Below are 57,062 nucleotides of genomic sequence, written 5' to 3'. Positions count from 1 at the left end.
CTGTTCATGGTCGGCGTCGCCCGCACCGGGCAACGCTCGTACGACAACCAGGCTACCGGGGGGCAGCAGGGCCAGCCGTTCGCGGACCAGGTGGCGAAGCCTGCGCTTCACCGCTGTGCGCACAACCGCTCCACCCACGGATTTGCTGACAACGAAACCCGCACGCGGCGGGGGAGCGTTCTCCCCAGTCACGTGCGGGTCCGTTGCACCGCTGCGTAGATGAACGACGAGTAGCGGGCGGCCGGCCCGGCGTCCTCGACGTACTGCGGTCGCGAAGTCCTCGCGCCGCCTCAGCCGATTCTCGGTAGGCAGCACGTCATGACCTGTAAGCGATCAGGCGGACAGGTTGGCGCGACCCTTGCCACGGCGGGACGCGAGGATCGCGCGGCCGGCTCGGGTGCGCATACGCAGCCGGAAGCCGTGGGTCTTCGCGCGACGACGGTTGTTCGGCTGGAAGGTGCGCTTGCTCACTCGGGGGCTCCAGAAATGACTCGTGTGTTGGCGGGACATCGCCTGGCTGTCACCGTGCGCCCACGAGGAACTCGCGTAAACGCTCTAGTGCACCGCTTCACAATCACAGATCGTGATCTTTGCCCATCGGAGGCAGGCGGCAGCAGCCATCGACAACTCGACCTGGTCACGGTACGCGCGGCTACGCCATCCGGTCAAACCGGCTCCGCAGCACCCCGCACTGTGCACAGCCTGTGGACAACGACTTGAACCACGCGGGTCGGCCTGACTACCGTGGCTGAACTCCGGTTCTTTTTCTTCCTGCCTGCCGGTCCTCACCCATCCCGACCCATCCCGTCCCGAGAACCACACATTCGTGGGACCAGCGAGAGAGCGTGCCTTGTGGCTGATGTACCTGCCGATCTTGCCGCAGTGTGGCCACGCGTGCTGGAGCAACTCCTCGGAGAGGGCCAGCAGGGCATCGAGCCGAAGGACAAACAGTGGATCGAGCGCTGCCAGCCGCTCGCACTGGTCGCCGACACGGCGCTGCTCGCCGTACCCAATGAATGGGGCAAGCGCGTCCTGGAGGGCCGGCTCGCGCCGCTCATCAGCGAGACGCTGAGCCGGGAGTGCGGCCGCCCGATCCGCATCGCGATCACCGTCGACGACTCCGCAGGCGAGCCTCCGAGACCGCCCGCGCCTCCGATGCACCAGTCCCAGCAGCCCCAGCAGCACCGCTATCCGGGACCGCAGCACGACGAGCGTCAGCACAACGACGCGTACGACGGATACGGGCACCGGCCCTCGGACGACGGCATGCCGACCGCGCGTCCCGCCTACCCCGACTACCAGCAGCAGCGCCCCGACCCCGGTGCGTGGCCACGCGCCCAGGAGGACCTCTCCTGGCAGCAGCCGCGGCTCGGTGGATTCCAGGACCGCGACACCTCCGCGGAGCAGTGGCGCGAGTCGTACGGCGGCGGCCGCCCCCAGCAGCCGCAGCACGACTACCGGCCGCAGCCGCCCGAGCGCCAGGGCTACGAACAGCAGCGCCCCGAGCACCACGACATGCAGGAGCCCCAGCACCGGCAGGGCGGCGCGGGCACCGGCCGGCCCGGCGGCGGCACCGGGCCGATGGGCGCACAGCCCGCCCCCGCACCCGGCCCCGGTGAGCCGGCGGCACGGCTGAATCCGAAGTACCTCTTCGACACCTTCGTCATCGGTGCGTCCAACCGGTTCGCGCACGCCGCGGCGGTCGCGGTGGCCGAGGCACCCGCGAAGGCGTACAACCCGCTCTTCATCTATGGGGAGTCCGGACTCGGCAAGACCCATCTGCTGCACGCCATCGGGCACTACGCCCGCAGCCTCTACCCGGGCACGCGGGTGCGGTACGTGAGCTCCGAGGAGTTCACCAACGAGTTCATCAACTCGATCCGCGACGGCAAGGGCGACACCTTCCGCAAGCGCTACCGCGACGTGGACATCCTGCTCGTCGACGACATCCAGTTCCTGGCGAGCAAGGAATCGACGCAGGAGGAGTTCTTCCACACCTTCAATACGCTCCACAACGCGAACAAGCAGATCGTGCTGTCCTCCGACCGGCCGCCCAAGCAGCTGGTGACTCTGGAGGACCGGTTGCGGAACCGTTTCGAGTGGGGTCTGACCACCGATGTGCAGCCGCCGGAGCTGGAGACGCGGATCGCGATCCTCCGCAAGAAGGCGGTACAGGAGCAGCTCAACGCCCCGCCGGAGGTACTGGAGTTCATCGCGTCCCGAATCTCCCGGAACATCAGGGAGTTGGAGGGGGCACTGATCCGGGTCACGGCCTTCGCCAGCCTCAACCGTCAGCCGGTGGACCTCGGGCTGACCGAGCATGTGCTGAAGGACCTGATTCCGGGGGGCGAGGACTCGGCTCCGGAGATCACGGCGACGGCCATCATGGCGGCGACCGCCGACTACTTCGGTCTGACGGTGGACGATCTCTGCGGAACCTCGCGCAGCCGCGTGCTGGTGACGGCCCGCCAGATCGCCATGTACCTCTGCCGGGAGCTGACCGATCTCTCACTGCCCAAGATCGGGGCACAGTTCGGCGGTCGCGACCATACGACGGTGATGCACGCGGACCGGAAGATCCGTGCGTTGATGGCGGAGCGACGCTCCATCTACAACCAGGTCACCGAGCTCACCAACCGCATCAAGAATGGCTGACGGCCGGCAGTACACGCTCTGTACGCGCCACAGGGGCGCTCGGACATCCCTCACAGGGCTCTCCGAGCGCCCTTCCGCGTTGTCCGGCTCCTACCCGGAGCCTGCCCTACCCGGAGCCTGCCCGGAGCCTTCCTGGAACTCCCCGGGCGGCTCCGGGGCTTCCCCGAGCTCTCCCTGAGCCGCCCAAGATCCGCCCTGGGGACCATCGGACGCCGCCGCGGAACCCGCATGAAGGCCCTCTCAGCACCTCAGGCCGCTTCCTGAGACCCTCCCGAGCTCCGAAAACGCCCTCCAGAGCTCCCCGAACCTCGCCGCCGGCCCCCTCCGAAACCCGTTCCCGGGCCTCCGGCGCGGTCGCGGTGTTCGAATACCTGCCGTCGACCGTCCGTTCTCCACAGATCTGGGGAGAATCCCCCCTCCACAGCCTGGGGATTGGGAAGTTGTCCATATTGCTTCCACAGGGGCGACTGTCGATACTCCATCAGGCCAGGTCAAGGGCTTGGGGATTTGTGGTCAACAGTGATCCACAGGCTGTGGACAACTTCTTCGTCCACAAGGAGCCGATGATGTTGTCCACCAGCGGCCCACAGCCCGGCCTGTGTTGTCCCCAGCTTGGTTGAGCTTCTCCACACCTCTGTCCACTGTTCGGCAACGCAACACCGCCTTTCACTGTGCAGAGTGAAAGGCGTCACACCAAGAAGGTCGGTTGGGCTGTGGGGAACCTGGGTAAAGCTGGGGACAGCCCTGGGGAGAAACCCCCCTGCCCTGTGCATCGGGTGTGCAGAACTTTCGCGTGTCCACAGAACCACCGGGTTGTCCACCGGTGCCACCCACAGGGTCGGTGGACAAAAAACTGGGCCTGACCTGGGAAAACGACGTTATCCACGGTTTCCACAGGCCCTACTACTACTGCCACCTAGAGTTAGCCCGGAATCCGCTTCGAAGTGGAGCCTGTGCACAACTCGGCGCCGGAGCGCTCCGAAGCTCTTGTCGCGACTTGACCCCGAGCAGCACCGAGTGTCGGTGCCGTACGTCAGACTGGTCCCCGGCGTCCTCCCGCTCTCATCGGCGGGGCGACCCGATCAGACGACGAAGGCCAGCAGGGCGAGCGAGCAACAGCAGGAGGCGGTTCCGGTGAAGATCCGGGTGGAGCGCGATGTACTCGCGGAGGCTGTGGCCTGGGTGGCCCGTAGCCTCCCGGCCCGTCCGCCGGCGCCCGTTCTCGCGGGCCTTTTGCTGAAGGCTGAGGACGGCGCCCTCAGCTTCTCCAGCTTCGACTACGAGGTCTCGGCCCGGGTCTCGGTGGACGCCGAGGTCGAGGAGGACGGCACGGTGCTGGTCTCCGGCCGGCTGCTCGCCGACATCTGCCGTGCCCTTCCCAACCGCCCGGTGGAGATTTCCACAGACGGTGTACGGGCGACCGTGGTCTGCGGCTCCTCGCGATTCACCCTCCACACCCTTCCTGTGGAGGAGTACCCGGCGCTGCCGGAGATGCCGACCGCGACCGGCACGGTCCCCGGTGAGGTCTTCGCCTCGGCCGCCGCCCAGGTCGCCATCGCAGCGGGCCGCGACGACACGCTGCCGGTCCTGACCGGCGTGCGGATCGAGATCGAGGGCGAGACCGTCACCCTGGCCTCCACCGACCGCTACCGCTTCGCGGTCCGCGAGTTCCTCTGGAAGCCGGAGAACCCGGATGCCTCGGCCGTCGCCCTGGTGCCCGCCAAGACGTTGCTGGACACCGCCAAGGCGCTGACCAGCGGTGACACGGTGACTCTGGCGCTTTCCGGCTCGGGCGCCGGTGAGGGGCTGATCGGTTTCGAGGGCGCGGGCCGGCGTACGACCACGCGACTGCTGGAAGGCGATCTGCCCAAGTACCGCACGCTGTTCCCCACCGAGTTCAACTCGGTCGCGGTCATCGAGACCGCTCCGTTCGTCGAGGCCGTCAAGCGTGTGGCCCTCGTCGCCGAGCGGAACACCCCGGTGCGGCTCAGCTTCGAGCAGGGCGTGCTGATCCTGGAGGCGGGGTCCAGCGACGACGCACAGGCTGTGGAGCGGGTCGACGCGGTGCTGGAGGGCGACGACATCTCGATCGCCTTCAACCCGACCTTCCTGCTGGACGGGCTGAGCGCGATCGACTCCCCGGTCGCCCAGCTCTCGTTCACGACATCCACCAAGCCCGCGCTGCTCAGCGGCCGCCCGGCCGTGGATGCCGAGGCGGACGACACGTACAAGTACCTGATCATGCCGGTGCGTCTCTCGGGCTGATCCGGCCACCGGTCCCGCAACGGCAGGTCCCGACGGGCACGCTCAGCGCCGAGCATGCCCGTCGGTCTGTCCCCGGCCGGGCGTAGGCTCGACTGTGGGTACGAATCGGCACAACGCTTAAGGAATCTCTGATGGAGCTCGGTCTCGTCGGCCTCGGCAAGATGGGCGGCAACATGCGCGAGCGCATCCGCCGCGCAGGCCACACCGTCATCGGTTACGACCGCAACCCGGACGTCTCGGATGTCCAGAGCCTCGAAGAGCTTGTGGGCAAGCTGAAGGGCCCCCGGGTCGTCTGGGTGATGGTTCCGGCCGGTGCCCCGACCCAGGCCACCATCGACGAGCTGGCCGGGCTCCTCTCGCCCGGTGACATCGTCGTGGACGGCGGGAATTCCCGCTGGACGGACGACGAGAAGCACGCGGTCGAGCTCGGCATCAAGGGCATCGGCTTCGTGGACTGCGGAGTCTCCGGCGGTGTCTGGGGCCTGGAGAACGGCTACGCGCTGATGTACGGCGGCGACGCCGAGAACGTGGCGAAGGTCCAGCCGGTCTTCGACGCGCTGAAGCCCGAGGGCGACTTCGGCTCCGTCCACGCGGGCAAGGTCGGCGCCGGTCACTTCGCGAAGATGGTCCACAACGGCATCGAGTACGCCATGATGCAGGCCTACGCCGAGGGCTGGGAGCTCCTGGAGAAGGTCGACTCCGTCACCGATGTGCGCGAGGTCTTCCGCTCCTGGCAGGAGGGTACGGTCATCCGTTCCTGGCTGCTCGACCTGGCGGTCAACGCACTGGACGACGACGAGCACCTTGAGAAGCTCCGTGGTTTCGCCGCCGATTCCGGTGAGGGCCGCTGGACGGTCGAGGCCGCGATCGACAACGCGGTGCCGCTGCCCGCGATCACAGCGTCGCTCTTCGCGCGTTTCGCCTCGCGCCAGGACGACTCCCCGCAGATGAAGATGATCGCCGCGCTGCGCAACCAGTTCGGTGGCCACGCGGTCGAGAGCAAGAAGTAGCCGAACGAGGAGCGGGCCGGGCCGAGGGGTCCGACCCGTACTACGGAGCACGGAGCAGGAAGCCGGGAAGGTCGGCGTACACCCATGCATGTCACGCATCTCTCGCTGGCCGACTTCCGCTCGTACGCCCGGGTCGAGGTACCTCTCGATCCGGGCGTCACCGCTTTCGTGGGGGCCAACGGCCAGGGCAAGACGAATCTGGTGGAGGCCGTCGGCTATCTCGCGACGCTCGGCAGCCACCGGGTGTCCTCCGACGCACCGCTGGTGCGGATGGGCGCGGACCGGGCCGTCGTCCGAGCCGCGGTCACACAGGGCGAGCGTTCGCAACTGGTCGAGCTGGAGCTCAATCCGGGCAAGGCGAATCGAGCCCGGATCAATAGATCGTCGCAGGTCAGGCCGCGTGATGTGCTGGGGATCGTGCGTACGGTGCTGTTCGCCCCGGAGGACCTGGCGCTGGTCAAGGGGGACCCCGGGGAGCGTCGGCGCTTTCTCGACGAGCTGATCACGGCGCGTTCGCCGCGGATGGCGGGTGTGCGTTCGGACTACGAGCGGGTGCTGAAGCAGCGCAACACCCTGCTGAAGTCGGCGGCGATGGCGCGCAGGCACGGTGGCCGGTCGATGGATCTGTCCACGCTCGATGTGTGGGATCAACATTTGGGCCGGGTCGGTGCGGAGCTGCTGGCGCAGCGCCTGGATCTGATCGCGACTCTGCAGCCGCTGGCCGACAAGGCGTACGCGGATGTGGCGCCGGGGGGTGGGCCGGTGGCGTTGGAGTACCGGAGTTCGGTCGGCGCGGGGGTGGATTCGGCGCGTACCCGTGAGGAGCTGTTCGAGCAGCTGATCGCGGCCCTGGCGGAGGTCCGCAAGCAGGAGATCGAGCGGGGTGTGACGTTGGTCGGCCCGCACCGCGACGATCTGTTGCTGGGGCTGCGCGGCATGCCCGCCAAGGGTTATGCGAGCCATGGTGAGTCCTGGTCGTACGCGCTGGCGCTGCGGCTGGCCTCGTACGAGCTGTTGCGCGGCGAGGGCAATGAGCCGGTGCTGGTGCTGGACGACGTCTTCGCCGAGCTGGACGCGCGTCGTCGTGAGCGGTTGGCGGAGTTGGTGGCGCCGGGTGAGCAGGTGCTGGTGACGGCCGCGGTGGACGACGACGTTCCGGGGGTTCTGGCGGGCACGCGGTATGCGGTGTCCGCAGGTGAGGTGGAGCGGCTGTGAGCGGTCGTGGTGAGGCGTCCGGGGAGCCGGCGCAGGCTCGGCCGGAGGAGGGCGGGCAGCCGGAGCCGTCGGGCGTCGATCTGGCGCGGGTGGCGTTGCGGGCGGCGAAGGAGCAGGCACGGGCGCGTGGAGCTGCTGCGCAGCAGAAGAAGCAGGCCAGGCGGGGCGGTGGGCTGCGTTCGGGGGCGCGGGCGGATGGGCGTGATCCGCTGCCGCTGGGGGCGGCGATCAATCGTCTGATCACCGAGCGTGGCTGGGAGACGCCCGCGGCGGTGGGTGGGGTGATGGGGCGCTGGCCGCAGATCGTCGGCGCGGATCTGGCCAATCACTGTGTGCCGTTGCGGTACGACGAGGATCCGGACGAGCGGGTGCTGACGGTGCAGTGCGATTCGACGGCGTGGGCGACGCAGCTGCGGTTGCTGGCGCCTCAGCTGGTGGCCCGGCTGAACGCGGATCTGGGACAGGGCACGGTGAGGTTGATCAAGGTGTTGGGGCCGGGGGGCCCGCAGCGTCGGTTCGGTCCCTTGCGGGCACCGGGGAGCACGGGGCCCGGCGATACGTACGGCTGAGTCTGTGAGCTGGGCTTCTTCCCGTTTCTGAGCGCGGTGGGGCGGTGTTCCGGGTGGAGCGCCGGCCCTGTCCGGGCTCTCGGCGGCGCTGTCCGTCGCATCCGAGTCGTGACGGTATGTGGTAGTTGCAACCGGACGGGAGGAGTGGGGCGTCCCTCACGGTAGCGGGAGGTTGACAGGCCGAAGCGCTCAATGCCCGTTTGAACGTCTTGGGGGGCCTTCCTGAATATGGGGAGTCGTCAGGCGCTGGTTCAGGGCGGCACATGCGTACTCAGGTACCCGCAAACCCCCATTCGTGTCAGTGCTACCGGTAGACTGGTGGACAATCCCGCATACCTGCGGGAGTCGTCGATACAAGCCGAACGACGCAGCCGCTCCCGTTTGCCCGGAGAACGGCCTGTGCTGTGCCAGAAAGGGCGCTTCGTGGCCGATTCCGGCAACCCCAACGAGAACATTCCGTCCACCCCCGGTGAGAGCGGCGAGGTCATCGCCTCGGGCGAGGTCTCCGCCTCGTACGACGCCAGCGCGATCACCGTCCTTGAGGGCCTGGACGCGGTCCGTAAGCGACCTGGCATGTACATCGGCTCGACCGGTGAGCGAGGCCTTCACCACCTCGTGCAAGAGGTTGTCGACAACTCGGTCGACGAGGCGATGGCCGGGCACGCGGACACGATCGACGTCACGATCCTCGCCGACGGCGGGGTCCGTGTGATCGACAACGGCCGGGGTATCCCGGTCGGCATCGTGCCGTCGGAGAAGAAGCCGGCGGTCGAGGTCGTTCTGACCGTCCTGCACGCCGGCGGCAAGTTCGGCGGCGGCGGTTATGCCGTCTCCGGTGGTCTGCACGGTGTCGGTGTCTCCGTGGTGAACGCGCTGTCGTCGCGTCTCTCCGTGGAGGTCCGGACGGACGGATACCGCTGGACCCAGGACTACAAGCTCGGTGTGCCCACCGCTCCGCTGGCCCGCAACGAGGCCACCGACGAGACAGGGACGTCCGTCACCTTCTGGGCCGACGGGGACATCTTCGAGACGACCGAGTACTCCTTCGAGACCTTGTCGCGCCGCTTCCAGGAGATGGCGTTCCTCAACAAGGGCCTGACCATCAAGCTCACCGACGAGCGCGAGTCGGCGAAGGCGACGCTGGGTGCCGAGGTCGCCGAGGTGGCCGAGGGCGCCGAGGCGGAGCAGGTCCGCACGGTCACGTACCACTACGAGGGCGGCATCGTCGACTTCGTGAAGTACCTGAACTCGCGCAAGGGCGATGTCATTCACCAGTCGGTGATCGACATCGAGGCCGAGGACAAGGAGCGCCTCCTCTCAGCCGAGATCGCGATGCAGTGGAACACGCAGTACAGCGAGGGTGTGTACTCCTTCGCGAACACGATCCACACGCACGAGGGCGGTACGCACGAGGAGGGCTTCCGTGCGGCGCTGACCACGCTGGTCAACAAGTACGCCCGTGAGAAGAAGCTGCTGCGCGAGAAGGACGACAACCTCACCGGTGACGACATCCGTGAGGGTCTGACGGCGATCATCTCGGTGAAGCTGGGCGAGCCGCAGTTCGAGGGGCAGACGAAGACCAAGCTGGGCAACACGGAGGCGAAGACCTTCGTCCAGAAGGTCGTCCACGAGCAGCTCACGGACTGGTTCGACCGCAATCCCAATGAGGCGGCCGACATCATCCGCAAGGGGATCGCGGCGGCCACGGCCCGTGTCGCGGCCCGCAAGGCGCGCGATCTGACCCGTCGCAAGGGGCTCCTGGAGAGCGCCTCGCTGCCGGGCAAGCTGAGCGACTGCCAGTCCAACGACCCGACGAAGTGCGAGATCTTCATCGTCGAGGGTGACTCCGCCGGTGGTTCGGCGAAGTCCGGCCGCAACCCGATGTACCAGGCGATCCTGCCCATCCGGGGCAAGATCCTGAACGTCGAGAAGGCCCGCGTCGACAAGATCCTGCAGAACACCGAGGTGCAGGCGCTGATCTCGGCCTTCGGTACCGGGGTCCACGAGGACTTCGACATCGAGAAGCTCCGCTATCACAAGATCATTCTGATGGCGGACGCCGATGTCGACGGTCAGCACATCAACACCCTGCTGCTGACGTTCCTCTTCCGCTTCATGCGTCCGCTGGTCGAGGCCGGGCACGTCTACCTCTCCCGCCCGCCGCTCTACAAGATCAAGTGGGGCCGGGACGACTTCGAGTACGCGTACTCGGACCGTGAGCGCGACGCTCTGGTCGAGCTGGGCAAGCAGAACGGCAAGCGCATCAAGGAAGACTCGATCCAGCGCTTCAAGGGCCTCGGCGAGATGAACGCCGAGGAGCTGCGCGTCACCACGATGGACGTCGACCACCGGGTCCTCGGCCAGGTCACGCTGGACGACGCGGCGCAGGCCGACGACCTCTTCTCGGTGCTGATGGGCGAGGACGTCGAGGCGCGGCGCTCGTTCATCCAGCGCAACGCCAAGGACGTCCGCTTCCTCGACATCTGAGTCGGCCGCACCAGCAAGCCGCCGCTCGAAAGGACTTTGACCAGCAATGGCCGACGAGAACACCCCTGTGACACCTGAAGAGGAGCCCACCACCGCCGGTGTGGGCATGCGTGTCGAGCCCGTGGGGCTCGAAACGGAGATGCAGCGCTCCTACCTCGACTACGCGATGTCCGTGATCGTCTCGCGTGCGCTGCCGGACGTACGGGACGGTCTCAAGCCCGTGCACCGCCGGGTGCTGTACGCGATGTACGACGGCGGCTACCGGCCCGAGAAGGGCTTCTACAAGTGCGCCCGTGTCGTCGGGGACGTCATGGGTACGTACCACCCGCACGGCGACTCGTCGATCTACGACGCACTGGTGCGACTGGCGCAGCCGTGGTCGATGCGCATGCCGCTGGTGGACTCCAACGGCAACTTCGGTTCTCCGGGCAACGACCCGGCCGCGGCCATGCGGTACACCGAGTGCAAGATGATGCCGCTGTCCATGGAGATGGTCCGGGACATCGACGAGGAGACCGTCGACTTCCAGGACAACTACGACGGCCGCAACCAGGAACCGACGGTTCTGCCGGCGCGCTTCCCGAACCTGCTGGTCAACGGTTCGGCGGGGATCGCGGTCGGCATGGCGACCAACATCCCGCCGCACAACCTGCGTGAGGTCGCGGCCGGTGCCCAGTGGTACCTGGAGCACCCGGAGGCCTCGCAGGAGGAGCTCCTGGACGCGCTGATCGAGCGGATCAAGGGGCCGGACTTCCCGACGGGCGCGCTCGTCGTGGGCCGCAAGGGCATCGAGGAGGCGTACCGCACCGGCCGCGGCTCGATCACGATGCGCGCGGTCGTCGCGGTCGAGGAGATCCAGAACCGGCAGTGCCTGGTCGTGACGGAGCTTCCGTACCAGACCAACCCGGACAACCTCGCGCAGAAGATCGCCGACCTGGTGAAGGACGGCAAGATCGGCGGGATCGCGGACGTCCGTGACGAGACCTCGTCGCGGACGGGTCAGCGCCTGGTCGTCGTGCTGAAGCGGGACGCGGTCGCCAAGGTCGTGCTGAACAACCTGTACAAGCACACCGACCTGCAGACCAACTTCGGTGCCAACATGCTGGCGCTGGTCGACGGTGTGCCGCGCACCCTCTCCATCGACGCGTTCATCCGCCACTGGGTGACGCACCAGATCGAGGTCATCGTCCGCCGTACGAGGTTCCGTCTGCGCAAGGCGGAGGAGCGGGCCCACATCCTGCGTGGCCTGCTCAAGGCGCTGGACGCGATCGACGAGGTCATCGCCCTCATCCGGCGCAGCCAGACGGTCGAGGTGGCGCGTGAGGGCCTGATGGGCCTGCTGGAGATCGACGACATCCAGGCGAACGCGATCCTGGAGATGCAGCTGCGCCGGCTCGCCGCGCTGGAGCACCAGAAGATCACGGCCGAGCACGACGAGCTCCAGGCGAAGATCAACGAGTACAACGCGATCCTGGTGTCGCCGGAGCGCCAGCGGCAGATCGTCAGTGAGGAACTGGGCGCGATCGTCGAGAAGTTCGGCGACGACCGGCGTTCCAAGCTGGTGCCCTTCGACGGTGACATGTCCATCGAGGACCTGATCGCCGAGGAGGACATCGTCGTCACGATCTCGCGCGGCGGCTATGTGAAGCGTACGAAGACGGACGACTACCGCTCGCAGAAGCGCGGCGGCAAGGGCGTGCGGGGCACGAAGCTCAAGGAAGACGACATCGTCGACCACTTCTTCGTGTCGACGACGCACCACTGGCTGCTGTTCTTCACGAACAAGGGCCGGGTGTACCGGGCGAAGGCGTACGAGCTCCCGGACGCCGGCCGTGACGCCCGTGGCCAGCACGTCGCCAACCTGCTGGCCTTCCAGCCGGACGAGCGGATCGCGCAGATCCTGGCGATCCGTGACTACGAGGCCGCGCCGTATCTGATCCTGGCCACGAAGGGCGGTCTGGTGAAGAAGACCGCGCTGAAGGACTACGACTCACCTCGGTCCGGTGGCGTCATCGCCATCAACCTCCGGGAGATGGACCACGGCGCCGAGGGCACGGCCGACGAGCTGATCGGTGCGGAGCTGGTGTCGGCCGAGGACGATCTGCTGCTGATCAGCAAGAAGGCGCAGTCGATCAGGTTCACTGCGACGGACGATGCGCTGCGCCCGATGGGCCGTGCCACTTCGGGTGTGAAGGGCATGAGTTTCCGCGAAGGCGACGAACTGCTCTCGATGAATGTTGTCCGGCCGGGTACGTTCGTGTTCACTGCCACCGACGGTGGTTACGCGAAGCGGACCGCCGTCGACGAGTACCGCGTTCAGGGTCGTGGCGGCCTGGGCATCAAGGCCGCCAAGATCGTGGAGGACCGGGGCTCGCTGGTCGGCGCGCTGGTGGTCGAGGAGTCGGACGAGATCCTCGCCATCACGCTCGGCGGTGGTGTGATTCGTACGCGAGTCAATGAAGTCAGGGAGACGGGCCGTGACACCATGGGCGTCCAACTGATCAATCTGGGCAAGCGCGATGCCGTCGTCGGCATCGCCCGCAACGCCGAAGCCGGCCGTGAGGCCGAAGAGGTCGAGGGGTCCGAGGACGCCGAGGCCGCCGAGGCCGCGACGGCGGAGGCTGCCGAGAGCACGGTCGAGGGCAATGTCGAAGGCACGTCGCCTTCGGCCGGGGAGCACGAGGAGTAGAGCGTGAGTGGAGCCACGGGCGCCGGTTCGGCCGCTTCCGGAGCTGGAGCGAACGGTGCCCGTGGCCCTGCCACGGACTCCCAAGGGGGCACTGTGACGGACACCCGGGGGCCTCAGCCCCAGTACGAGGGTTACGCGGCCGGGCCGTTGCCCGGTGAGCGGGAGCCCGCACCGGGGCAGGCGAGCGGGCCGTACCACCCGCCGCAGGCGTATCCCTCGCCCGCGGGCGGGACCCAGGGCGGCCGGACGCACGGCGCGCAGGGCGCCGGCGCCGCGCAGGCGGCCCGGCGACCCCGGACGGGGGCGCGGACGACTCCGCGTACCCGCAAGGCGCGTCTGCGGGTGGCCAAGGCCGATCCGTGGTCGGTGATGAAGGTGAGCTTCCTGCTCTCCATCGCGCTCGGCATCTGCACCGTGGTGGCGGCCGCGGTGCTGTGGATGGTGATGGACGCGATGGGCGTCTTCACCACCGTGGGCGGCACGATCAGCGAGGCCACCGGCTCGAACGAGAACAACGGCTTCGACCTTCAGTCGTTCCTGTCGCTTCCGCGGGTCCTCATCTTCACCTCGGTCATCGCGGTGATCGACGTGGTGCTGGCGACCGCGCTGGCGACGCTGGGCTCCTTCATCTACAACCTGTCGGCGGGTTTCGTGGGCGGCGTCGAGCTCACCCTGGCCGAGGACGAGTAGGGCTCGGAGTATCGATTTTGGGACTGGCCCCGACGTGCGCTAATCTTCAGAAGTCAGCGCGCAGCGCGGCGGGGCTATAGCTCAGTTGGTTAGAGCGCATCCCTGATAAGGATGAGGCCACAGGTTCAAATCCTGTTAGCCCCACCAGCACGAAGGCCCCTCACCGGAAACAGTGGGGGGCCTTCGGCATCTGCGGCCGACATCAGCCGATCAACGGATCTTCCGGCAGCTCCGCGAGCATCGCCGCGGCTTCCCGCTCCCTGTCGCCCACCGCATGGGTCAGGAAGGCCGGCGGGGTGGCCGCAGGTGTGCCGAGCGAGCCAGGTGCTCCTCCAAGGCGCGGGCGCAGAACTCGGGCAGCGGCAGCACGGCATGCGAGGACGCGAAAGCAGCTCCAGCCCACAGCCGCTCCACCGACCTCACACGGCCGGCGCGCCCTCTGCCGGACTGATGTCAGCGATCGGGGTGTGGCTCAACAGGGGGACACATGGTGATTCTGGTGGGGGCATTCGTCGGCATCCTGGTCGCCGCGCTCTGGGGTGCTGTTCCCGGCATTCACGGTCTGCTGCTCGGACGAGTGCCCGGACGCCGGCTGCAGCGCCTCGTCACGCGGCCAAGGGTGTGGGGGCCGGCGCCCTGCTACTCGTCGTCGGTGCCTTCTGGTCATCGACCGTCGCTGTCATCGGAGTCGGGCTCCTGGCCATCGGCCATGTCGGTGTGGCGGGCACGTGATCGGCCGGCCGCAGGGCCCGTTCTCGGGGAATGCCGAGAGGGGTGACTGGTGATGACATCAGTGGCTGACGCCTACGGCGCCGCACATCCGCGATCCTGGGCGGTCTGACACGGCCGGTGAATCCGTGGCCGGGCGTGGTGCACCCCATGCCACTGGAGCGCGGGTGCGCCCGGCTCCCGTGCCGGGACGAGCGGGGGCGGGGCGGGGCCCGAGCGTACGAAGAAGCCCCCGTCCGGTGTGAACCGGCCCGGGGGCTCTGTGCGTCACTTGCGCCGCTCTCACGGCGGCAGGAGGGACACGTCCCCCACCGGGGCCCCGTGGGTGGCGCGGGCGGCGCTTCTGGTATCCATGGCGTTCGTCGTGTCCGTGGACAGTTGCCGGGCGGCGGGCGAGGAGCCGTGTGCCTCGGCCCGGATGCGCTGCTTCATCGTGGGTGGCAGCGCCCGGTCACGCGGAAGGGTCCATCGCACCGACGGGGTGGTCGCGGTTGCCGCGGTCGCCCCCGTGTGCTCCTGGTTCGTGGTCGTCGGCTCCGGGGCGCTCTGCTCCGTGGCCGCCGCCGGGCTGCTCATGAGCCCCAGTGCGGCGAGGAGGGCGAAGAAGGCGGTGACGAAGGCGGTCCAGATGCTCTTGGGCTTGAAGGTGCTCATGGCCCCTCGCTTTCGGGCGGTCCGGTTTGCTTACCTTTCCGATGATGTGGATGCCGCTCGCGATTTCATGGACCGACGCCGCAGATCGGTCGATCTTCAGATGAACACCACTCGTATGGTTCAACCGGCCTTGACGGGCTTGTCCTGCCCGGGACGAACGGTGTGGCCGTGCCCGCCGGCCGGAGCGATGCTCGTGACGGATCCGGGAGATCGCTCTTCTCCGGGCGCCAGTTGGGTCGCGGGCAGGTCACCGATCGATATCGGTCGGTGTGTATAGTCGGGCGGCAGAAGTCCCCTACGTCAAGGAAAGACGAGGTCGCGCGGTGAAGAAGCTTCTCCTGGTCGCACTGGCCGCCATCGGCGGGCTCCTCGTGTACCGCCAGATCCAGGCGGATCGCGCCGAGCAGGATCTGTGGACGGAGGCGACCGACTCCGTGCCCGCAGGTTCGGGTGTGTGAGACAGAACAGCCTGATTGCGGGCCCCGGTCGCTGAGCGGCCGGGGCTTCGTGCTGTTGCGGGACCGTGACACCTGTGCTCTTGAGTTCACCTAAGCAAATCAATAGGTTGCGGGAGCAAAACACCGGAGTTTTCGGTCGAGGGGGCACGGGTGAAGGCACGGGACCACCATCGGCGCACCGCTGCTGCGGGGGCATGGATCGGCGGGGCGCTGCTCGCCCTGGTGGCGGGCGCGATGCCGGCCGTGGCGGTGGCACGGGGCGGCGCGCCCGCCGCTTCGGAGGCGCCCGGCCGCGCGTCGGCCGGCAGCCTGGTCATGGTGCTCGACTCGTCCGGCTCCATGGCGGACGACGACGGTACGGGACGTACCCGGATGGAGAGTGCCCGTACGGCCGTCGGCACTGTCGTCGACGGCCTTCCCGACGGGTATCCGACCGGGCTGCGGGTGTACGGGGCCGATCGTCCCCGGGGCTGCGCGGACACCAGGTTCGTCCAGCCGGTGCACGGACTCGACCGGCCGGCCGTGAAGCGGGCCGTGGCGGCTGTGGAACCCAAGGGTGACACCCCCCATCGGACTGTCGCTGCGCAAGGCCGCCGAGGACCTTCCCCGGCCCGCGGGCGGTGCCATCGGCACGCGCACGATCCTGCTGATCTCCGACGGCGAGGACAACTGCGGCACGCCGCGGCCCTGTGAGGTCGCCGCGGAGCTCGGCAGGGAAGGGGTCGGGCTGCGGATCGACACCGTCGGCTTCCAGGTGCGGGGTGAGGCCCGCCGGCAGCTCGAATGCGTGGCCGCGGCGGGCAACGGCCGCTACTACGACGCGCCGGACGCCAGGTCGCTGGTCCGGCAGCTGCAACGGGCGTCGCGGCTCTCCGCGGACGGCTACCGGTTCAGGGGCGAGCCGGTCGGGGGCGCGGCGACGGGCGCGGGCGCGCCGGTGCTCGCACCCGGGCAGTACCTGGACACCATCGGGCCCGGTGAGAAGCGGTACTACGCCGTCGACCTGGACGCCGTTTCGACGGTGGACTTCTCCGCGACGGCGGTGCCGCAGCCCGGGGCGGCCGTCGACGCGTTCGACGCGTTGCACACCAGCATCACGTACGGCGCCGACAGCTCCTGCGGGACGGACACCGCGCACTTCCTCCAGAAGGAGGGCGCGACGCCGCTGACTTCGGCGCTGGCCCGTATCCCCACCGAGCGCGGCACCCCGCTCCTGTCGAGGCCAAGAAGGTGGACAAGGGCGGCAATTCGACCAGGGCCGCAGACAGCGGCGGTACGGGCGGGGCAGGATGGACCGGCATCGTGGCCGCTGCCGGGGCGGGCGCCGTGGTGGCGGTGATGGCGGGGCTCGTTTTCCTACGTGGGCGTCGTGGGCGGGCCGCACAGACGACGAGGGGAAGCGCGTGATGAGGCAGCGCAACAGGGGCCGGGTGGCGCTGGCCGCGGCTGCGGTGATCTGCGCGGCGGCGGCGCTGCCGGGGCAGGCGTACGCGGCCGGGGAGCCCGCTGCGTACGCCTTCGACCCCGGGGCGAAGGCGGTCGATGGCGCGGAGGTCAGTACCGAGGCGACGGCGCTCACGCCCGGATCGGTCTACAAGAGCTCGATCGAGCGGGGCGAGAAGCTCTACTACCGGCTGAACCTGGACGCGAAGACCAACGGGTACGTATCGGCGGTGGTCGTGCCCAGGGGCGGCGGGCAGGTGGCCTACGGGGACGGCATCAAGGTCAGCATCAGGGACAGCACCGACCTGCAGTGCAGTTCGGAGTACGCACGGTTCGAGTCGGCGGAGTTCCCGCGTCCGATCGCGGCGTACGCCTACCGGATCGCGGACAAGGACAGCAGCACCTGCCAGGAAGCCGGTACGTACAACGTCCTGATCGAGCGGGAGAGCAAGGCCACCTCGACGCCCGACGCGTGGGATCTGGAACTGCGCTACGAGTCGGAGCCGCAGCTGAAGCAGGGCGGTTCGACGCCGACCGAGGCGCCGGACAACTGGCCGTCGGTGTTGCCCGCGCCGCCCACCGACGCCCCGCAGAGACGGTCGGGCGGCACCAGCTACTACGACGCGACCAGCCTGCAGACCGGCGAGTGGCACGACACCATCGCACCCGGACAGACCCGTTTCTACCGGGTGCCGGTGGACTGGGGGCAGCAGATCTTCGCCACCGTCGACCTGGGCAACAACAACGCCTCGGACAAATTCATCGGCAGCGCGCTCGCGCTCTCCCTCGACAATCCGGCACACGGCCATGTCGACAGCGCGACGCCGCTGTCGTACTCCGGAAAGTCCGCGTCCGTATCGCTGGATCCGCTGCCGCCGGTGGCGTACGAGAACCGGTACGACTCCAACAGCAGCGTCAGCGGCATGCGATTCGCCGGCTGGTACTACCTGTCGGTCGCGCTCAGCCCGGAAGTCGCGAAGTCGTACGGCGACAAGGGGATTCCGATGATCCTCAAGGTCAAGGTGGACGGTACGGCGACGAAGTCGCCGTACACGGGTGACACCGGCATCTTCTCGGTCACGCAGAACGACAAGGACATGGCGAGGAGCGGGAAGAGCGACCCCGAGGCGGCCAGGAGCGACACCATGAGGATGGTCGGTGTGGCCGGGATCGGCGTGGGAACGGTGCTGGTGCTCGGGCTGGGCGTGTGGACGCTGCTGGCGCGGCGCCGCGCCGTGACCGCCCCGGCGGGTCCGGTCGGATCGAACGGCCCGGCGGGTGTGGTGGGTCCGGTCGGATCGAACGGCCCGGCCGCGGGAGGCCCGGCCGGGGGCGGGCAACCGCCGTACGGAGGCCCGACACAGACCTGGTGAACGGGCCGGAGCCGCTGCCGCACACGGCGACGGCTCCGGCCCCGCCACGGTCAGCTCAGGGCAACGAGGCGGGCTCCGGCCCGCAGGCTCAGCTCTGGGTCAGCGCCCAGATGCCCACGGCGAAACAGATCAGCGCCAGCAGCAGGACCGGGACCGCCACCTTCGTGGACGGCCCCGGACGCTTCTGCGGAGCCTGCGCCGGAACAGCGGCCGAGAGGTGCGGGGAATCCCCTGGTCCGGGGGCGGGAATCTGCGGCTGCCCGGCGGTGTAGGCCCGGGTGAGGGCCGGTTCGTGCCACACCGCGGCCGTGGGGGCCTGCGAGGGATCCGGCGCGGGCGCGTGGAGGGGGGCGGCCGTATGCGCGGGGAGGGGAGTGGCAGGTGTGGACGGCTGCGTCGGCCGGGGCAGCGGTGTCGGCTGCTGCGGAGGCGGTGGGAGATGGAAACTGCCCGTCTCCGACATCGGCATCGGTGGCTGGGTGTGGGGCTGCTCCAGGGGCTGTTGGGCCGCCTGGTCCGTGTGAGCCGACCGTGAGTCCTGCGCGGCCGTCCGGGGGGCCGTGAGCGGTCCGGCGGGGCCGAAGCCGTCGGGCAGCGGGCCGAGTTGGTCGAAGACCTCCACCGGCTCGTCGTCGATACCGGGCTCGGGCAGCATGTCGACCGCGGCGGCCAGCGCCTTGCGCGCGCCCGTCGCCGTACGGAACCGGGCCTGGGGATCCGGCTGCAGCAGCCCCGCGAGGACCTGCCACAGTGGTTCGGGAATCCCCTCCGGGGCGCCGGGAGTTCCGTACGAGGCGAAGTGCTCGACGATGGCCTGCGCGTCCGGTTTCCTCCCCTGCAGCAGATAGAGCGCGACGAGACCGACCGCGAACAGGTCCGCGGGGAAATCCGGTTCCGCGCCCATCATCTGCTCGGGCGCGAAGTAACCCGGCGTCCCCACCACGTAGTTGGTCTCGGTGAGACGCGGCTCCCCCTTGCGCATGGAGATACCGAAGTCGGACAGGCGCAGATGCGGCCGCCCGGTGCCGGTGGCCTCCATCAGGATGTTCGCGGGTTTGATGTCCCGGTGCACGACACCCTCCGCGTGCACCGTCGACAGCCCGGACAGCAGCTGATCGAGCAGCGTGCAGACGAAACGGGGCGGCAGCGGCCCGTAGTCGCCGATGACATGGGCCAGTGAACCCCCGCTCACCAGATCCATGGTGAACAGGACCTTGTCGTCGTCCGCGGCCCAGCTGGCCGGGGCGAGCACATGCGGATGCTCGATCCGCAGCGCCTGTTCGCGGACGAAGCGCAGCAGCGTGTGTGCGTCGCTCTGCTGGAGGACCTTGGCCGCCACATAACGGCGGCGCCGGTGGTCCCAGGCGCGCCAGACGGCGCCGACTCCACCACGTCCGATCGGATCGATCAGTTCGTACCGACCGGCGAAGACCTCACCCATTGCGCTGCGCCCGCTCCAGTTCCTGTTTCGGCTCGTGCCCGGCTCTCGGCGGTAGTGCCCCGGGGTCTCTCGTTCGGATCATGCCGGGCTCGCGTGCTCCGGCACCGCGCCTCGCCGCGTCGTCGTCGGGTCGCCATGACTCCGCCATGACTCCCCCTCCGCCTCCACGGCACCGGGCCCCGCCCGCTGGTCCGGCCCGATCCGAACGAGGGGGCCTAGCTCTGGTGTCCTTCGTAGTGCGCCACCGCGTCCGCGGTGCGCCCCGCGCCGTACACCTTGAGGAACTCTGCCAGTTCCGGGTGGGTCGGGGCGAGGGAGTCGGCGGCATCGATGATGTCGCCGGCGGCCGCGACCGACCGCAGCAGCGACTGGATCTCACGTACCACGCGCCGGACGGTGGGGGCGCCGCCGGTGGTGGAGGTCTGGCCGGTGCCGGTGAGGACGGAGCCGCCCTGAGACTTCTTGATCTCTTCCATGCGGTCGGTGGCCTCCCCCGCGCTGACGCTGCCGTCGGCGACCTGACCGGCCAGTTCCTGGAGCGCCTGGACGCGCTGGACGACCGCGGGATTGCCGATCTTCGCCCGCTGGCCGCTCATCAGCTGGGAGAGCATGGGGGCGGACAGCCCGAGGACCGCGGCGAGCCGAGCCTGGTTCAGGCCGAGATCATCGATCAGCCGGCGGAAGAGCGCCCCGAGAGGTTCTCCGTACCAACTGCGCTGAAGCTCCCTGGCTCTTGCCGTTGCCTCTTGCTGAGCTGCATCCATGGCGTCTCCCCTTCGCTGCGGCTTCGCTGCTGCGAACCTCGACGAGCATCTTACGGAGAGTGGTCGTCCACCGGGAGTCCCTATCTTTTTGCAGGATTCCGGGGGGTACCCGGTACTCTGGTCTGCGACGGTTGCCGAGACGTCGAAGCGTCCGGTGCTGTCCCCTTTTCGGGGCCTTAGCTCAGTTGGTAGAGCGCTGCCTTTGCAAGGCAGATGTCAGGAGTTCGAATCTCCTAGGCTCCACAGAACAAGAAGCGGGCGCCGGAAGACTCAAGGTCTTCCGGCGCCCGCTTCCTTGTACGGGTCGGCTCAGCGCCCGTCGTCGAGATCGGTGCCGTCCACGCCCCCCGGGCCGTCCGTCCCCCCGGCCTCCCTGTCGGTCTGCCCGGCCTGGGCGTCGGGGCCGGGCGAGGTCGGGCCGCTGCCGTCCACCGAGGACAGCGGCGCGCGGTCGGACACCTCCGTGGGAGCGGGCGGCTCGACCAGCCAGTCCGGATTGGCCTGCCTGTCCCACCACCGCCACGCGGCGTAGGCGCCGCCCGCCACGATGCCGACCACGAGGAGGCCCTTGAACAGCCGACCGGCCTTGGCCCGCCGCTCGTGCTTTCTGGCCAGCTGCCTGATCTCCTTCGCGGTGACCTGCCCGCGCAGGGCGGCCAGCGCGGCGGCGCTGCGCGCCGAGGCCTCCTCGGCCATGGGCTGGGCGACGGACATCGCGTGCCCGACGCGCGGGACGGTGTAGTCGGCGGCGCTACGGGCGGCCCGGCGGGTACGGACCGCGGCACGCTGGGCCGCCTCGTCGACCTTGGGGGGTACATGAGCACGGGCCAGTTCGAGACGCGGTGCGAGATGCGCGTCGTACCGGACGCGGGCCTGCTGGGCTGCCTTCGACATCTTCGGCGCGAGCCGCGCGCGGGCCTCGCAGGCGAGATGCGCGGCCTGGTCCTTGGCCGTGTCGGCGTAGGGCGCCACCACTTCCGCGGCGTGCTGCACGCTGTCCTTGGCCGAGTCGGTTGCGGCGCGCACGCTGTCGATGCGGGTCACGGGATCCTCCTCCTTGGTGGCGGGTAGACACTCCGCCTTTCCACCCATTTCGAGATCATGCCCGCCGGAGACCCGTACGGCATGCGGGGGCGGGCATCCGGGTCATTCGGCCCATGAGTGATGCCTTGGGGCAATGCGGTGCAAGGGGAGCTTGCCGATGACAATGCCACGGTTCGGCTCAGCCCGCGCCGGGGCGTCACGCACTTGGCCGCATTTGTTCCTGCAGCGAGCGGACGGAAGGGTTTCGGACACGTCGCAGGCGAGCGGGGTGGAGCCGGCCTCGGGGCACGGGGCGCGGAATCGGGCAAGAAGGTGAGCGAGGCGCGTTCGGGGTGGCGGCCGGGCGCCGGAGCGGACGGCCCGTGCGAGGATCGGTGGACGGCATCGAAGACTTAACGTCACCGAAGACTTACGGAAGGCAGATCGTGGCTGAGCAGCTTTACGCCACCTTGAAGACCAACCAGGGCGACATCGAGATCCGGCTTCTGCCGAACCACGCGCCCAAGACGGTCAAGAACTTCGTCGAGCTCGCCAAGGGCGAGCGCGAGTGGACGCATCCCGAGACCGGCAAGAAGTCCACGGAACCGCTGTATGACGGCACCGTCTTCCACCGCGTCATCAGCGGCTTCATGATCCAGGGCGGCGACCCGCTGGGCAACGGCACCGGCGGCCCGGGGTACGAGTTCGGTGACGAGTTCCATCCCGACCTCAGCTTCAACAAGCCGTACCTGCTGGCCATGGCCAACGCCGGCCCGGGCACCAACGGCTCGCAGTTCTTCGTGACCGTTTCCCCGACCGCCTGGCTGACCGGCAAGCACACGATCTTCGGTGAGGTCGTCGATCCCGCCAGCCAGAAGGTCGTGGACGCCATCGCCGCCACCCGGACCAACGCCCGCACCGACCGCCCGCTGCAGGACGTCGTGATCGAGTCGGTCGTCATCGAGAACCGTTGATCACCGGTGGTCGTCACGTGATCACGCCCTGATTGTCCTTTCGGGGAACCAACAGCCCTGCTCGTCCGTACTTGTTACATAGCGGACGAGCAGGGCTGCGTTGTGCGTACTGCCGCCACGACGAGGACCGAAGGGGCCGGGAAGTGAGGGGACCGATGGACCAGCAGCCGCCGGGAGACCGGGACCGGACCGCCGCCACGGACGGCTCGCTCAGCTGCTACCGCCACCCCGGCCGCGGGACACACATCCGTTGCACCCGCTGCGACCGGCCGATCTGCCCCGAGTGCATGGTCAACGCCTCGGTCGGCTTCCAGTGCCCGGACTGCGTCCGCCAGGGGTCCGGTACGGGACACGGCCCGGCCGCGAACACGCCGCGCACCGTCGCGGGCGGCAGCATCACGGCCGATCCCCGGCTCATCACCAAGATCCTTCTCGGTATCAATGTCGCCGTGTTCATCGTGGTGTACGTGAAGGGGTCGCTGCTCCAGGACCTGACGCTCTTCGGCCGGGCCAACCTCTACTACGGCGGCCCACCGGAGGGTGTTGCGGAGGGCCAGTGGTACCGGCTGGTGACATCGATGTTCCTGCACCAGGAGGTGTGGCACATCGCGTTCAACATGCTGGGGCTGTGGTGGCTCGGCGGTCCGCTGGAGGCGGCGCTCGGCCGTGCCCGATACCTCGCGCTCTACATGCTCTCCGGCCTGGCGGGCGGCGCCCTCACCTACTGGCTCTCCGCACCGAATCAGGGTTCGCTCGGTGCCTCTGGAGCGATCTTCGGTCTGCTGGGCGCCACCGCCGTGCTGATGCGCCGGCTCAACTACGACATGCGCCCGGTCTTCGTGCTTCTCGCGGTGAACCTTGTCATCACCTTCAACCCCTGGGGCGGAATCGCCTGGCAGGCACATGTGGGCGGGCTGATCGCAGGCACGCTGATCGCGATCGGCATGGTGCACGCACCCCGAGAACGGCGCGCACTGGTGCAGTACGGCACCTGCGCCCTGGTCCTGGCGGCCGTGGTCGTCATCGTCCTTGCCAGAACAGCGGCGCTGACCTGAGCCGACGGAGCCGCGGGCACCAGGCCTGCGGCTCCGTCGGCTGTGGGCGCCGAAACGGTCACGGCCGTGGGTGCCGATGTGGACGTGGCCGGGAGCGCCGATGTCCGGTTGTTCCCTCGGTCAGTTGTCCACAGCACCAGTTGTCCACAGTGCGTACCGGATCTTGTGCATTCTGCGGGAACAACTGTGCCCCTTGTCGCTGAGCTGGGTTTTTCCAGCAGGGACAAGGGGCGTGCTGCCCCTGGATGAGGCAGGCTGCAGTCAGATCGGCGTCAACAGCCAGGGAGTTATCCACAGATCGTCTGACCTTTTCCCCCGCCTGTGGATAACGCTGTGGGTAACTCGGGGCAAGGCTTGCCGGACCGGGCTCGGCCGTGAGGTCACCTGGTCCGCGGCACTACTTCCACTGCGTGGAGACACCGAAGCCGCCGGCGATGAAGCCGAAGCCGACGACGATGTTCCAGTTGCCCAGCGACTTGATCGGCAGATCGCCGTCGGTCACATAGAAGACGACGATCCAGGCCAGACCGATCAGGAAGAGCGCCAGCATCACCGGCGCCACCCAGCTGCGGCTGGTCAGCTTTATGTTGGTTGCCTGCTTCGCCGGAGGAGGCGTGAAGTCGGCCTTCTTGCGGATACGTGACTTCGGCACGAGGAACTCTCCTGTCGATGCGCTGCGTGACCGCGCAGGGAACTGTGGCTGGCGCCGGGGCAGGGACGCGAGGGGGAATACTGCCTCCCCCGGGCGTCCGTTAGCGTAGTGCTTCCGTGGCGCCTAAGGAGATAAGGGTACGTTGAGCAATTCTGCCGACTCCCCCGAAGGACCGGTCCGGCGCTCCGTCCGGCACCCGGCCCGGGTGCTCACGGCTGCCGTCTTCGCCCTCGCCGGACTGATCTTCGTCACCAGCGCCAACACGGCCAAGGGCACCAACATCCGCACCGACTCCTCGCTGCTGAAGCTCTCCGACCTCATCCAGCAGCGCAGCGGCAAGAACGCGGAACTGGACGAGACCACCGCATCCGTCCGCGAGGACATCGACTCCCTCGTCCGGCGCGACGACGGCAGCACCAAGGCCGAGGACGCGCGGCTCAAGGCACTGGAGCGCGCCGCGGGTACGGCGAAGCTCTCCGGGCGGTCCGTGGCCGTCACCCTCGACGACGCCCCGCCCAACGCCACCGCCAACCCCGGCTACCCCGACCCGCAGCCCAATGACCTGGTCATCCACCAGCAGGACCTTCAGGCGGTCGTCAACGCCCTCTGGCAGGGCGGCGCCCAGGGCATCCAGGTCATGGACCAGCGGCTGATCTCCACCAGCGCGGTCCGTTGTGTCGGCAACACGCTGATCCTCCAGGGCCGGGTCTACTCCCCGCCGTACAAGATCACCGCGGTCGGCGACCCGGGCAGGCTCAAGCAGGCGCTCAACGACTCCCCGGCGATCAGCAACTACCTGCTCTATGTGAAGGCGTACGGGCTCGGCTGGAAAGTCGACGAGAACGAGGCGGTGACTCTTCCCGGCTACTCGGGCACAGTGGATCTCCACCATGCGGAGCCGGTGCGGTAGCGAGCAGCAGTGGGGAGGCCGACACGGTGTCGGTGCGACTGGTCGTGAGGACGTTCAGTGAACTCTGCATCACCGTCGGTGCCTTGATCGTGCTCTTCGTGGTGTACGTGCTGTTCTGGACCGGGGTGAAGGCCGCCGACGCGACCGACGGACAGATCGACACCCTGCGCAACCAGTGGTCCCAGGGGCCGGTGACCGCCCCCGCACCGGACAGATCTCCGAAGCCGACGGCGCCGCCCGCCCCGGCGGCGTACCGGGACGGCAAACCGTTCGCGATGCTCTACATTCCGCGCTTCGGCAAGGGCTGGGAGTGGCCCGTTCTGGAGAACACCGAGGTCCGGACCCTGCAGAAGGGGCTCGGCCACTACACCGGAACCGCCCGTCTCGGTGCGCAGGGCAATTTCGCGGTGGCCGGACACCGCCGCACGTACGGGGACCCGTTCAAGGACTTTCCGAAGCTGCGACCGGGCGACCCGGTGGTGCTGACGGACGGGACGACGTGGTTCACGTACCGCATCGACAAGAAGCCCTACCGGACGGTGCCGAGCGACACCGGGGTCATCGATCCCGTCCCCCGCGGATCCGGCTTCGACGGGCCCGGCCGCTATCTGACGCTGACCACCTGCGACCCCGAATGGGGCAGCAGCCACCGGCTGATCGCCTGGGCGCACCTCGACGCGACCCAGCCTGTGACCGACGGCAAGCCGGCAGCTTTCCACAGCTGACCCACGCTTCTGCCCCGGCCCTTTAGTCTGGTCCCGTACCGAATGGAGGGGACAGCATGTACGGCTGGATCTGGCGGCATCTGCCGGGCAACGCATGGGTGCGTGCGCTCATCTCGCTCGTGCTGGTGCTGGCTGTCGTCTACGCGCTTTTCCAGTACGTCTTCCCGTGGGCGGAGCCGCTGCTCCCGTTCGGCGATGTGACGGTCGACGGCTCGACCGGGACGGGGGCCGGCCAGTGAGTGCCCGCATCCTTGTCGTGGACAATTACGACAGTTTCGTCTTCAACCTCGTCCAGTACCTCTACCAGCTCGGCGCCGAGTGCGAAGTGCTGCGCAACGACGAGGTGACCACGGCACACGCCGAGGACGGCTTCGACGGTGTCCTGCTGTCGCCCGGCCCGGGGACCCCGGAGCAGGCGGGTGTCTGCGTCGAGATGGTCCGCCACTGCGCGGCCACGGGCGTCCCGGTCTTCGGGGTCTGCCTCGGAATGCAGTCGATGGCGGTGGCGTACGGCGGGGTGGTGGACCGGGCCCCCGAGCTGCTGCACGGCAAGACCTCGCTGGTGACCCACGAGGGCACCGGGGTCTTCACCGGCCTGCCGTCCCCCTTCACCGCCACCCGCTATCACTCGCTCGCCGCCGAACCCGACACGGTTCCGCCGGAGCTGGAGGTGACGGCGCGCACAGCCGACGGCATCATCATGGGGCTGCGCCACCGTGAACTGGCTGTGGAGGGCGTGCAGTTCCATCCGGAGTCGGTGCTGACCGAGCACGGCCATCTGATGCTGGCCAACTGGCTGGCGCGCTGCGGCGACACAGAGGCCGTGGCGAGATCGTCGGGGCTCGCGCCGGTGGTGGGCAAGGCCGCCGCGTGACCGCACTCCGCCCCGAGCACGACGCCGGACAGGACGGCCCGTACGAGCAAGGAGCGTACGAGGCCGCGGGCGCGTTCGAGGCGGCGGTCGACCGGCTGGCGGACCCGCTGAACGATCCGCTGCCGGGGCAGCATGCCTCACCGTGGTTCCGGTCGGGCAACATCCCGCCGGAAGGGGCGGGACAGGCCGCGGGGCGGGGCCGAGGGCAGCACCGGGCCCCGGATCAACAGCCACAGGCGCAGACGCAGGCACAGGGACCGGCACCGGCTCCTCAGGGAGCGCGGGGCCCCGAGGAGACCCTGCGGGAGTGGTACGACCCCGAGGGGTTCGAACGGGACTGGTACGGGCAACAGACGCCTTCCCCGCCGCCCTCTCCCGCACCCGTGACGGAGCCCGTCTCTCAGCCCCTCGCGCCGCTCCCGATGCACGACGCGACGGTCGGTCCGCGGGTGGCGGCCCTCCGGATCCCGGCCGGTCGGCCGGTGGCGTCCCAGCGGTCGGCCCCCGGGCCGGATTCCGGGTTCGGACCCGAGCCGGAGCCGGAACGGGAGCCGGGGGCGGCGAGCGACCCGGAGGGCTTCGCGGAACCGGGTGCCGGGCACGAGAGGACCGATCCGGAACCGCGTACCGGAGGCCGCGCCGAGCGCCGACGTGCTGCGAAGGGGCGCGGCCGTCGGCGTGCCGAACCGCGCCCGGGGACCACGGGGCCGACGACTGCGCCGGCCGGGAGGCCGATGTCGCGCGTCGAGGCACGGCGGGCGGCGCGCGCGGCCAAGGACAGCCCGGCCGTGGTCGCCAGCCGGGTCACCGGGGAGCTGTTCATCACTCTCGGTGTACTGATGCTGCTGTTCGTCACGTACCAGCTGTGGTGGACGAATGTGCGCGCCGACCAGTACGCCGGCAAGGAGACGCACAAGATCCAGGACGACTGGGCGAAGGGCGACCGCAATCCCGGTGTGTTCGAAGCGGGGCAGGGATTCGCCATCATCCACATCCCCAAGCTGGACGTGGTCGCTCCGATCGCCGAGGGCATCAGCAAGGAGAAGGTCCTCGACCGTGGCATGGTCGGCCACTACAGCGAAGGCGCGCTGCGCACCGCGATGCCGTCGGCCAAGCAGGGCAACTTCGCGCTGGCGGGCCACCGCAACACGCACGGCGAGCCGTTCCGCTACATCAACCGGCTGCGCCCCGGTGACCTGATCGTGGTCGAGACGCAGGATGCGTACTACACGTACAAGGCGACGAAAACTCTTCCGCAGACATCTCCGTCCAATGTCTCGGTGATCGGCCCGGTACCGCCCGGTTCCGGGTTCACCGGGCCGGGCCGGTACATCACGCTGACGACCTGTACGCCGGAATTCACGAGTACGTACCGTTTGATCGTCTGGGGCAAGATGGTCGACGAACGACCGCGCAGCAAGGGAAAGCCCGACGCGCTCGTCGGCTGAAACATCATCACGACAGGGACGGGTGCGGTGACAGCGAGGACCGAGCACGAAGAGCGAGTCGGTGAACCCGGGCCCCCACCACGGCGCAGCGACCGCCATCCCGTCGCGACCGCGGTCAGCTTCTTCGGTGAACTCCTGATCACCGCGGGCCTGGTGCTGGGTCTCTTCGTCGTCTACTCCCTCTGGTGGACGAACGTGCTCGCCGACCGGGAGGCCACCAAACAGGGGCACACCGTCCGCGACCGCTGGGCCGGCGGACCGGGTGCACTGGACACCAAGGACGGCATCGGCTTCCTGCACGTCCCGTCGATGAGGAACGGCGAGGTGCTGGTCAAGAAGGGCACCGACACGGAGAACCTCAACGACGGCATCGCGGGCTACTACACGGACCCGGTGAAGTCGGCTCTCCCCTGGGACGAGAAGGGCAATTTCACCCTCGCGGCACACCGCGACGGGCACGGTGCCAAGTTCCACAACATCGACAAGGTGAAGACGGGGGACGCGGTCGTCTTCGAGACCCGGGACACCTGGTACGTCTACAAGGTCTTCAAGGAGCTTCCCGAGACGTCGAAGTACAACGTCGACGTGTTGCAGGCGGTGCCGAAGGGCTCGGGAGCGAAGAAGCCCGGCCGCTACATCACGTTGACGACCTGTACGCCGGTCTACACGTCGAAGTACCGCTACATCGTGTGGGGCGAGCTGGTGCGTACGGAGAAGGTGGACAAGGAGCGCACGAAGCCGGCGGAGCTGCGTTAGAGCCTTCCGTTCGGATCACGCCCGGCCCGATCCGAACGAAACGACGCGACGAGTCGAGCCCGAAGTCGCAACCAGGCCTTGCGACTTTGAGCTGAGTAATAGTCAAAAGTCATGCATTACAGGGCTGTTCGGATGTTCCGGGCCGAGTCGGGTGCTGATCCGGGTCAGACCCGGCCGGTCATGCTTGATCGAAGCACAGGCAGAAGGGGGGTCCGGCGGGGTCGGACATCACCCGGACGTTCTTCTGCGGCTGGAACTCCGCCACGGTGGCTCCCAAGGCGACTGCCTCGGTGACAGCGGAGTCCAGATCGCCGACTTGGAAGTCGAAATGCATCATCGGGCGCGGTTCCCCGTCGATCGGAGGCCAGACCGGAGCCCGATAGCCATCCGCCTGCTGGAACACGAAGAACGGACCTTGCGGGGAGGCGGCGACAATGGCCGTTCCGGGCTCCTCGTGTCCGATATGCCACCCAAGGAGTTCGGCGTAGAACTTGGCCAGACCGCTGGGGTCCGGCGCCTCGACCGTCGTTCCCCACCACGTGCCACCCGATCACGATCTCGTCGTGCGTACGACCGAGCTGCATTGCTCCTTGGGGCGCTCTGGGTTGTCGTGGCCTGCCGGCCAGGCAAAGGGCCCCGGTCACCGTTGAGGTGCCGGGGCCCGATGGCGGTCGGTGCGGTTCGGGGTCAGTGCCGCCCGCCGGACGGGCCGCCGAAGATGTTGCCGTTCCCGTTGCCGCCTACTGTCGTGAGTGTGACGGGAGTGCTCGGGTCCACCTGGGTACCCGGCTGTGGGTCGATGCCGGAGACGATGGCGTTGTCGTCCGGGGAACTGCCGTTCGCGAACTGGATGTTCGTGAAGCCGGCCTGAGCCAGAAGCTGTTTGGCGTCGGAGACCTTCTTGGTCCTGACTTCGGGAACCGCTACCTGCGCCGGCTGCTGTGGTCCCTTCGAGACCGTCAACACGATCTGGGCGGTCAGCGGCTGCATCGAGTCCGCAGGCGGGTTCTGGCTGATCACCTGGCCCGCGGGCTTATCGGAATCGACGTCGGTCCTGGAGACGTTCTTGAAGCCCACGCCGTTGAGCTGCGCCACCGCGGCGTCGTAGTCCCGCTCGGCCACGTTCGGCACCTTCTGGGTGGCCTCCTTGGCGACCGTGATCGTGACCTCGGAGTTCTTCTCGGCCTTCGTGCCACCGTCAGGGTCCTGCTTGACGACCGTACCCGCGGTCTTGTCGGACTCGACCGCAGTGACGTTCACCGTGAAGCCCTTGGCCTCGAGGTCCTTGCGGGCGGTGTCCTCCGTCTTCTCCACGACGTCCGGGACCTCGACCTTGGGGGCACCGGTGGAGACGACGACCGTGACGGTGTCCTTCTCCGCCATCTTGTTGTCCGGGGTCGGGCTCTGGCTGCAGATCCTGCCCTTGGGCTGGTCCTCGCAGGGTTCGCGCGAGCCGACCTTGAGGACGACGCCGGCGGTGTCCGCGAGCTTCTGTGCTTCCTTCAGGGTCGAGCCGACCACGTTCGGCACATCGACCTTGCCGCTGTCGCCCTTGCCACTGAACACCGCCCGGCCGATCAGGATCGCACCGATCAGCACCAGGACGCCGGCGACGATCAACAGGATCGTCGAGGTGTTGTTCTTCTTCTGGCGACGCCGGTCCGGGCGGTCGTCGTAGCCGTAGCCGCCGTCGTCCGGGTTGACCGGGGGCAGCATGGACGTGGGCGCGCCGTTCTGGTCCGCGGCGCGCAGCGCGGTGGTGGGCTGGTCGTTGCCGTACCCCTCGTAGCCGCCGTAACCGGGCGCGCCCATCGCCGCAGTGGCGGCGACCGGCCGACCGTCGAGATAGGCCTCGATGTCGGCGCGCATCTCGTCGGCCGACTGGTAGCGGTAGTCGGGGTCCTTGGTGAGGGCCTTCAGCACGATCGCGTCCATCTCGGGCGTGATCTCGGGGTCGAAGTTGCTCGGCGGCTGAGGCTCCTCCCGTACGTGCTGGTAGGCCACCGCGACCGGGGAATCGCCGACGAACGGCGGCCGGACCGCCAACAGCTCGTAGAGCAGACAGCCGGTGGAGTACAGGTCGGAGCGCGCGTCGACCTGCTCGCCCTTGGCCTGCTCCGGGGAGAGGTACTGGGCGGTGCCGATGACTGCCGCGGTCTGGGTCATCGTCATACCGGAGTCGCCCATGGCGCGGGCGATACCGAAGTCCATGACCTTGACCTGGCCGGTGCGCGTCAGCATGACGTTCGCCGGCTTGATGTCACGGTGGACGATGCCCGCACGGTGCGAGTACTCCAGCGCCTGGAGGATGCCGACGGTCATCTCCAGGGTGCGCTCGGGCAGCAGCTTGCGGCCGGAGTGCAGAAGTTCCCTGAGCGTCGACCCGTCGACGTACTCCATCACGATGTACGGGATGGAGACCCCGTCGACGTAGTCCTCGCCGGTGTCGTAGACCGCGACGATCGCCGGGTGGTTGAGCGAAGCGGCGGACTGGGCCTCACGGCGGAACCGGGCCTGGAAGGACGGATCGCGGGCCAGATCGGCTCGCAGCGTCTTCACAGCTACGGTGCGGCCGAGCCGGGTGTCGTGTGCGAGGTAGACCTCGGCCATGCCACCACGACCGAGCACCGAGCCCAGCTCGTACCGGCCGCCGAGGCGACGCGGCTCTTCCATAGCGGTAGACCTCTCCCTGAACCGTCCACGTACGGGTGCCTGGAATACGGTACCCGTCGAGGCAAATCAAACCCGGCGCTGCCCGGAGCCGATACGCGACCGGTACAAACGGTCCTGCTCGGCGGGCGTCGGCGGGTGCGGGTCGTTGACATCCGCACGGGCCGTGCAGCGGCTCTGACCATGTCAGTTCAGAGATGATGCGGCTTTCACTACAGTCTCGTTGTATATGCGCAGTTTGTTTAATTGGTCGGTATTCTCATGGATTGAGCCGTTCTGGTAGTCCGTCTCCGTTGCGTACCAGACACCCACGACGTTGAACTTCTGCTTGCATTCCACGTCTGCCGTCGCTGTGGATTTCTCGGCAGTGGTCGGCGGTCCCGCGGCGGTTAATTCCTTCGCGGGGTCCATGGGCGTCTTGAAGTCGAAGCCCTTTTCCTTCATGCACCCGGACCAGGAAGCGAAGACCTTTTTGGCGCGCTGGTCTTCCATGGACCGTACGAAGCTTTCCTGGGAGAGGATCTGCGCGGCCATTCCATCGCCGATGTCCGGGGCACCCTCCGCCAGCTCTCGTTCCGCCGTGCCCACGCAACCGCGGTCGGAGTTCCCGAGAGTGGTCGCCTTCGGGCGTTCTCCCGGCTTGAGCCCGGTGAGCGCCTTGAATGCCTTGTCCGAGAGCCCCTTGTTCTCGGTCGGCGGCTTCTTCTGCGCGCTCGGATCACGTTCCGGTGGCAACCGGTACCCGTACGTGGCGGCGATCTTCGCGTCAGCGCTTCCGTAGCGCAACTCGATTCCGAGCGGTCCGGCCGGGGGGATGGGTTTTTCGGGAACGTAGTCGAATCCCTGCTCCCGCATGCATTTCTGCTTCAGCTCTTCGGTTGCCAGGAAAATTTGCCGGGACCGGGCACTGTCGATCATGTAGGTGTCGAGAGGAAGTTTCAGGTCCCGTGCCACTGGATTCTTGGGGATGGCCCGTACCGGCGCGGGATCCGCCTCCTCGACGACCGATGAGGCCCTTCGCGTGGGCTGGGCCGGGCCTTCCGCGTCGCCGCTGCTGCCGCACGCTGCCGCACGCTGCCGCACGCTGCCGCACCGACCATGAGAACGAGGGTCGTGGCGATCCGCCGGGTGATGGCCGGACGTGCGGTGGACCATCCTGCTGGAGCTGAGCGTGGCATTCCTGATTCGTGTCCCGGTCGCTGGGTGGGAACGACGCGTTGCCGCCGAGGCCGGCGGCAACGCGCCGACGGGCATTACGAAACGTACTGGGCGGACGCGTTGTTGTTCTTCAGCGTGCTGTTGAGCGGGCCGGCGTAGGAGCTGCTGAACACCTTGCCGAACGTCTGGTACGCACCCTGGTAGTTCGAGTTGTAGTAAATGCGGACGCTGCTGGAGTTGTTCCAGTTCACGATGTACGCCGCGTTGTTCTTTACGATCTGGGTGTAGCCACTGCCGTTGCCCCGGCACATGAAGTAGTCGTCACCGAAGCTGGGGTCGTTCCAGACCCACCCCTGCCATGCGCTGCTCTGGTTCGAGTTGAAGGAGAGCTCGTAGCCGCCCTTGTCCGCTCCGGACATGCAGGTGTCGGCAGCGGCCGGAGTGGCCGTCGTAATGGTGACGGCCGCAGCCGCGGAGACGCCGGCTATGAGCAGGGAAAAGCCTTCTTCATGTGGGTACCCCTCCCTGGACTGGCCAGTTTCGATGGAAAGCGCCGACCGTTTTGTGAACGGAATTCTTTGCCGTGTGCATCTCAACTGGTTGATCTTGGGGGCGTAACCAGCCCCGACCCCGCAGGGTAAGGAGTCCGCACTCGGTGTGACGGAGATCATGCGCGCACGCACTCGCACCCGGCCGTACGCGTACGACGACCGGGTGCGAGTGGGCAGGCAGGGTGCGAAAGGCTTACCTGCTGCGTGCCAGGACTGCCTTCATCACGTCCCGGGCGATCGGCGCGGCCAGGCCACCACCCGAGATGTCATCGCTGACCGCGGCGCCGTCCTCCACCACGACGGCCACGGCGACAGGGGATCCCGCCTTGGTCTTGGCGTAGCTGATGAACCAGGCGTACGGCTTCTCGCTGTTGTTGAGGCCGTGCTGGGCAGTACCGGTCTTGCCGCCGACCGTGACATTGGGGATCTGCGCGTTGCGGCCGGTGCCGTTCTGGACCACGGTCTCCATCATCTGCTGGAGTTTCTGAGCGTTCTCGGCCGAGAGCGGCTGGCTGAACTGCTCCTTCTCGTGGGTGTAGATCACGTCCAGATTGGGTGCCTGGCGTTGGGCGACCATGTACGGCTGCATCAGCTTGCCGTCATTGGCGACCGCGGCGGCGACCATGGCCATCTGGAGCGGGGTGGCACGGTTGGAGGCCTGCCCGATGCCCGCCATGGCGTTCTGCGGCCGGTTGTCCTTCGGGTAGACGCTCGCGACGGCGCGGACCGGAGTGAAGATCTCCTTGTTGAAGCCGAACTTGTTCGCTTCCTCGATCATCTTGTCGTTGCCGAGGTCGTCGCTCATCTTGCCGAAGACGGTGTTGCAGGAGATCCGAAGCGCCTCGCGGAGCGAAGCGTTCTCGCACGGGATGTTGCCCTCGTTGGCGAGGTTGTCGGTGGACAGCGGCAGCCGCCAGGGCAGCGGGGAGTCCGTCTTGGCGTCGATGTCGGAATGGAGGCCGTTCTCCAGGGCTGCGGCGGCCGTCACGACCTTGAAGGTCGAACCGGGCGGGTAGGTCTCGCGCAATGCCCGGTTGAGCATCGGCTTGTCCTTGTCGTTCAGGAGCTCCTGCCGCGCCTTGCTGTCCTTGTTGGAGTTGCCCGCGAAGACCGAGGGGTCGTACGAGGGGGTGCTGGCGAGGGCGAGGATCGCGCCGGTCCGGGGATCGAGGGCGACCACCGCTCCCTTCTTGTTGCCGAGCCCCTTGAAGGCGGCTTTCTGGGCGTCGCCGTTGAGAGTGGTGACGACGTTGCCGCCCTGCTTCTTCTCGCCCGTGAACATCGACAGCGTGCGGTTGAAGAAGAGCTGGTCGTCGTTGCCGGTGAGGATGCCGTCCTCAAGGCTTTCGAGCTGTGTCGCGTCGAAGGCCTGCGAGGAGTAACCGGTGACAGGGGCCCACATGGGGCCGTTCTTCCAGACCCGCTTGTACTTGAAGTCGCTGCCCTTGGTCTCGACGGAACCCGTGACGGGGTTGCCGTCGACGATGATGTTGCCGCGCTCGTGTGCGTAACGCTCGATGCGGACGCGGCGGTTCTCGTCGCGGCTGTTCAGTTCGTCGGCGCGGACGTACTGAAGGTAGTTGGTCCGCACGAGCAGGGCGAGGATGAGGACGCCACAGAAGATCGCGATCCGGCGGAGGGGCTTGTTCAAGGTCGGACCACCTGGGTCATCTCGGCGTCGGAGGACGGGGCGGGGGCCGGGGCGGGGCGACGGGCGGTGTCGCTGATCCGGATCAGAATGGCGATCAGCGCCCAGTTGGCCAGCACGGACGAGCCACCGTACGCAAGGAACGGCATGGTCATACCACTCAGCGGGATGAGCCCCATGACACCGCCGGCGACGACGAAGATCTGGATGGCGAAGGCGCCGGAGAGGCCGATCGCGAGGAGCTTACCGAAGGGGTCACGAGCGGCAAGAGCCGTGCGGATGCCCCGTTCGACGATCAGGCCGTAGATCAGCAGGACGGCCATCATCCCGGCCAGACCCAGCTCCTCGCCGACGGTGGCGAGGATGAAGTCGGCGTTGGCGGCGAACATGATCAGGTCGGAGTGGCCCTGTCCCAGTCCGGTGCCGAGCGTGCCGCCGGAACCGAAGGCCATCAGCGACTGGGCGATCTGGTCGCTCTGCGCCATCGTCGCCTTGGCGAACGGGTCGAGCCAGGCGTTCACCCGGGACTGCACGTGCGGCTCGAAGGACGCCACGCCCACTGCGCCCACCGCGGACATCAGCAGACCGAAGACGATCCAACTGGTCCGCTCCGTGGCGACGTACAGCATCACCACGAAGAGGCCGAAGAACAACAGTGAGGTGCCGAGGTCGGTCTCGAAGACCAGGATCAGGATCGACAGGGCCCAGATGGCGAGGATCGGTCCGAGGTCGCGTCCGCGTGGCAGATAAAGCCCCATGAAGCGTCGGCTGGCCAGCGCCAGCGCGTCACGTTTCACCATGAGATAGCCGGAGAAGAACACCGCGATCAGGATCTTGGCGAACTCTCCGGGCTGGATCGTGAACGGGCCGAGGCTGATCCAGATCTTCGCGCCGTTAACCGCGGGAAAGAACATCGGCAGGATCAACAGGACCAGCGCCACGGCCATCGAGATGTAGGTGTAGCGCTGAAGAATGCGATGGTCCTTGAGGATCACCAGCACAGCGACGAAGAAGGCCACGCCAATAGCTGAGTAGAGCAGCTGCTTGGGGGCGTCGGGGCTGTACGACCCGTACAGATACTCCGCACGTTGGATCAGCCTCGGCGACTGGTCCAGCCGCCAGATCAGCACCAGCCCCAGGCCGTTGAGCAAGGTCGCCAGCGGCAGCAGCAGCGGGTCCGCGTACGGCGCGAATTTGCGCACCACGAGGTGGGCGACGCCGCCGAGCAGGATGAGCCCACCCCCGTATCCGAACATGCCGGACGGGAGCTTGCCGTCCATGGCGAGTCCGACATTGGCGTACGCGAACACCGAGATGGCGATGGCGAAGACCATCAGGCCCAGCTCGGTGTTGCGGCGGCTCGGTGCGTCGATCGCGCCGATCGTGGTCGTGTTGGTGACAACGCTCATGGTGCTGAAGGCCCCCTACGGCTTTACTGCTTACCGCACTGCGGGACCAGCTTTTTCTCTTCCTCCGAGAGGCTGGGACCAGGAGTGGGAGTTGCGGTCGGCTTGGTCTTGGTGGTACCGGACGTCTTGGTGACGTCCGAGCCGGTACCCCGGGCTTGGCCCTCGTCGGAGCCGGCCTTCTCGGCCGCACGTCGCTGGGCGTCCTTCTTGCAGGCGGATGCCTGGACAGCGAGTTCGCTGATCTTTTCGCGGGCGGAGGCGATGTCGCCCTCGGCGATGGTCGCCTTGACCTGCTTGCGCTGGTAGGGCGGGAGGTACTTGAGTTCGATCTCGGGGTGGTCCTTCTCGACCTCCGAGAGCGAGACCCACGCCAGGTCCTGGCTGATGCCGCGGAACAGCGCCACGTGTTCGTTCTTCGCGCCGACGTAGAACTGGTTCTGTGTCCAGCGGTACCCGCCGTAGAGACCACCGCCGAGGACGGCGAGCGTGAGCACGATGTAGAAGGACCTCTTGAGCCACTTGCGGCCGCCACCGGGCTTGACGAAGTCGTCGTCGGTGTAGGCGTCGAAGGAGCCGTCCGGCATCCCGTCGTAGCCGACGCCGTCGCCGCTTCCGGGCGGGCCGAAGCCACCCGCGGGCGGCTGGACGGGGCGGCCGAGGCCGGCCGCTCGTCCGGCGGGTGTCTGCATGGCGGCTGTGCTTTCGGCGGCAGTCATCTGTGCAGCCTGGTTCTCGGCGACCGCGCCGACGATGACCGGGGTGTCATTGAGCTGTCCGGCCAGGGTGTCGTTGCTGTCGACATCGAGGACGTCGGCGACGATGCAGGTGATGTTGTCCGGGCCGCCGCCGCGCAGAGCGAGCTGGATCAGCTCCTGGATGGTCTCCTGGGGGCCCTGGTAACTGGCGAGGGTCTCTTCCATCGTCTGGTGGGAGACGACGCCGGAGAGCCCGTCGGAGCAGATCAGGTAGCGGTCGCCGACCCGGACCTCACGGATGGAGAGATCGGGTTCGACGTGGTCGCCACTGCCCAGCGCACGCATCAGCAGGGCGCGCTGCGGGTGCGTGGTGGCTTCTTCCTCGGTGATCCGGCCCTCGTCCACCAACCGCTGCACCCAGGTGTGGTCCTGGGTGATCTGGGTGAGTACGCCGTCGCGCAGCAAGTACGCGCGGGAGTCGCCGACATGGACGAGGCCGAGGCGCTGGCCGGTCCACAGCAGGGCGGTGAGCGTGGTGCCCATGCCTTCGAGCTGGGGGTCCTCCTCGACCATCATGCGCAGCTGGTCGTTGGCACGCTGGACCGCCGTACCGAGGGAAGTGAGGATGTCCGAGCCCGGGACGTCGTCGTCGAGCTGGACGAGTGTGGAGATCACCTCGGAGCTGGCGACCTCGCCGGCTGCCTGGCCGCCCATGCCGTCGGCGATGGCGAGAAGGCGCGGACCGGCGTAGCCGGAGTCCTCGTTGCCTTCCCGGATCATGCCCTTGTGCGATCCGGCGGCGAAGCGCAGGGAAAGACTCATACGCACCTCGCCCGTCGGCTCGGGGTACAGCCGGTCTCGAGCCACACTGCCCACCCTCCGGTCGGGAGCCGGGCCGGGTCCGTTGCCCGGGCCGCCGCGACTCGCTCGCTCCGCTCGCTCATTGTCGTACTACTTCCGCAGCTCGATGACGGTCTTGCCGATCCGGATCGGCGCGCCCAGCGGAACAGGTGTCGGGGTGGTGAGTCGGGTCCGGTCGAGATACGTGCCGTTGGTGGACCCGAGATCCTCGACGATCCACTGGCCGTCACGGTCGGGGTAGATCCTGGCATGCCTGCTGGACGCGTAGTCGTCGTCCAGGACGATCGTTGAGTCGTGGGCCCGGCCCAGCGTGATGGTCTGTCCCTGGAGCGCCACCGTGGTGCCGGTGAGGGTGCCCTCGGAGACGACCAGCTTTGTGGGTGCCCCCCGGCGCTGGCGGCCGGGCTGTTGGCGTTGCTGCGGCGGTGCCGCGGAATTCTGGCGCGCCTGGGGCGGTCGTGCGTCGGTCGCGGTGCGGCGTGAGCCGCGCTGCGTGACGCGCGTTCCGAACAGGTCGCTGCGGATGACCTGGACGGCCACGATCACGAACAGCCACAGAACAGCCAGGAAACCTAGCCGCATGACCGTCAGGGTCAGCTCTGACATTGCCCCCGCTTCACCCTTCGGCTTGCCGGTAAACGATGGTGGTGCTGCCCACGACGATCCGCGAGCCGTCGCGGAGCGTAGCGCGGGTTGTGTGCTGCCCGTCCACCACGATGCCGTTGGTGGACCCGAGATCCTGGATCGTCGAGGGCGTTCCGGTCCGGATCTCACAGTGCCGACGCGATACGCCGGGGTCGTCGATCCGCACGTCGGCTTCGGTGCTGCGTCCCAGCACCAGCGTCGGGCGGGAGATCTGATGGCGGGTGCCGTTGATCTCGATCCAGCGCCGCACCTGCGTGTTCGGCAGGGGGCTGGGTCCGGCCGGCGGGTGCCGGTCGGAACTGGGTGCTCCGGGCCTGCCGGCGCCCGGCGGCGGGGCCGCGGGCATGGGCGGGGCGGAGCTGGGCGGGTAGCCGTAGCCGCCGGTGGGCTGCGGGGTCCGCCCCGGGCCCGGGTAAGGGGGCTGGCCCTGCTGTCCCGGCCGGCCCTGGGGCTCCTGCTGCTGTGACGAACTCGACGCCAGGGTGCGGCTGCGTACCCGGTAGAGCCCGGTGTCGAGGTCGTCGGCCTTTTCCAGATGGACCTTGATGGGGCCCATGAAGGTGTACCGCTGCTGCTTGGCGTAGTCGCGGACCAGGCCGGAGAGTTCGTCGCCCAACTGGCCGGAGTACGGGCTGAGTCGCTCGTAGTCGGGGGTGCTGAGTTCGACGATGAAGTCGTTGGGGACGACGGTCCGCTCGCGGTTCCAGATCGTTGCGTTGTTGTCGCACTCGCGCTGGAGGGCTCCCGCGATCTCGACCGGCTGGACCTCGGACTTGAAGACCTTGGCGAAGGTGCCGTTGACCAGACCTTCGAGACGCTGCTCGAAACGCTTCATGACTCCCATGGGGCACCTCCTCCGTTGTAGTCGTCCCTGTACTGCTTACTGATCGTATCCACGCGTCGGGAAATCGGCTGGTTCCCCTTGTCTGCCCTGTGGATGAGTGTCACCTCTCACACGGATCGTAGAGGCGGCCTCCTGACAGTGTCCCGCACCAGGGGTGCACTGAGGAGGAGTGGGGGCTGCCGTTCGGCGTTCCCGGTTCCCGCCAGGCCTTCGGTGAAACAACGGATGTGAATCCACCCTGTCCAGCGTGCTAATCTTCCGGATGTCGCCAGGCGCTCGCACCAAACAGTGAGAGAGTCTGGAAACACCACTCTTGCGCGAGTGGCGGAACGGCAGACGCGCTGGCTTCAGGTGCCAGTGTCCTTAGGGACGTGGGGGTTCAAATCCCCCCTCGCGCACAAGAGAGAAGCCCCACAGGCCCAACGGCCCGTGGGGCTTCTTCGTTCCCCGGTGGACACCGATATTTCGTCGATGGTCGGCCACGTCCGTCGGCGCCGGGGTGCCGGTTGGCGTTCGTCGGTGTTCCTGGGTGCCCCGGGGCTTCTGTGCGGCGGGCGGGGGCTCAGCGGGGTGCGGGCTACTTTCGTCGTGGGTGGATGCGACGAAAGGGGGGCGCCGTGAGCCTGGGGGCTGCCTAGGGTGCGGGGCGTGTATGCGATATCGAAGCTCCGGGCCGGGTGGCAGTGGTGTGCGGCACCCGAACTGTGGTCCCGGCGCAGGACGGCCGGGGAGGCCGTGCTGGCCGTGGTGCTCGGGCTGCTCGCCGCCGGGACGGAAGAACTGATGCGCAGCGGTGAGCTGAGACTGTGGACGGTCTCGGCCCTGGTCGTGGTGCTGTCCCTGATGAGGCGACGGCTGCCGGTGACCGTGCTGGTGGCCACGGCAGCCCTGGCCGGGCTTTTCGATGGCTTCGCGCCGCTGCTGATGGTGGTGGCGTGGAGTTCCGGGCGTCGGATCGCCGGAGCCGGGCGGGCTCTGGGGGCCTTCACTGCTGCCTACGCGGTCTACGTCGGTCTGTCCGTCGTGGTGAACTGGGCCGGATTGCGGCCGCTGACCCAGGTGCTGTTCACCACCCTCTACTTCCTGGCGACGACACTCGTGCCCGGCCTCGCCAGTCGCTACTGGACGCAGCGCCGGACGCTGCTGCACGCCCTGCAGGAACGTAATGCCCAGCTCGTCCGGGAGCGGGTCATGATCGTCGGGCAGGCGCGACTCATGGAGCGCCAGCGGATCGCTCAGGACATGCACGACAGCCTCGGCCACCGGCTGGCACTCATCTCTGTCCATACAGGAGCGCTGGAGGTCGACCGCGAGCTGACGGCGCGGCAGCGGGAAGTGGTCGGAGTGCTGCGGGACGCCTCGGTCCATGCGATGCACGAGCTGCGCGAGGTCGTCGGCATCCTCCGCGACGGTGTCGAGAGGCCGTCGCAGGGCGGTGAGGGCGGGCAGCCCACGGCGCGGGGCACGGCGGGCATCGAGGAGCTGACAGCGACGGCGCGGGCCGCCGGCAGCGATGTGGAGCTTCGTCGTACGGGAACGGTCCGGACGCTTGCGGCGGCCTCGGACCATGCGGCGTACCGGATCGTCCAGGAGGCATTGACCAACGCGTACAAGCACGCGCCGGGTGCGGAGATCAAGGTCGAGCTGCGCTACGAGCCCGATTCCTTCGTCGTCGAGATCGTCAATGGTCCACAGCGGCAAGCGCGGCCGGCGGGCGAGGTGGTCAGCGGCGGCCAGGGGCTGCCCGGTCTGCACGAGCGGGCCCGGCTGGTCGGCGGCATGGTGCACACCGGCCGGATCGAGGGAGGCGGCTTCAGGGTGGCCGGTGTGCTTCCGTACGGCGCCGAGGGCATGCCTGGCGGGATGTCGGTCACGCCGATGGTTGACGCGGAGGACGACTTCCGGCAGCAGTCGCAGGGGGTCCTGCGGGGGAACGCTGGTCCGGTCATGGACGGGACTGTTTCCGAACGGGAGTTGGCGATGAGCGGCAGCGGAAGGAAGACAGGCGGCGGGGTCGCGCTGGGCTGTGGGATAGGAGCGGGAGCCCTGGTGCTCCTGGTGCTGGCCGGTGGCTTCGGTCTGTACCTCATGGTGAAGGAGATGGACAAGGCGATGATCGACCCGAGTCAGTACCGGTCGATCAGGATCGGCACGGCGGAGGACGAGGTGCGGGAAGAGCTGCCCGCGGGGGATACATTCATAGCGGCCGGGCTGGACGGCGAGGGGCCCGAGAAGCCGGCCGGGTCACGGTGTCTGGTTCTCATGTCCTCGGAGACGGGTGCGAACATCAACACCGAGCCGGTGTTCCGGTTCTGTTTCCGGGACGGCAAGCTCATCGAGAAGAGGTCCTACGAGATCGCCAGTAGGTGAGGCGTCCGGGACGAGCACGGGGGTACGAGTGACGGGTCGGCCGATCAGAGTCGTCATCGCTGACGACGAGCCCCTCATCAGGGCCGGGATACGCATGATCCTCACCTCGGACCGTTCCATCGAGGTCGTCGCGGAGGCGACGAACGGGCGGGAAGCCATCGAGTTGGTCCGTGCCCATGCGGCGGACGTGGTGCTGCTCGACATCCAGATGCCGGTGATGGACGGGCTCACGGCGCTGGCGGAACTGCGAACGGCGGCGCCGACGGCGCGAGTGATCGTGCTCACCACGTTCGGCGAGCGGGAGAACGTCCTGCGGGCGCTGGAGCAGGGGGGTGCCGGATTCCTGCTCAAGGACACCGCCCCGACCGAGCTGATCCAGGCGGTGCGGGCGGCGGCTGCCGGAGACGCCTATCTTTCGCCCGGTGCCACCCGTCATGTGGTGGATCAGCTGACCCTGGGACGGGCGGCGGTCCGGGGTGAAGAGGCGCGGCGGCGGGTGGCGGCGCTGAGCGGGCGTGAGTGCGAGGTGCTGGCGCTGCTCGGGGAGGGGCTCTCCAACGCGGATGCAGGACGGCGGCTGCACATGAGCGAGGCGACGGTGAAGACCTATGTGAGCCGGATCCTGGCGAAGCTGGGGTGCGAGAACCGGGTGCAGGCCGCGTTGCTGGCGAGGGATGCGGGGCTCTAGAAGGCCGCGGGGCGGGCTCGGGGGGTTGGGCCGTGTTTCACGTGAAACGCCCGATTGGAAGCGTTCCCGCGTGTGGGAAGTGTGCTCGTGTGCACGAGGGGGCCGGGGCGTCCGGAGTCGTTGACCGCCGGGCCCCGGCCCTCCTCGAACGGTTCAGGCGACGAGGCGGATGGCGAGAGCCTTGGCCTTCTCCGCAGCCGCGGCGAACGCCTTGTCGCGGGAGGCGTCGGCGAGCGGAATGAGGTCGGCCATCTCGGGCTTGGACCGGGCCAGCGTCAGTTCCGGAACGATGAAGTCGACCTCGGCACCGAACATGCTCGTCAGCAGCTTCTCCAGGTAGTTCTGGACGAACTCCGCATCCTCGCGCGGGGTGCCGGCGGCGTACGAGCCGCCACGGCTGGCGACGACGGTGATCGGGGTGCCCGCCACGGGGCCGTCCGGGCCCGCGTTGTGGCCGACGATGATCACTTGGTCGAGCCAGGCCTTCAGCGTGGACGGAATGCTGAAGTTGTACATCGGGGCGCCGATCAGGACGGCGTCCGCCGCCGCCAGCTCGTCTGCGAGCTCGCGGCGCAACGGGTCCTCGGCGCCGGCGGCGACAGCCGCGGCGCCCAGGTGGGGCAGCGGGGCGGCGGCGAGATCGCGGTAGACCACCTGCCCGTCGGGGTGCTGCTCGCGCCAGGCCTGCACGAAGGCGGCGCTGACGTCGCGTGATGCGGAGCCCTCGGGGAAGACGGCGGAATCGATATGCAGGAGTGTGGCCACGGGGGTCTCCACGGATGTCTGGGAGTGGCGGCGCACCGATGTGGTGAGCCTCTTTTTTATGCGTACCTAGTAATAACACAGGGGCTTACTATTCGTAAGCTTCGCACTCTGGCACAGTACCCTGGGTGTATGGCGGAGCACAGCGAGCAGGCGTGTCGGCGGGTCGATGTGGGCATCACCCGCGTGTTCGAGCTGTTCGGCAAGCGTTGGACGGGGCCGATCGTCTCCGTGCTGATGCAGCAGCCGGTGTACTTCGCGGATCTGCGGCGGGCGATTCCGGGCATCAGTGAACGCATGCTCTCGGACCGGCTTTCGGAGCTGGGTGCGGCCGGACTCGTGGTCCGAGAGGTCGACGAGGGGCCACCGCTGCGGGTCTCGTACCGTCTGACCCGGGCGGGTGCCGCGATGGAGCCCGCGCTCAAGGAGCTTGCTCACTGGTCCAGGACGTATTTGTCCTCCGATGGCCACTGTTGAGGCGCGCCCGGACGGTGCGGGTCGTTCGTTCGGGCCATGTCGGGCTCGCGTGCCCCGACGATCCGGTCTGATCCGGGCGAAGGGCCTTGGAGCGGCTTGAGGATGTGCGCTTGGGGTGAGTGGTTCGCGCGCTGTTCTGCCGGCTCAGGTCTTCGGTGCGTGCGGGGTGATTGTGCTCGTGCCGCCTGCCGAGTTGTAGCGCAGCAGGTACTCCGCGAACCTGGCGAGATCGTCCGCCGTCCAGTCCGCGAGGCGCTCCTGGTAGGCGGCCCGGCGGCTGGCCTGCGTCGAGGCGAGCGCCTGGGTTCCGGCCTCGGTGGGGTGCAGTACCTGGATGCGGTGGTCGTCCGGGTCGGGGTGGCGCTCGATCAGCCCCAATTTCTCCAGGGCGCCGATCTGTCGGCTGACTGTTGATTTGTCCAGCATGTAGTGCGCGGCCAGATCCGTAGCGCGGCAGCCTTTCCGGTCGTCGATGTGGGCCAGCAGTGTGTAGGAGACCAGGGGCAGCTCCGGGTGGAGGCGGGCCGCTGCGGCTCGCGCGCGGCGGGCGAAGGCGGTGAGCTCGCGCTGGATGACGTCCAGCGATTCTTCGCGTTCTCCGGGAGTGCCTGGCACTGATCCGCCTTCCTTCGCCTTCCTCGAGATTTCAGTTGTATAGTACAACAGATTAAGAGTTGTAAAAGCCAACTATTGGAGTGTTCCGCATGTCCTCAGGCCCGAGTGCCGCCGCCGGCTCCACCGCCGCAGCCCTGCGTCATGTGCTGAGCCATCTCGTCACACCACTGCTGATGTGCATCGGCATGGGGCTCGCCTACCTCGGGGCGTTCCACGCCCCCGAGCCGCATGATCTGCGGGTGGACGTGGTCGGATCCGGGCCGAGTGCGCGAGTACTCGCGCAGACACTGCAGGACAAGGGTGACGGGGCGCTGAGCGTGCGCACGGTCCCCGATCGCGCGGCCGCCGGGATCAACCTGAGGGACCAGGCGAGTTACGGCGCCTACCTGCCGGGGAAGCACCCCGAGCTGCTGGTGGCGAGCGCGTCCTCCGACACCAGCGCCACGGTCGTCGAGAAGGTCTTCACCAAGGTCGCGGCCGAGCAGGGGCACCCGCTGAAGGTGACCGACACCGCACCGACGGCCGCGGGCGATCCGACCGGCCAGGGCATCTTCTTCCTGTTGGTCGCGGTGAGCATCGGCTCCTACGCGTCGGTCGCGGTGATCGGCGGCGCGGGCGCGGTGCTGGGGCTGCGGATCAGGGCCGCACTGGCGGTCGCCGCATCCCTGGTGGTGAGCGTGATCGGGGCGGTTTTCGCCGGCCCGATGTTCGGCCTCGTGGATCACGGGCTCGGCGGTCTGTGGGCGATGGCATGGCTCTACTCGGCGGGCATTCTGCTGATAGGCGTCGGGCTGCACACCTTCCTCAAGCGGTGGACGACGCTCGGCGTGATGGTGCTCTTCGTGATGCTCAACTTCACCAGCTCGGGCGGCATCTTCCGGCCCGAACTGCAGCCCGGGTTCTTCGGTGCGCTGCACTCGTTCTGGAACGGTGCGGGCTTCGTCGAGGGCGTACGCAGCCATGTGTACTTCGGCGGACACGCGCTCGGCCGGCAGGTGCTGGTGCTGGCGCTCTGGTTCGTGGTGGGTCTGGCGGTGATGGGCCTGGCGGGGGCGGCCGAGGCGAAGCGGCGGAAGACCGCGACGGAGATGGCTCCCGCCCTCGCCGGATCCGTCGAGGCCGGGGGAGCGCAGGGACGGGGGCGGCACGTCAGGGCCGAAGCCCCGACCGGGGCGGGCGGTGCGGAAGAGCTGGAGGAAGAGCTGGAAGAAGCCGTCGCCGTCTGACCAGGGCAGAGAGTTGTCCGAACCACGTTGTCCACAGGTCGGTCGGTGAGTTCTCCACAGAGGCGGACGGCTTTCGGCGGACGGCGGTACCTTCGTCGCAATTGATCTGCGACAGGGCATCGGGCCAGGAACGCAGGACGAGGACGGGGGAGGCCGCGCGCCATGGGCGAAATCGAAGCGACAGTGCCTGTTCAGCGGGGTGTTGCAGGAGGTCCGCGCATTCCGGTCGTGCCCGGATTCGCGCGGCGAGCGGCTGTGGCGGGCGGAAGCGCGTCGCAGTCGCCCAAGGGGGCGGGCAAGGCGCTGCGCGAGAGGGTGCCACGGGCCTCTCACTCCTCCCTGGTCCTTCCGGCGGGCCGGCCCGATGCCGTGCGGGCGGTCGAGGAGTCCAGTCGGGGCAGGGTGCCCGCTCTCGCCCCGATCCGGGTCGGGCGGATGGCGGCCACACCGTTCGCCTTTCTGCGCGGCTCGGCCGGGCTGATGGCCCATGACCTGACGGGCTCACCGGTCAGCGGGGTGGGCGCGCAGCTCTGCGGCGATGCGCACGCGGCGAATTTCGGGTTGTACGGCGATGCGCGGGGCAGCCTGGTCATCGATCTGAACGACTTCGACGAGACCGTCTTCGGCCCCTGGGAGTGGGACCTCAAGCGGCTCGCGGCCTCGATGGTGCTTGCCGGCCGGGAGGCCGGGGCGGACGAGGACACCTGCCGCCGGGGCGCGTACGACACGGTGGGCGCGTACCGGCGGACGATGCGACTGCTGGCCAGACTGCCCGCGCTCGACGCCTGGAACGCCATCGCTGACGAGGAGTTGGTCTCACACACGGACGCGCGGGATCTGCTCGGCACCCTGGAGCGGGTCTCGGAGAAGGCACGCAACAACACCAGCGCCCGTTTCGCGGCCAAGTCCACCGAGGACTCCGGGGACGGCGGACGCCGCTTCGTCGATGCGCCGCCGGTGCTGCGGCGGGTGCCGGACGAGGAGGCGGCGGCGGTGGCGGCGGGGCTCCGCGACTACCTGGGCACGATCTCCGAGGACCGGGTGCCGCTCCTCGCCAGGTACGCGATCCACGATGTGGCGTTCCGGGTGGTCGGCACGGGGAGCGTCGGCACCCGGTCGTACGTGGTGCTTCTGCTCGATCACCGGGGTGAGCCCTTGGTCCTGCAGGTGAAGGAGGCACGGCCCTCCGCGCTGGCTCCGTATCTGCCGGCTGTCGGGTTCGATGTGCCGGAGGTGGCGCACGAGGGACGCCGGGTGGTGCTCGGGCAGAAGCGGATGCAGGTCGTCAGCGACATCCTGCTGGGGTGGGCCACCGTCGGCGGGCGGCACTTCCAGGTGCGGCAGTTCAGGAACCGGAAGGGCAGTGTGGATCCGGCGGCTCTGACGGCCGACCAGGTCGACGACTACGGCAGGATGACGGGTGCGCTGCTCGCACGGGCCCATGCGCACAGCGCGGATCCACGGCTGATAGCGGGCTACTGCGGCAAGAACGAGGAGCTGGACGAAGCGGTGGCGGCGTTCGCGGTGATGTACGCGGACCGTACCGAGTCGGACCACGCGGAGTTGGTGCGGGCCGTCGGAGCAGGGCGAATAGCCGCCGAAACGGGCGTGTGAGGGACATCGGGCCGACCGTGCGTCCTCGGGGCGTGGGTGGTGGCCATACGCTGGACGGGTGACCCACGAAGCCGCCGGGGTGCCGACCACCCGGAACGACGAAGACCGGCAGGACAACGACCGGCAGCACGAGCACCACGAGCAGGATGCGCACCATGTGCGGCCGGGCGGTGCTGGTGCCGGTTCCGAGGCGGACGCTGCCGCTGGAACTGCCGAGGAGACGGGCGGGGCTGCCGGCGGGACCGCCGATGGGGCCCGGCCCGAGGCTCGGCTCGCCAAGGCCGTGCGGGCGGCGGAGCAGGCGCTGATCGAATTCGAGATCGCGGTGGAGACCTTCCGGGTCGAGGTCGAGAATTTCTCCCGGTTGCACCATCAGAAGCTCGGGCCGATGTACGCCCGCCTCGATGAGCTCGATGCCCAGATCGCCGAGGCCCGCGCTGCCCGGACCGGTGACCCCGAGGACCTCCGCAAGGCACAGGAGGCCCGGGCTATCGTGATGCCGATGCCGGGCGTCGACGAGTTGTTCCACGACTGGATCGACTCGGACGGGCTGTCCCCCGAGGCGGCGGCGATGCTGACCGAGCAGCCGGTCCGGCCGCCCAAGCGGGTCCGGCCGACCGAAGAGGCGCGCAAGCTCTATCGCGAGCTGGCGCGCAAGGCCCACCCGGACCTGGCACAGGACGAGACGGAGCGGGCACGCCGGGAGGAGTTCATCACCCGCGTCAACGCCGCCTATGGGCGCGGGGACGAGGCGCTTTTGACGGAGCTGGCGCAGGAGTGGGCGTCGGGGCCGGTGGTGCCGGAGGCCGAGCTGAGCGAGAGCGAGGAGCTCTACGCCCGGCTGAACTGGCTGACCCAGCGCAAGGAACTCCTCACGGTGCTCGCCCGGGAGCTTGAGGAGAGTGCTATCGGAGCCATGCTGCGGATGGCACCCGACGATCCGGACCGGCTGCTCGACGAGATCGCCGATCAGCTGCTGGGCGAGGTCTCTCAGCGAGAGGCGGAGCTGGTAGGTCTGGTGCAGTAGCGTTCCTGGTGACTTTGGAGCGTACGTACGAGAGAAGGCATGACCCATGAATTTCGCCCCGCTGCCCTCGATGGACGTTGCGGCGGTTCCGTCGGACGGCTTCGTGCTGGATGTCCGGGAGGACGACGAATGGGCGGCCGGTCATGTCGAGGGCGCCCTGCACATCCCGATGAGCGACTTCGTGGGGCGCTTCGGTGAGCTGACCGAGGCTGCCGAGGACGGTCGGCGCGTACATGTGATGTGCCGGGTCGGTGGCCGGTCCGCCCAGGTCACCCAGTACCTGGTGCAGCAGGGCATCGACGCCGTGAACATCGACGGCGGGATGCTCGCCTGGGACGGCGCCGGACGTCCGATGGTCACCGACAACGGCTCCGCTGCCTTCGTCCTCTGAGCCCGGATGGCTGACCGGCCGCCGGGGCACCGGTACTCACGGCCGGTGCCTGCCGAGGTCACGGCGGACGGCCGAGGTCACGGCGGACGGTGTCGATCGAGGTCCTGGGCGGGTTCAGCCGAGGAGGTGCGCGGCCAGCAGGTCGCCCAGCGCTTCCTCGTGCGCAGCTGCCGGACCGAGGGCGAGCTCGATCTGCTTCGCCCAGGCATGGAAGCGGTGCAGCGGATAGTCGGTGTCTGCGCCGAAGCCCCCGTGCAGATGCTGTGCGGTCTGTACGACCCGGCGGACACCGTCCGAGGCCCAGATCTTCGCCACGGCGATGTCGCCCTCGGCGGGAAGCGCGCCGTCGGCCCCGGTGGAGATCCGCCAGGCCGCCTGCCAGAGCGTCACTTCCATGGCGCGCAGGTCGATGTATCGGTCCGCGGCCTGTACGGCGACGGACTGGAAGGTCGCGACCGGAAAGCCGAACTGTTCGCGCTTGCCGGTGTAATCACTCGTCATGGCGAGTACGGCCTCACCCAGGCCGAGCGCCAGCGCGCAGGTCCCCGTGGTGAGCAGGGCGCGCAGCCAGTCCCAGGCCCCGGCGGCGTCCATCAGCGCACGGTTGTCGATCCGCACCGAGTCCAGCCGGACCTCGGCGAACAGCTCGCCACTGGTGGAAACCTGCTCGACCAGCGCGACGCCGACGGAGGTGGGCCGGATCAGGGCGACAACGGTTCGGCCCTCGCCCGTGTGGGCGGGAACCGCGATCCAGTCCGCGGCCTGTGCCCAGGGCACCCCTGACTGCACGCCGTCGAGCACCCAGCCCGCAGTGTCATCGGCGGCATCCGTGGGGGCCTTGCCAGATCCCTCGCCGGACGGGTCGTTCGTCGTGGGAACGACCCGGCGGGCGGTGACCGCGAGTTCGGCCGGATCGTGGCCGGAGCGGCCGTTGGCCCCGACGGTGAGGACCAATTCGCCCCGGCCGACCCGGGGGAGCAACTCGGCGGCCAGCCCGCGGTCGCCGTAGCGCTGGAGCGCCATCGCGACCGCACAGGTCTCCAGCAGCGGCACCCGTGCAAGCACCCTGGCGGATTCGCGCAGCACCAGACAGAGCGCGACGAGATCGAGCCCGGCGCCGCCGTGCTGCGGCGACAGTGTCAGGCTCAGCAGGTCGCCCGCCGCGAGCCCGGCCCACAGGGGTCGGTCGATGTCCTCGGACACCGCGCCCGGTACGAGAGCGGGGCTGGGCACCCCGTCCGGCGCAACGCCCGAGAAGACCGCTCTCGCCGCTTCCGTTGCTGCCTGCTGTTCCTCGGTGAAGGTGAAGTCCACTGCCCTGGCCTCCCGCCAACAGGTGCCCTTGTGACCGGACCTGACGGTTCGTCAAGATAGAACAGGTTCTACGAGAAGGGAACAGGCAGAGGTACGGGCTGTGAGGGGGGAGGGGGAGGAGCGGGCCGGGGGGTGTGGTCAGCGGTCGAAGTCGAGCTCCACCTCCGTAGTGACCGGATGGGACTGGCACGCCAGCACATAGCCGGCACCCGTCTCTTCGGGTTCCAGCGCGAAGTTGCGGTCCATCCGCACCTCGCCCGAGACCAGGAACGCCCGGCAGGTCCCGCACACACCACCCTTGCAGGCGTACGGTGCGTCGGAGCGGCTGCGCAGCACGGTTTCCAGCAGTGATTCGCCGTCCTGCACCGGCCATGTGCCGGAGCGGCCGTCCAGGGTCGCGGTGAGTCTGCTGTGAGCCGGTGTCTCGGCCCGGGTCCGGGCAGGCGCGTTCGGGCCGTCGTCCACATGGAAGATCTCCTGGTGGATACGGGTCCGGTCCACGCCCAGGCCGTGCAGTGCGCTTTCGGCCGCCTGGACCAGCCCGAACGGCCCGCACAGATACCAGCCGTCCACCTCTGTCACCGGGAGCAGCGAGGGCAGCAGTCCGGTGAGCCGGTACCGGTCCAGTCGGCCGGACGGAAGACCTGCCTGCTGCTCCTCCCGGGAGAGCGCCGTCACCAGCTGGAACCGGTCAGGGTAACGGTCCTTGAGGTCGGCGACCTCGTCCAGGAACATCGTCGAGACCGCGGTCCGGTCGCTGCGGATCAGACAGAAACCGGCGTCGGGCTCCCGTGCCAGCAGTGTCGCCGCGATCGACAGCACCGGTGTGATCCCGCTGCCTCCGACGATCGCCGCGAAACGTCCGGCGCGCGGTGTGAGCACGAAGCGGCCCATCGGAGGCATCGCCTCCACCAGGTCACCGACGGCGAGCTCCTTCAGCGCGTAGGTGGAGAACACGCCGCCGTCGACGAGCCGAATCCCCACCCGCAGTACCGGATCGGTTGGTTCCTCGATGGCCGGCGAACAGATCGAGTACGAGCGGCGGATCTCCTCGCCGTCGACGGCGTAGCGCACATTGAGGTGCTGTCCCGGTTTGTGTCGGAAGGTCTCGCGAAGCTCGGGCGGCACGGCGAGGGTGATGGCCACCGCATCGTCCGTGAGCCGTTCGATCGCGCGGACCCGGAGCGGATGGAACATCTACAACTCCTTGAAATGGTCGAACGGTTCGCGGCACGTCACGCACCGGCGCAGTGCCTTGCAGGCGGTGGAGGAGAACCGGCTCAGCAGCTCCGTATCGGTCGAGCCGCAGTGCGGGCAACGCACCGAGAGCGTGAGCGGCACCGGGCCGCCCGCGGGGACCCCGACGCCGTGCGGGCGCGGGGGCGCGATGCCGAACTCGGCGAGCTTGCGCCGACCTTCCGCGCTGATGTCGTCCGTGGACCAGGCCGGCGAGAGCACCGTGACCACGGAGACCTCCGGTATGCCGTGGTCATGCAGCACTCGCTCGATGTCGGCGGACATGGCCTCGATCGCCGGACAGCCGGTGTAGGTCGGGGTGAGACGCACGGTCACCCTGCCGGGTGCGAGCACCTCCACGCCCCGGAGTACGCCCAGCTCGTCCAGAGTCAGCACGGGCAGTTCCGGATCGGGCACGGAGCCCGCGATCCGGTGCAGCTCCTCCTCCAGGAGTGTCTCGGTCACCATGACGCCCCCGGGTGGCTGCGATGCAGATGCTGCATCTCGGCGATCATCCGGCCGAAGGGTTCGGTGTGGATGCCCTGACGGCCCGCGCCCGCCGTCCACGCTCCGGACTGCGGACCGTCCGGCACGGTCAGCGTGGCCTGCTCCAGCACCGTGGTGACGGACTCCAGCCAGCCGCTGCGCAGCGACTGCCAGTCGATCTCCACACCCTCGACGGGCTGGAACAATTCGCCGGTGAACCGCCACAGCGCGTCCACCGCGCGCTGCATCCGCTCGTGGCTCTCGGTCGTGCCGTCGCCGAGCCGCAGTGTCCAGTGCTCCGCGTGGTCCTGGTGGTACGCGACCTCCTTGACCGCCTTCGCCGCCAGGCCGGCGAACGGGCCGTCACCGGCCGACAGCTGCTCGTACAGCAGTCGCTGGTAGCCGGAGAAGTAGAGCTGGCGGGCGATGGTGTGGGCGAAGTCGCCGTTCGGCTGCTCGACCAGTTGGACGTTGCGAAAAGCGCGTTCCTCACGCAGATACGCCAGCTCGTCCTCGTCCCCGACGAGGGAGAGCAGCACTCGGGCCTGCCCCAGCAGGTCCAGGGCCATGTTGGCCAGGGCCACTTCCTCTTCCAGTACCGGGGCGTGACCGGCCCACTCCCCCAGCCGGTGCGAGAGCACCAGCGCGTCGTCGCCCAGGGCGAGAGCCGCGGTCACAGGTGCTTCACCCCTTCCGGGATCTCGTAGAACGTCGGGTGCCGGTAGGGCTTGTCACCGGCCGGCTCGAAGAAGGAATCCTTCTCGTCCGGCGAGGAGGCCGTGACCTGTGCGGACGGGACCACCCAGATGGAGACTCCCTCGGAGCGGCGCGTGTACAGATCGCGCGCGTTGCGCAGGGCCATTTCCGCGTCCGGGGCGTGCAGGCTGCCCGCGTGGGTGTGGGACAGCCCGCGGCGCGAACGGACGAACACCTCCCACAGCGGCCATTCGGTCGAGCTGTTCATGCCGCCGCCTCCCCGTTCCTCGGTGCTGTGTGCTTCTCGGCGTACGCGGTCGCCGCGTCCCGGACCCAGGCCCCCTCCTCGTGCGCCCGGCGGCGCTGGGTGAGGCGCTGCTCGTTGCAGGGGCCGTTGCCCTTGAGGACTTCCTGGAACTCCTTCCAGTCGATCGATCCGAAGTCGTGCTGTGCGCGCTCCTCGTTCCACCGGAGATCCGGGTCAGGAAGGGTGAGCCCCAGTGTTTCGGCCTGTGGGACACAGATGTCCACGAAGCGCTGCCGCAGCTCGTCGTTGGAGTGCCGCTTGATCTTCCAGGTCATCGACTGCGCCGAGTGCGCCGATGCGTCGTCCGGTGGACCGAACATCATCAGGGACGGCCACCACCAGCGGTTCACCGCGTCCTGCGCCATTTCGTGCTGTGCCGGGGTGCCGCGGCTGAGGGCGAGCAGCAGCTCGTACCCCTGGCGCTGGTGAAAGGACTCCTCCTTGCAGATGCGCACCATCGCCCGGGCGTACGGGCCGTAGGAGCAACGGCAGAGCGGTACCTGATTGGTGATCGCGGCGCCGTCCACCAGCCAGCCGATCGCTCCGACGTCCGCCCAGGTCAGCGTGGGGTAATTGAAGATCGATGAATATCTCTGGCGGCCCGCGTGGAGCTTGTCGAGCAGTTCCTCACGGCTGGTGCCGAGTGTTTCCGTGGCGCTGTACAGGTAGAGCCCGTGTCCGGCCTCGTCCTGAACCTTGGCCATGAGGATCGCCTTGCGGCGCAGCGAGGGTGCCCGCGAGATCCAGTTGGCCTCCGGCTGCATTCCGATGATCTCGGAGTGGGCGTGCTGGGCCATTTGCCTGACCAGCGAGGCGCGGTACGCATCCGGCATCCAGTCACGGGGCTCGATGCGCTCGTCCGCCGCGACCGCGGCGTCGAAGCCCGCCTCCAGGGCCTCGTCCGCCCCTTCGGGCCCGCCTGCTCCCGCCTGCGCCGCCTGGCTCGCAGTCACTGCCGTCATCCCGGACTCCCTACCGACCGACCGATCGTTCGGTTCAATGTCTTCAATGGTGAGTCGGCGGCCCGTAGGGTGTCAACCCTGTGGATGACGGACCGGGGATCGACGGGGATCGGGGCGGGATGGATTCGTACGACGACAGGGGCGTCGAAGGCGGGAACGGGAGCACCGGGCCGGGGCCGGGGCGGGGCGAGAAAACGGCGTCCGACGTCGTTCAGGCTCCGGGACCGGGGCCGGGGCCGGGCGCCCGCGCCGGCATGGCCGCCCTGTCGCTTCCGTACCAGATCGCCGCCGCGATCGCGCTGTCCGTCATCGGGCTGGTCGCCTGCGTTCAGCTGGCCATGGTGTTCCTCCATGTCGCCCCCTCCAACACGCTGACGAAACAGCACGGCGAAGCGGTCGACGAATGGATCTACCCCGAGTTCGAACAGAACTGGAAGCTCTTCGCTCCGAATCCGCTTCAGCAGAACGTGGCCGTTCATGTGCGGGCCGAGATAGTCGGCGCCGACGGCCGCCGCACCACACCCTGGATGAGCCTTTCCGCCGAGGACGGCCGCGCGATACGCGGCAATCTGCTCCCCAGCCACATCCATCAGAACGAGCTGCGTCGCGGCTGGGACTTCTACATCGGCTCCCACGACAACGAGAACCGGGCGAACGGCCTGCGCGGTGAGCTGTCCGAGCGCTACATGCGCCGAATAGCGATGGCGCGCCTGAGCGAGCACGACTACGGCGGCACCGTCGAGCGCATCCAGATCCGTTCCGAGACGCGGTCGGTGGGGGCGCCCGACTGGAGCCAGGAGAAGATCAGTACGAAGCCGTCCTACCGAGTGCTGCCCTGGTGGACCGTAAGCCCCGCCGACCTTCCCGAGAACGCCGAGGGGGCGGGCAAATGAGTATGTTCGCCTTCGATCGCAAGCTCGCCCGCGGCATCCAGCGCATCACCTCCTCGGCTCTCGGCCCGTACCAGAGCGCCGTCATCCGGATCGGATTCTCCGCCACCTATCTGCTGTTCCTGCTGCGCGAAGTGCCGCATCGCCACGCGATGTACGGCCCCGACGGCCCATGGGGCTGGGACATGGCGAAGCAGCTCATATCGGGCAATCAAGCCTTCACCACGCTCATGTGGTCGGACAGTGCGGTCTGGTTCGAGATCGTGTACGCGGTGGCACTGCTCTCCGCCGCGCTGCTGATGGTCGGCTGGCACACCCGTGCCACGTCGGTCCTGTTCATGGTCGGGGTGCTCTCCCTCCAGAACCGCAGCATCTTCATGGGTGACGGCGGCGACAACGTCATCCATCTCATGGCGATCTACCTCGTGCTGACGCGCTGCGCACAGGTCTGGTCGTTGGATGCCCGGCGCGCTGCTCGTGCGGCCCGTGCGGCGGAGACGGATGGCGGAGCAGAAGCGGGTGAGGACGCGGAAGCGGCAGTGGATGCCGGTGATCCTCGGCGCTCGGCGCGGGGGGACGTGGCCGGTCCGGTTCTTTGGGGACTGCTGGGCCTGGTCCTGATCGTGGCCACCGTGACGGACGGCCTCGGCGGTACCTGGTGGCTGCCGGTTCTCTTCTGGATCCTCTGGGTCGGCCAGGGCGTCTGGTGGGCCGTGAACCGCCGCGCGCCGCACAGCGAGGCGCGCACTCTGCTCGACGTCATCGCCAACCTCGCTCACAATGCGACCCTCGTCGTGATCATGGCCGAGGTCTGTCTGATCTATGCGACGGCGGGTTGGTACAAGATCCAGGGGTCGCGGTGGCAGGACGGCACGGCGCTGTACTACCCGCTCAAGCTCGACTACTTCACGCCCTGGCCCGCGCTGTCGGACATCCTCGCCTCCAACAGTGTGATGGTGATGCTGCTGACGTACGGCACGGTCGTCGTGCAGGTCGCCTTCCCCTTCACGCTGTTCAACCGGCGGGTCAAGAACATCCTGCTCGTCGTCATGATGTGCGAGCACGCCGGAATCGCCCTGCTGCTCGGGCTGCCCTTCTTCTCGATGGCGATGATCGCCGCCGACTCCGTCTTCCTGCCGACCGTCTTCCTCGTGTGGCTCGGCGGCCGGGTGACGTTCGGGCGGGAACTGCTGTTCTCGCGCCAGGGCAAGGTGCCCGGGCCGCGGCGGGCCGTCGATGACGAGGAGGCCCCGCAGCACAGCGGCGACGGGGGCCATACGCTCGTCGGGTGAGTAGTGAGAGCGGCAGCAGCACTGGTGGCATCGGCGGCCCCGGCGGGAAAACGTCGACCGGGGAGTTTGCGGGGTGGGAACCGTCCGGCACATCCGTTCCGACGGCAGATCCTGGTCAGGCCGCGGAACCGATGCAGTACGACGACGGATTCGGGACGGAGATCGGCGTCGGGCCGCACCCGCTTCCCTGGCCCGCGGACGAGCGGTACGACCCCGAACTGCTTGCCCACGGCGACCGGCGCAATGTGGGCGACGCCTACCGGTACTGGACGCGGGAGGCGATCGTCGCCGATCTTGACCTACGGCGGCATGACTTCCACGTGGCGGTCGAGAACTGGGGCCACGACTTCAATATCGGCTCCGTGGTGCGCACCGCGAACGCCTTCCTCGCCAAGGAGATCCACATTGTGGGGCGGCGGCGCTGGAACCGGCGCGGTGCGATGGTCACCGACCGGTACCAGCATGTGCGGCACCACCCCGACACGGAGTCGCTGACGACGTGGGCGGCGGCGGAGGGGCTGCCGATCATCGGGATCGACAATCTGCCGGGGGCGGTGCCGCTGGAGCGGACCGAGCTGCCGCGGCGGTGTGTGCTGCTCTTCGGGCAGGAAGGGCCCGGACTGACCGACGAGGCCCGCAAGCACGCGGCCATGGTGTGCTCCATCGCCCAGTTCGGGTCGACGCGGTCGATCAATGCGGGGGCCGCCGCCGCGATCGCCATGCACGCGTGGGTGCAGAGGTATGCGGAGATTCCGGGGGACGGACGGAAAGCGGGGGTCTGACGCAGGCGGCGCGATACGAGCACGTGCACGGACGGGGCACCCGGTTGCGGGCTTGTCCCCGCCGCCCGCCCCTTCACATGGGCGAGGGACCCGGGGCCGGGGCCCCGCCCCGGCCCCAGGGCCCGACGTCCGGGCGGGGCGGGGAGGGGGCGGGCCGATGGCACGGAACGCGGGCTACGCCTGGCGACGGACTTCCACCATGCGGAAGCGGTTTGATACGAAGGCCCCGTCGCACAGGGCCGCGTTCGCAGCCGGGTTGCCCCCCGAGCCGTGGAAGTCGGAGAACGCCGCAGTCTGGTTGACGTACACCCCACCGGTCAGATTCAGCGAGAGCTGGGCCGACTCGTCCAGGCAGACGTCCTCCACCGCGCGCTCCACCTCCGGTGAGGTGGTGTACGCGCCCACCGTCATCGCACCCTTGTCCCGAATCGTGCGGCGGAGCAGTTCCACGGCGTCGGCGGTCGAGTCGACCGCCACCGCGAAGGAGACCGGCCCGAAGCACTCCGACAGGTAGTGCTCCTCGTCGTCCGGCTCGGTGCCGTCCAGTTTGACGACGACAGGGGTGCGCACCACGGCGTCGGGGAATT

Annotated in this window: 52 protein-coding genes, 3 tRNA genes and 2 pseudogenes (2 of these 57 cut by a window edge); 32 read left to right on the top strand and 25 right to left on the bottom strand. The window is 68.4% G+C overall.

Features of this window, described 5'->3' with window-relative positions; translation table 11 throughout:
• Together rnpA and rpmH are read right to left on the bottom strand one after the other, a co-directional pair.
• Positions 1-315, bottom strand: partial view of a ribonuclease P protein component gene (rnpA, locus tag ACIOHC_RS06360; protein WP_351072269.1) — the 5' portion only. Its footprint begins 57 nt before the window's first position; the window shows 315 of its 372 coding nt (coding positions 1-315); it begins with the start codon at positions 313-315; the stop codon falls past the left edge of the window.
• A gap of 18 nt (positions 316-333) precedes the next feature.
• Positions 334-471 (bottom strand): 50S ribosomal protein L34, encoded by a 138-nt coding sequence (rpmH, locus tag ACIOHC_RS06355; RefSeq protein WP_030930485.1) that lies wholly within the window; start codon positions 469-471, stop codon positions 334-336.
• 381 nt (positions 472-852) lie between these two features.
• On the opposite strand from rpmH, the gene dnaA reads away from it, so the two are divergent.
• From dnaA to ACIOHC_RS06310, 9 genes are all read left to right on the top strand, one after another.
• Positions 853-2,655 (top strand): chromosomal replication initiator protein DnaA, encoded by a 1,803-nt coding sequence (gene dnaA / locus ACIOHC_RS06350; protein ID WP_389636026.1) that lies wholly within the window; start codon positions 853-855, stop codon positions 2,653-2,655.
• A 1,134-nt stretch (positions 2,656-3,789) separates the two neighbouring features.
• On the top strand, positions 3,790-4,920 hold the full coding sequence (dnaN, locus tag ACIOHC_RS06345) for a DNA polymerase III subunit beta (protein ID WP_351072338.1): 1,131 nt from the start codon (positions 3,790-3,792) through the stop codon (positions 4,918-4,920).
• 131 nt (positions 4,921-5,051) lie between these two features.
• Positions 5,052-5,930, top strand: a complete 879-nt coding sequence (gene gnd, locus ACIOHC_RS06340; protein WP_351072263.1) for a phosphogluconate dehydrogenase (NAD(+)-dependent, decarboxylating) — start codon at positions 5,052-5,054, stop codon at positions 5,928-5,930.
• Positions 5,931-6,014: 84 nt separating this feature from the next.
• Positions 6,015-7,145 (top strand): DNA replication/repair protein RecF, encoded by a 1,131-nt coding sequence (gene recF, locus ACIOHC_RS06335; RefSeq protein ID WP_365689437.1) that lies wholly within the window; start codon positions 6,015-6,017, stop codon positions 7,143-7,145.
• Positions 7,142-7,714: a DciA family protein gene (locus ACIOHC_RS06330; RefSeq protein WP_351072256.1), complete on the top strand. Its 573-nt coding sequence runs from the start codon at positions 7,142-7,144 to the stop codon at positions 7,712-7,714. Before recF ends, ACIOHC_RS06330 begins: the two co-directional genes overlap by 4 nt.
• A 399-nt stretch (positions 7,715-8,113) precedes the next feature.
• Positions 8,114-10,201: a DNA topoisomerase (ATP-hydrolyzing) subunit B gene (gene gyrB, locus ACIOHC_RS06325; protein ID WP_351072253.1), complete on the top strand. Its 2,088-nt coding sequence runs from the start codon at positions 8,114-8,116 to the stop codon at positions 10,199-10,201.
• Between the two features lie 46 nt (positions 10,202-10,247).
• Positions 10,248-12,890, top strand: a complete 2,643-nt coding sequence (gene gyrA / locus ACIOHC_RS06320) for a DNA gyrase subunit A (protein WP_351072250.1) — start codon at positions 10,248-10,250, stop codon at positions 12,888-12,890.
• Between the two features lie 93 nt (positions 12,891-12,983).
• A complete protein-coding gene (locus tag ACIOHC_RS06315) occupies positions 12,984-13,580 on the top strand; it encodes a DUF3566 domain-containing protein (protein WP_351072248.1) in 597 nt (198 codons plus the stop codon).
• 70 nt (positions 13,581-13,650) lie between these two features.
• Positions 13,651-13,727, top strand: a tRNA-Ile gene (locus tag ACIOHC_RS06310).
• An 864-nt stretch (positions 13,728-14,591) separates the two neighbouring features.
• Here the strand turns inward: ACIOHC_RS06310 and ACIOHC_RS06305 are convergent.
• The gene (locus ACIOHC_RS06305; protein WP_351072049.1) at positions 14,592-14,963 is read right to left on the bottom strand and encodes a DUF6344 domain-containing protein; all 372 of its coding nucleotides are present in this window, start codon (positions 14,961-14,963) and stop codon (positions 14,592-14,594) included.
• A gap of 323 nt (positions 14,964-15,286) precedes the next feature.
• Here ACIOHC_RS06305 and ACIOHC_RS06300 point away from each other — a divergent pair, with 323 nt between their 5' ends.
• The 3 genes and pseudogenes from ACIOHC_RS06300 to ACIOHC_RS06290 all read left to right on the top strand — a co-directional run bounded on the left by ACIOHC_RS06300 (position 15,287) and on the right by ACIOHC_RS06290 (position 18,237).
• A complete protein-coding gene (locus tag ACIOHC_RS06300) occupies positions 15,287-15,421 on the top strand; it encodes a DLW-39 family protein (protein WP_003958712.1) in 135 nt (44 codons plus the stop codon).
• A gap of 234 nt (positions 15,422-15,655) precedes the next feature.
• Positions 15,656-16,617 (top strand): annotated as a pseudogene (locus tag ACIOHC_RS06295) (VWA domain-containing protein); the annotation flags it as partial.
• Positions 16,618-16,827: 210 nt separating this feature from the next.
• Positions 16,828-18,237 carry a hypothetical protein gene (locus ACIOHC_RS06290; RefSeq protein ID WP_351072047.1) on the top strand — a complete coding sequence of 470 codons (1,410 nt, stop codon included), beginning with the start codon at positions 16,828-16,830 and terminating at the stop codon, positions 18,235-18,237.
• 88 nt (positions 18,238-18,325) lie between these two features.
• Here ACIOHC_RS06290 and ACIOHC_RS06285 read toward each other — a convergent pair whose 3' ends face one another.
• Both ACIOHC_RS06285 and ACIOHC_RS06280 read right to left on the bottom strand, forming a co-directional pair.
• Complete coding sequence (locus tag ACIOHC_RS06285; RefSeq protein ID WP_401841660.1) at positions 18,326-19,678, bottom strand: serine/threonine protein kinase; 1,353 nt, start codon at positions 19,676-19,678, stop codon at positions 18,326-18,328.
• A gap of 215 nt (positions 19,679-19,893) precedes the next feature.
• A complete protein-coding gene (locus ACIOHC_RS06280) occupies positions 19,894-20,442 on the bottom strand; it encodes a DNA-binding protein (RefSeq protein WP_189543011.1) in 549 nt (182 codons plus the stop codon).
• Positions 20,443-20,612: 170 nt separating this feature from the next.
• On the opposite strand from ACIOHC_RS06280, the gene ACIOHC_RS06275 reads away from it, so the two are divergent.
• Positions 20,613-20,685 (top strand) — tRNA-Ala (locus ACIOHC_RS06275).
• A gap of 66 nt (positions 20,686-20,751) precedes the next feature.
• Here the strand turns inward: ACIOHC_RS06275 and ACIOHC_RS06270 are convergent.
• Positions 20,752-21,486, bottom strand: a complete 735-nt coding sequence (locus ACIOHC_RS06270; RefSeq protein ID WP_351072042.1) for a DUF5324 family protein — start codon at positions 21,484-21,486, stop codon at positions 20,752-20,754.
• A 425-nt stretch (positions 21,487-21,911) separates the two neighbouring features.
• Between ACIOHC_RS06270 and ACIOHC_RS06265 the strand changes: the two genes are divergently transcribed.
• Both ACIOHC_RS06265 and ACIOHC_RS06260 read left to right on the top strand, forming a co-directional pair.
• A complete protein-coding gene (locus ACIOHC_RS06265; RefSeq protein ID WP_351072039.1) occupies positions 21,912-22,439 on the top strand; it encodes a peptidylprolyl isomerase in 528 nt (175 codons plus the stop codon).
• A gap of 155 nt (positions 22,440-22,594) precedes the next feature.
• A complete protein-coding gene (locus ACIOHC_RS06260) occupies positions 22,595-23,494 on the top strand; it encodes a rhomboid family intramembrane serine protease (protein WP_351072036.1) in 900 nt (299 codons plus the stop codon).
• Positions 23,495-23,891: 397 nt separating this feature from the next.
• On the opposite strand, the gene crgA is transcribed toward ACIOHC_RS06260, so the two are convergent.
• Positions 23,892-24,146 carry a cell division protein CrgA gene (gene crgA, locus ACIOHC_RS06255; RefSeq protein ID WP_265543105.1) on the bottom strand — a complete coding sequence of 85 codons (255 nt, stop codon included), beginning with the start codon at positions 24,144-24,146 and terminating at the stop codon, positions 23,892-23,894.
• Positions 24,147-24,288: 142 nt separating this feature from the next.
• On the opposite strand from crgA, the gene ACIOHC_RS06250 reads away from it, so the two are divergent.
• Genes ACIOHC_RS06250 through ACIOHC_RS06225 form a run of 6 tightly spaced genes read left to right on the top strand, consistent with a single transcriptional unit; the run spans position 24,289 to position 28,859 of the window.
• Positions 24,289-25,056, top strand: a complete 768-nt coding sequence (locus tag ACIOHC_RS06250; protein ID WP_351072033.1) for a DUF881 domain-containing protein — start codon at positions 24,289-24,291, stop codon at positions 25,054-25,056.
• 26 nt (positions 25,057-25,082) lie between these two features.
• Entirely contained in the window at positions 25,083-25,781 is a 699-nt protein-coding gene (locus ACIOHC_RS06245) for a class E sortase (protein ID WP_389636039.1), read from the top strand.
• Positions 25,782-25,837: 56 nt separating this feature from the next.
• Positions 25,838-26,020 carry a hypothetical protein gene (locus tag ACIOHC_RS06240; RefSeq protein ID WP_351072028.1) on the top strand — a complete coding sequence of 61 codons (183 nt, stop codon included), beginning with the start codon at positions 25,838-25,840 and terminating at the stop codon, positions 26,018-26,020.
• The gene (locus ACIOHC_RS06235; protein WP_351072025.1) at positions 26,017-26,655 is read left to right on the top strand and encodes an aminodeoxychorismate/anthranilate synthase component II; all 639 of its coding nucleotides are present in this window, start codon (positions 26,017-26,019) and stop codon (positions 26,653-26,655) included. The genes ACIOHC_RS06240 and ACIOHC_RS06235 overlap by 4 nt, the downstream gene beginning before the upstream one ends.
• Positions 26,652-28,103, top strand: coding sequence for a class E sortase (locus ACIOHC_RS06230; RefSeq protein WP_351072023.1), 1,452 nt, complete (start codon positions 26,652-26,654; stop codon positions 28,101-28,103). The genes ACIOHC_RS06235 and ACIOHC_RS06230 overlap by 4 nt, the downstream gene beginning before the upstream one ends.
• Positions 28,104-28,130: 27 nt before the next feature.
• Positions 28,131-28,859, top strand: coding sequence for a class E sortase (locus tag ACIOHC_RS06225; protein ID WP_351072021.1), 729 nt, complete (start codon positions 28,131-28,133; stop codon positions 28,857-28,859).
• A gap of 178 nt (positions 28,860-29,037) precedes the next feature.
• Here ACIOHC_RS06225 and ACIOHC_RS06220 read toward each other — a convergent pair.
• From ACIOHC_RS06220 to ACIOHC_RS06180, 9 genes and pseudogenes are all read right to left on the bottom strand, one after another.
• Positions 29,038-29,373 (bottom strand): annotated as a pseudogene (locus tag ACIOHC_RS06220) (VOC family protein); the annotation flags it as partial.
• 173 nt (positions 29,374-29,546) lie between these two features.
• On the bottom strand, positions 29,547-31,532 hold the full coding sequence (gene pknB, locus ACIOHC_RS06215; protein ID WP_351072018.1) for a Stk1 family PASTA domain-containing Ser/Thr kinase: 1,986 nt from the start codon (positions 31,530-31,532) through the stop codon (positions 29,547-29,549).
• A gap of 183 nt (positions 31,533-31,715) precedes the next feature.
• On the bottom strand, positions 31,716-32,612 hold the full coding sequence (locus ACIOHC_RS06210) for a hypothetical protein (RefSeq protein WP_351072016.1): 897 nt from the start codon (positions 32,610-32,612) through the stop codon (positions 31,716-31,718).
• Positions 32,613-32,782: 170 nt separating this feature from the next.
• On the bottom strand, positions 32,783-33,106 hold the full coding sequence (locus ACIOHC_RS06205) for a hypothetical protein (RefSeq protein WP_351072013.1): 324 nt from the start codon (positions 33,104-33,106) through the stop codon (positions 32,783-32,785).
• A 325-nt stretch (positions 33,107-33,431) separates the two neighbouring features.
• Entirely contained in the window at positions 33,432-34,889 is a 1,458-nt protein-coding gene (locus ACIOHC_RS06200; RefSeq protein WP_351072010.1) for a penicillin-binding transpeptidase domain-containing protein, read from the bottom strand.
• On the bottom strand, positions 34,886-36,295 hold the full coding sequence (locus tag ACIOHC_RS06195; protein ID WP_351072007.1) for an FtsW/RodA/SpoVE family cell cycle protein: 1,410 nt from the start codon (positions 36,293-36,295) through the stop codon (positions 34,886-34,888). The genes ACIOHC_RS06200 and ACIOHC_RS06195 overlap by 4 nt, the downstream gene beginning before the upstream one ends.
• Before the next feature lie 23 nt (positions 36,296-36,318).
• Complete coding sequence (locus ACIOHC_RS06190) at positions 36,319-37,812, bottom strand: Stp1/IreP family PP2C-type Ser/Thr phosphatase (RefSeq protein ID WP_351072005.1); 1,494 nt, start codon at positions 37,810-37,812, stop codon at positions 36,319-36,321.
• 129 nt (positions 37,813-37,941) lie between these two features.
• A complete protein-coding gene (locus ACIOHC_RS06185) occupies positions 37,942-38,457 on the bottom strand; it encodes an FHA domain-containing protein (protein ID WP_351072003.1) in 516 nt (171 codons plus the stop codon).
• 10 nt (positions 38,458-38,467) lie between these two features.
• Positions 38,468-39,340: a DUF3662 and FHA domain-containing protein gene (locus ACIOHC_RS06180; RefSeq protein ID WP_365689442.1), complete on the bottom strand. Its 873-nt coding sequence runs from the start codon at positions 39,338-39,340 to the stop codon at positions 38,468-38,470.
• A 315-nt stretch (positions 39,341-39,655) separates the two neighbouring features.
• On the opposite strand from ACIOHC_RS06180, the gene ACIOHC_RS06175 reads away from it, so the two are divergent.
• The 3 genes from ACIOHC_RS06175 (at position 39,656) to ACIOHC_RS06165 (ending at position 42,398) form a co-directional block, all read left to right on the top strand.
• Positions 39,656-39,738: transfer RNA gene (locus ACIOHC_RS06175), tRNA-Leu, on the top strand.
• A 250-nt stretch (positions 39,739-39,988) separates the two neighbouring features.
• Positions 39,989-41,710: a histidine kinase gene (locus ACIOHC_RS06170; protein ID WP_365689443.1), complete on the top strand. Its 1,722-nt coding sequence runs from the start codon at positions 39,989-39,991 to the stop codon at positions 41,708-41,710.
• 28 nt (positions 41,711-41,738) lie between these two features.
• A complete protein-coding gene (locus tag ACIOHC_RS06165; protein WP_351071995.1) occupies positions 41,739-42,398 on the top strand; it encodes a response regulator transcription factor in 660 nt (219 codons plus the stop codon).
• Between the two features lie 153 nt (positions 42,399-42,551).
• Here the strand turns inward: ACIOHC_RS06165 and ACIOHC_RS06160 are convergent, their stop codons facing one another.
• On the bottom strand, positions 42,552-43,163 hold the full coding sequence (locus ACIOHC_RS06160; RefSeq protein ID WP_401841650.1) for an FMN-dependent NADH-azoreductase: 612 nt from the start codon (positions 43,161-43,163) through the stop codon (positions 42,552-42,554).
• Between the two features lie 129 nt (positions 43,164-43,292).
• On the opposite strand from ACIOHC_RS06160, the gene ACIOHC_RS06155 reads away from it, so the two are divergent.
• A complete protein-coding gene (locus ACIOHC_RS06155) occupies positions 43,293-43,637 on the top strand; it encodes a helix-turn-helix domain-containing protein (protein ID WP_351071990.1) in 345 nt (114 codons plus the stop codon).
• Between the two features lie 144 nt (positions 43,638-43,781).
• On the opposite strand, the gene ACIOHC_RS06150 is transcribed toward ACIOHC_RS06155, so the two are convergent.
• Positions 43,782-44,252 carry a MarR family winged helix-turn-helix transcriptional regulator gene (locus ACIOHC_RS06150; protein WP_365689444.1) on the bottom strand — a complete coding sequence of 157 codons (471 nt, stop codon included), beginning with the start codon at positions 44,250-44,252 and terminating at the stop codon, positions 43,782-43,784.
• Between the two features lie 89 nt (positions 44,253-44,341).
• Between ACIOHC_RS06150 and ACIOHC_RS06145 the strand changes: the two genes are divergently transcribed.
• From ACIOHC_RS06145 to ACIOHC_RS06130, 4 genes are all read left to right on the top strand, one after another.
• Positions 44,342-45,478, top strand: a complete 1,137-nt coding sequence (locus ACIOHC_RS06145) for a hypothetical protein (RefSeq protein WP_351071986.1) — start codon at positions 44,342-44,344, stop codon at positions 45,476-45,478.
• Positions 45,479-45,640: 162 nt separating this feature from the next.
• Complete coding sequence (locus ACIOHC_RS06140) at positions 45,641-47,092, top strand: DUF2252 domain-containing protein (protein ID WP_365689445.1); 1,452 nt, start codon at positions 45,641-45,643, stop codon at positions 47,090-47,092.
• A 58-nt stretch (positions 47,093-47,150) separates the two neighbouring features.
• Entirely contained in the window at positions 47,151-48,119 is a 969-nt protein-coding gene (locus ACIOHC_RS06135) for a J domain-containing protein (protein ID WP_401841645.1), read from the top strand.
• Between the two features lie 46 nt (positions 48,120-48,165).
• Positions 48,166-48,510 carry a rhodanese-like domain-containing protein gene (locus ACIOHC_RS06130; RefSeq protein WP_351071978.1) on the top strand — a complete coding sequence of 115 codons (345 nt, stop codon included), beginning with the start codon at positions 48,166-48,168 and terminating at the stop codon, positions 48,508-48,510.
• 114 nt (positions 48,511-48,624) lie between these two features.
• Here ACIOHC_RS06130 and ACIOHC_RS06125 read toward each other — a convergent pair whose 3' ends face one another.
• From ACIOHC_RS06125 to paaA, 6 genes are all read right to left on the bottom strand, one after another.
• Positions 48,625-49,824: an acyl-CoA dehydrogenase family protein gene (locus ACIOHC_RS06125; RefSeq protein ID WP_351071976.1), complete on the bottom strand. Its 1,200-nt coding sequence runs from the start codon at positions 49,822-49,824 to the stop codon at positions 48,625-48,627.
• Between the two features lie 138 nt (positions 49,825-49,962).
• Entirely contained in the window at positions 49,963-51,021 is a 1,059-nt protein-coding gene (locus tag ACIOHC_RS06120; RefSeq protein ID WP_401841642.1) for a 2Fe-2S iron-sulfur cluster-binding protein, read from the bottom strand.
• A complete protein-coding gene (gene paaD / locus ACIOHC_RS06115) occupies positions 51,022-51,528 on the bottom strand; it encodes a 1,2-phenylacetyl-CoA epoxidase subunit PaaD (RefSeq protein WP_351071972.1) in 507 nt (168 codons plus the stop codon).
• Positions 51,522-52,223, bottom strand: a complete 702-nt coding sequence (paaC, locus tag ACIOHC_RS06110; protein ID WP_365689447.1) for a 1,2-phenylacetyl-CoA epoxidase subunit PaaC — start codon at positions 52,221-52,223, stop codon at positions 51,522-51,524. The genes paaD and paaC overlap by 7 nt, the downstream gene beginning before the upstream one ends.
• Entirely contained in the window at positions 52,220-52,510 is a 291-nt protein-coding gene (paaB, locus tag ACIOHC_RS06105; RefSeq protein ID WP_327368469.1) for a 1,2-phenylacetyl-CoA epoxidase subunit PaaB, read from the bottom strand. The genes paaC and paaB overlap by 4 nt, the downstream gene beginning before the upstream one ends.
• Positions 52,507-53,511 (bottom strand): 1,2-phenylacetyl-CoA epoxidase subunit PaaA, encoded by a 1,005-nt coding sequence (paaA, locus tag ACIOHC_RS06100; RefSeq protein WP_401841640.1) that lies wholly within the window; start codon positions 53,509-53,511, stop codon positions 52,507-52,509. Before paaA ends, paaB begins: the two co-directional genes overlap by 4 nt.
• A gap of 119 nt (positions 53,512-53,630) precedes the next feature.
• Between paaA and ACIOHC_RS06095 the strand changes: the two genes are divergently transcribed.
• From ACIOHC_RS06095 to ACIOHC_RS06085, 3 genes are all read left to right on the top strand, one after another.
• Positions 53,631-54,404, top strand: coding sequence for a DUF5819 family protein (locus tag ACIOHC_RS06095; RefSeq protein WP_401841637.1), 774 nt, complete (start codon positions 53,631-53,633; stop codon positions 54,402-54,404).
• Positions 54,401-55,693, top strand: a complete 1,293-nt coding sequence (locus ACIOHC_RS06090) for an HTTM domain-containing protein (protein WP_401841634.1) — start codon at positions 54,401-54,403, stop codon at positions 55,691-55,693. The genes ACIOHC_RS06095 and ACIOHC_RS06090 overlap by 4 nt, the downstream gene beginning before the upstream one ends.
• A 131-nt stretch (positions 55,694-55,824) precedes the next feature.
• On the top strand, positions 55,825-56,475 hold the full coding sequence (locus ACIOHC_RS06085; RefSeq protein WP_351071959.1) for a TrmH family RNA methyltransferase: 651 nt from the start codon (positions 55,825-55,827) through the stop codon (positions 56,473-56,475).
• Positions 56,476-56,649: 174 nt separating this feature from the next.
• Here the strand turns inward: ACIOHC_RS06085 and paaN are convergent, their stop codons facing one another.
• Positions 56,650-57,062, bottom strand: partial view of a phenylacetic acid degradation protein PaaN gene (gene paaN / locus ACIOHC_RS06080; protein ID WP_401841633.1) — the 3' portion only. Its footprint extends 1,288 nt past the window's final position; 413 of the gene's 1,701 nt are visible here — the last part of the coding sequence; the start codon falls outside the window, past its right edge — the gene reads right to left on this strand; it ends in the stop codon at positions 56,650-56,652.

Source organism: Streptomyces sp. NPDC088252, assembly GCF_044740965.1.
In the GTDB taxonomy this organism is placed as follows: Bacteria; Actinomycetota; Actinomycetes; order Streptomycetales; family Streptomycetaceae; genus Streptomyces.
The sequence above is the reverse complement of the archived record's forward strand: the minus strand, read 5'-3'. Positions and strand labels throughout refer to the sequence as shown.

Bases quoted from the DNA above. Each gene is read 5' to 3' on its own strand.
- ACIOHC_RS06195 (WP_351072007.1), bottom strand. From the start codon at position 36,295: ATGAGCGTTGTCACCAACACGACCACGATCGGCGCGATCGACGCACCG.
- ACIOHC_RS06145 (WP_351071986.1), top strand. From the start codon at position 44,342: ATGTCCTCAGGCCCGAGTGCCGCCGCCGGCTCCACCGCCGCAGCCCTG.
- ACIOHC_RS06285 (WP_401841660.1), bottom strand. From the start codon at position 19,678: ATGGGTGAGGTCTTCGCCGGTCGGTACGAACTGATCGATCCGATCGGA.
- ACIOHC_RS06205 (WP_351072013.1), bottom strand. From the start codon at position 33,106: ATGTCCGGAGCGGACAAGGGCGGCTACGAGCTCTCCTTCAACTCGAAC.
- paaD (WP_351071972.1), bottom strand. From the start codon at position 51,528: ATGGTGACCGAGACACTCCTGGAGGAGGAGCTGCACCGGATCGCGGGC.
- ACIOHC_RS06190 (WP_351072005.1), bottom strand. From the start codon at position 37,812: ATGAGTCTTTCCCTGCGCTTCGCCGCCGGATCGCACAAGGGCATGATC.
- ACIOHC_RS06260 (WP_351072036.1), top strand. From the start codon at position 22,595: ATGGACCAGCAGCCGCCGGGAGACCGGGACCGGACCGCCGCCACGGAC.
- ACIOHC_RS06280 (WP_189543011.1), bottom strand. From the start codon at position 20,442: ATGGATGCAGCTCAGCAAGAGGCAACGGCAAGAGCCAGGGAGCTTCAG.
- ACIOHC_RS06305 (WP_351072049.1), bottom strand. From the start codon at position 14,963: ATGAGCACCTTCAAGCCCAAGAGCATCTGGACCGCCTTCGTCACCGCC.
- paaA (WP_401841640.1), bottom strand. From the start codon at position 53,511: ATGACGGCAGTGACTGCGAGCCAGGCGGCGCAGGCGGGAGCAGGCGGG.
- ACIOHC_RS06130 (WP_351071978.1), top strand. From the start codon at position 48,166: ATGAATTTCGCCCCGCTGCCCTCGATGGACGTTGCGGCGGTTCCGTCG.
- gnd (WP_351072263.1), top strand. From the start codon at position 5,052: ATGGAGCTCGGTCTCGTCGGCCTCGGCAAGATGGGCGGCAACATGCGC.
- ACIOHC_RS06240 (WP_351072028.1), top strand. From the start codon at position 25,838: ATGTACGGCTGGATCTGGCGGCATCTGCCGGGCAACGCATGGGTGCGT.
- ACIOHC_RS06155 (WP_351071990.1), top strand. From the start codon at position 43,293: ATGGCGGAGCACAGCGAGCAGGCGTGTCGGCGGGTCGATGTGGGCATC.
- ACIOHC_RS06185 (WP_351072003.1), bottom strand. From the start codon at position 38,457: ATGTCAGAGCTGACCCTGACGGTCATGCGGCTAGGTTTCCTGGCTGTT.
- ACIOHC_RS06290 (WP_351072047.1), top strand. From the start codon at position 16,828: ATGAGGCAGCGCAACAGGGGCCGGGTGGCGCTGGCCGCGGCTGCGGTG.
- ACIOHC_RS06095 (WP_401841637.1), top strand. From the start codon at position 53,631: ATGGATTCGTACGACGACAGGGGCGTCGAAGGCGGGAACGGGAGCACC.
- ACIOHC_RS06085 (WP_351071959.1), top strand. From the start codon at position 55,825: ATGCAGTACGACGACGGATTCGGGACGGAGATCGGCGTCGGGCCGCAC.
- recF (WP_365689437.1), top strand. From the start codon at position 6,015: ATGCATGTCACGCATCTCTCGCTGGCCGACTTCCGCTCGTACGCCCGG.
- ACIOHC_RS06140 (WP_365689445.1), top strand. From the start codon at position 45,641: ATGGGCGAAATCGAAGCGACAGTGCCTGTTCAGCGGGGTGTTGCAGGA.
- ACIOHC_RS06120 (WP_401841642.1), bottom strand. From the start codon at position 51,021: ATGTTCCATCCGCTCCGGGTCCGCGCGATCGAACGGCTCACGGACGAT.
- ACIOHC_RS06180 (WP_365689442.1), bottom strand. From the start codon at position 39,340: ATGGGAGTCATGAAGCGTTTCGAGCAGCGTCTCGAAGGTCTGGTCAAC.
- ACIOHC_RS06090 (WP_401841634.1), top strand. From the start codon at position 54,401: ATGAGTATGTTCGCCTTCGATCGCAAGCTCGCCCGCGGCATCCAGCGC.
- paaB (WP_327368469.1), bottom strand. From the start codon at position 52,510: ATGAACAGCTCGACCGAATGGCCGCTGTGGGAGGTGTTCGTCCGTTCG.
- gyrA (WP_351072250.1), top strand. From the start codon at position 10,248: ATGGCCGACGAGAACACCCCTGTGACACCTGAAGAGGAGCCCACCACC.
- pknB (WP_351072018.1), bottom strand. From the start codon at position 31,532: ATGGAAGAGCCGCGTCGCCTCGGCGGCCGGTACGAGCTGGGCTCGGTG.